This window comes from Solibacillus faecavium (assembly GCF_014836905.1).
Taxonomy (GTDB): Bacteria; Bacillota; Bacilli; order Bacillales_A; family Planococcaceae; genus Solibacillus; species Solibacillus faecavium.
Genome location: NZ_JACSPZ010000009.1, coordinates 115,343 through 159,255, shown reverse-complemented (window position 1 = coordinate 159,255; position 43,913 = coordinate 115,343). Strand labels below are relative to the sequence as shown.

General features: G+C 37.8%; 35 protein-coding genes, 2 tRNA genes and 2 riboswitches (1 of these 39 cut by a window edge). Of the genes, 27 read left to right on the top strand and 10 right to left on the bottom strand.

Annotated elements, in window-relative coordinates; translation table 11 throughout:
• The 3 genes from H9635_RS16110 (at position 1) to H9635_RS16100 (ending at position 1,525) form a co-directional block, all read left to right on the top strand.
• A tRNA-Asn gene (locus H9635_RS16110) sits at positions 1 to 76 on the top strand.
• A gap of 2 nt (positions 77 to 78) precedes the next feature.
• Positions 79 to 150: transfer RNA gene (locus H9635_RS16105), tRNA-Glu, on the top strand.
• 388 nt (positions 151 to 538) lie between these two features.
• On the top strand, positions 539 to 1,525 hold the full coding sequence (locus H9635_RS16100; protein ID WP_191701329.1) for an MBL fold metallo-hydrolase: 987 nt from the start codon (positions 539 to 541) through the stop codon (positions 1,523 to 1,525).
• 44 nt (positions 1,526 to 1,569) lie between these two features.
• Here H9635_RS16100 and H9635_RS16095 read toward each other — a convergent pair whose 3' ends face one another.
• Positions 1,570 to 2,637, bottom strand: a complete 1,068-nt coding sequence (locus H9635_RS16095; RefSeq protein ID WP_191701328.1) for an S-layer homology domain-containing protein — start codon at positions 2,635 to 2,637, stop codon at positions 1,570 to 1,572.
• Between the two features lie 242 nt (positions 2,638 to 2,879).
• On the opposite strand from H9635_RS16095, the gene H9635_RS19320 reads away from it, so the two are divergent.
• From H9635_RS19320 to H9635_RS16080, 3 genes are all read left to right on the top strand, one after another.
• Positions 2,880 to 7,724 (top strand): S-layer homology domain-containing protein, encoded by a 4,845-nt coding sequence (locus H9635_RS19320; protein ID WP_225231347.1) that lies wholly within the window; start codon positions 2,880 to 2,882, stop codon positions 7,722 to 7,724.
• Positions 7,725 to 7,858: 134 nt separating this feature from the next.
• Positions 7,859 to 8,788, top strand: coding sequence for an AEC family transporter (locus tag H9635_RS16085; RefSeq protein WP_191701327.1), 930 nt, complete (start codon positions 7,859 to 7,861; stop codon positions 8,786 to 8,788).
• 28 nt (positions 8,789 to 8,816) lie between these two features.
• Entirely contained in the window at positions 8,817 to 9,038 is a 222-nt protein-coding gene (locus H9635_RS16080; RefSeq protein ID WP_191701326.1) for a hypothetical protein, read from the top strand.
• Between the two features lie 80 nt (positions 9,039 to 9,118).
• On the opposite strand, the gene H9635_RS16075 is transcribed toward H9635_RS16080, so the two are convergent.
• Positions 9,119 to 10,606: a catalase gene (locus tag H9635_RS16075; RefSeq protein WP_191701325.1), complete on the bottom strand. Its 1,488-nt coding sequence runs from the start codon at positions 10,604 to 10,606 to the stop codon at positions 9,119 to 9,121.
• 332 nt (positions 10,607 to 10,938) lie between these two features.
• Here H9635_RS16075 and H9635_RS16070 point away from each other — a divergent pair, with 332 nt between their 5' ends.
• Positions 10,939 to 12,786 carry an SLC13 family permease gene (locus H9635_RS16070; RefSeq protein ID WP_191701335.1) on the top strand — a complete coding sequence of 616 codons (1,848 nt, stop codon included), beginning with the start codon at positions 10,939 to 10,941 and terminating at the stop codon, positions 12,784 to 12,786.
• A 267-nt stretch (positions 12,787 to 13,053) separates the two neighbouring features.
• Here the strand turns inward: H9635_RS16070 and H9635_RS16065 are convergent, their stop codons facing one another.
• A complete protein-coding gene (locus H9635_RS16065) occupies positions 13,054 to 14,529 on the bottom strand; it encodes a helix-turn-helix domain-containing protein (protein WP_191701324.1) in 1,476 nt (491 codons plus the stop codon).
• A gap of 157 nt (positions 14,530 to 14,686) precedes the next feature.
• On the opposite strand from H9635_RS16065, the gene H9635_RS16060 reads away from it, so the two are divergent.
• From H9635_RS16060 to H9635_RS16030, 7 genes are all read left to right on the top strand, one after another.
• Complete coding sequence (locus H9635_RS16060; RefSeq protein ID WP_191701323.1) at positions 14,687 to 16,021, top strand: YjiH family protein; 1,335 nt, start codon at positions 14,687 to 14,689, stop codon at positions 16,019 to 16,021.
• Between the two features lie 31 nt (positions 16,022 to 16,052).
• On the top strand, positions 16,053 to 17,714 hold the full coding sequence (hutU, locus tag H9635_RS16055; protein WP_191701322.1) for a urocanate hydratase: 1,662 nt from the start codon (positions 16,053 to 16,055) through the stop codon (positions 17,712 to 17,714).
• Between the two features lie 45 nt (positions 17,715 to 17,759).
• A complete protein-coding gene (hutI, locus tag H9635_RS16050) occupies positions 17,760 to 18,989 on the top strand; it encodes an imidazolonepropionase (RefSeq protein WP_225231355.1) in 1,230 nt (409 codons plus the stop codon).
• Positions 18,986 to 19,954 carry an agmatinase family protein gene (locus tag H9635_RS16045; protein WP_191701320.1) on the top strand — a complete coding sequence of 323 codons (969 nt, stop codon included), beginning with the start codon at positions 18,986 to 18,988 and terminating at the stop codon, positions 19,952 to 19,954. The genes hutI and H9635_RS16045 overlap by 4 nt, the downstream gene beginning before the upstream one ends.
• Before the next feature lie 297 nt (positions 19,955 to 20,251).
• A complete protein-coding gene (locus H9635_RS16040; RefSeq protein WP_191701319.1) occupies positions 20,252 to 20,515 on the top strand; it encodes a hypothetical protein in 264 nt (87 codons plus the stop codon).
• The gene (locus tag H9635_RS16035; protein ID WP_191701318.1) at positions 20,512 to 21,711 is read left to right on the top strand and encodes an RtcB family protein; all 1,200 of its coding nucleotides are present in this window, start codon (positions 20,512 to 20,514) and stop codon (positions 21,709 to 21,711) included. The genes H9635_RS16040 and H9635_RS16035 overlap by 4 nt, the downstream gene beginning before the upstream one ends.
• Before the next feature lie 157 nt (positions 21,712 to 21,868).
• Positions 21,869 to 22,924, top strand: coding sequence for a nitric oxide synthase oxygenase (locus H9635_RS16030; RefSeq protein ID WP_191701317.1), 1,056 nt, complete (start codon positions 21,869 to 21,871; stop codon positions 22,922 to 22,924).
• 61 nt (positions 22,925 to 22,985) lie between these two features.
• On the opposite strand, the gene H9635_RS16025 is transcribed toward H9635_RS16030, so the two are convergent.
• Both H9635_RS16025 and H9635_RS16020 read right to left on the bottom strand, forming a co-directional pair.
• A complete protein-coding gene (locus H9635_RS16025; protein WP_191701316.1) occupies positions 22,986 to 23,540 on the bottom strand; it encodes a restriction endonuclease in 555 nt (184 codons plus the stop codon).
• Positions 23,541 to 23,602: 62 nt separating this feature from the next.
• Positions 23,603 to 24,802: a CynX/NimT family MFS transporter gene (locus tag H9635_RS16020; protein ID WP_191701315.1), complete on the bottom strand. Its 1,200-nt coding sequence runs from the start codon at positions 24,800 to 24,802 to the stop codon at positions 23,603 to 23,605.
• Between the two features lie 147 nt (positions 24,803 to 24,949).
• A riboswitch (Lysine riboswitch) is annotated at positions 24,950 to 25,130 on the top strand.
• A 93-nt stretch (positions 25,131 to 25,223) separates the two neighbouring features.
• Here H9635_RS16020 and H9635_RS16015 point away from each other — a divergent pair.
• The 4 genes from H9635_RS16015 (at position 25,224) to H9635_RS16000 (ending at position 29,949) form a co-directional block, all read left to right on the top strand.
• Positions 25,224 to 26,681: an amino acid permease gene (locus H9635_RS16015; protein ID WP_191701314.1), complete on the top strand. Its 1,458-nt coding sequence runs from the start codon at positions 25,224 to 25,226 to the stop codon at positions 26,679 to 26,681.
• A 240-nt stretch (positions 26,682 to 26,921) separates the two neighbouring features.
• On the top strand, positions 26,922 to 27,653 hold the full coding sequence (locus tag H9635_RS16010) for an RNA 2'-phosphotransferase (protein WP_225231346.1): 732 nt from the start codon (positions 26,922 to 26,924) through the stop codon (positions 27,651 to 27,653).
• A 122-nt stretch (positions 27,654 to 27,775) separates the two neighbouring features.
• Positions 27,776 to 27,877: riboswitch (purine riboswitch) on the top strand.
• Between the two features lie 132 nt (positions 27,878 to 28,009).
• Positions 28,010 to 28,582, top strand: a complete 573-nt coding sequence (locus tag H9635_RS16005) for a xanthine phosphoribosyltransferase (RefSeq protein ID WP_191701313.1) — start codon at positions 28,010 to 28,012, stop codon at positions 28,580 to 28,582.
• A 74-nt stretch (positions 28,583 to 28,656) separates the two neighbouring features.
• A complete protein-coding gene (locus H9635_RS16000; RefSeq protein ID WP_191701312.1) occupies positions 28,657 to 29,949 on the top strand; it encodes a nucleobase:cation symporter-2 family protein in 1,293 nt (430 codons plus the stop codon).
• A gap of 153 nt (positions 29,950 to 30,102) precedes the next feature.
• Here the strand turns inward: H9635_RS16000 and H9635_RS15995 are convergent, their stop codons facing one another.
• Genes H9635_RS15995 through H9635_RS15985 form a run of 3 tightly spaced genes read right to left on the bottom strand, consistent with a single transcriptional unit; the run spans position 30,103 to position 32,878 of the window.
• Entirely contained in the window at positions 30,103 to 31,803 is a 1,701-nt protein-coding gene (locus H9635_RS15995; protein WP_191701311.1) for a hypothetical protein, read from the bottom strand.
• Positions 31,804 to 31,821: 18 nt separating this feature from the next.
• Positions 31,822 to 32,466: a type II secretion system protein gene (locus tag H9635_RS15990; RefSeq protein ID WP_191701310.1), complete on the bottom strand. Its 645-nt coding sequence runs from the start codon at positions 32,464 to 32,466 to the stop codon at positions 31,822 to 31,824.
• Complete coding sequence (locus tag H9635_RS15985; RefSeq protein ID WP_191701309.1) at positions 32,420 to 32,878, bottom strand: type IV pilus modification PilV family protein; 459 nt, start codon at positions 32,876 to 32,878, stop codon at positions 32,420 to 32,422. The genes H9635_RS15990 and H9635_RS15985 overlap by 47 nt, the downstream gene beginning before the upstream one ends.
• 405 nt (positions 32,879 to 33,283) lie before the next feature.
• Between H9635_RS15985 and H9635_RS15980 the strand changes: the two genes are divergently transcribed.
• The 9 genes from H9635_RS15980 to H9635_RS15940 all read left to right on the top strand — a co-directional run bounded on the left by H9635_RS15980 (position 33,284) and on the right by H9635_RS15940 (position 42,599).
• Positions 33,284 to 34,642 (top strand): VanW family protein, encoded by a 1,359-nt coding sequence (locus tag H9635_RS15980; protein ID WP_191701308.1) that lies wholly within the window; start codon positions 33,284 to 33,286, stop codon positions 34,640 to 34,642.
• Between the two features lie 17 nt (positions 34,643 to 34,659).
• On the top strand, positions 34,660 to 36,324 hold the full coding sequence (locus tag H9635_RS15975; RefSeq protein WP_191701307.1) for a GspE/PulE family protein: 1,665 nt from the start codon (positions 34,660 to 34,662) through the stop codon (positions 36,322 to 36,324).
• A 14-nt stretch (positions 36,325 to 36,338) separates the two neighbouring features.
• On the top strand, positions 36,339 to 37,382 hold the full coding sequence (locus tag H9635_RS15970; RefSeq protein WP_191701306.1) for a type IV pilus twitching motility protein PilT: 1,044 nt from the start codon (positions 36,339 to 36,341) through the stop codon (positions 37,380 to 37,382).
• On the top strand, positions 37,379 to 38,587 hold the full coding sequence (locus H9635_RS15965) for a type II secretion system F family protein (RefSeq protein WP_191701305.1): 1,209 nt from the start codon (positions 37,379 to 37,381) through the stop codon (positions 38,585 to 38,587). The genes H9635_RS15970 and H9635_RS15965 overlap by 4 nt, the downstream gene beginning before the upstream one ends.
• 100 nt (positions 38,588 to 38,687) lie before the next feature.
• Positions 38,688 to 39,149, top strand: coding sequence for a prepilin-type N-terminal cleavage/methylation domain-containing protein (locus tag H9635_RS19315; protein ID WP_225231345.1), 462 nt, complete (start codon positions 38,688 to 38,690; stop codon positions 39,147 to 39,149).
• Between the two features lie 147 nt (positions 39,150 to 39,296).
• Complete coding sequence (gene pilM / locus H9635_RS15955) at positions 39,297 to 40,265, top strand: type IV pilus biogenesis protein PilM (protein ID WP_225231344.1); 969 nt, start codon at positions 39,297 to 39,299, stop codon at positions 40,263 to 40,265.
• Complete coding sequence (locus tag H9635_RS15950) at positions 40,262 to 40,852, top strand: PilN domain-containing protein (protein WP_191701303.1); 591 nt, start codon at positions 40,262 to 40,264, stop codon at positions 40,850 to 40,852. The genes pilM and H9635_RS15950 overlap by 4 nt, the downstream gene beginning before the upstream one ends.
• Positions 40,852 to 41,592, top strand: a complete 741-nt coding sequence (locus tag H9635_RS15945; RefSeq protein WP_191701302.1) for a potassium transporter — start codon at positions 40,852 to 40,854, stop codon at positions 41,590 to 41,592. The genes H9635_RS15950 and H9635_RS15945 overlap by 1 nt, the downstream gene beginning before the upstream one ends.
• Before the next feature lie 251 nt (positions 41,593 to 41,843).
• Positions 41,844 to 42,599 (top strand): prepilin peptidase, encoded by a 756-nt coding sequence (locus tag H9635_RS15940; protein WP_191701301.1) that lies wholly within the window; start codon positions 41,844 to 41,846, stop codon positions 42,597 to 42,599.
• A 50-nt stretch (positions 42,600 to 42,649) separates the two neighbouring features.
• On the opposite strand, the gene H9635_RS15935 is transcribed toward H9635_RS15940, so the two are convergent.
• Together H9635_RS15935 and fumC are read right to left on the bottom strand one after the other, a co-directional pair.
• On the bottom strand, positions 42,650 to 42,874 hold the full coding sequence (locus H9635_RS15935) for a hypothetical protein (RefSeq protein WP_191701300.1): 225 nt from the start codon (positions 42,872 to 42,874) through the stop codon (positions 42,650 to 42,652).
• An 87-nt stretch (positions 42,875 to 42,961) separates the two neighbouring features.
• On the bottom strand, positions 42,962 to 43,913 hold the 3' portion of the coding sequence (gene fumC / locus H9635_RS15930; RefSeq protein WP_191701299.1) for a class II fumarate hydratase. The gene runs 440 nt beyond the window's last position; the window shows 952 of its 1,392 coding nt (coding positions 441–1,392); the start codon falls outside the window, past its right edge — the gene reads right to left on this strand; the stop codon is at positions 42,962 to 42,964.

The window sequence follows — 43,913 nt, the reverse complement described above, 5'->3', positions numbered from 1 at the left end:
TCCGAAGTAGCTCAGTTGGTAGAGCATCCGGCTGTTAACCGGCAGGTCGCAGGTTCGAGTCCTGCCTTCGGAGCCATAGGCCCGTTGGTCAAGTGGTTAAGACACCGCCCTTTCACGGCGGTAACACGGGTTCGAATCCCGTACGGGTCATATATGCACGATAAAAACACATTGCAATTTTGCAATGTGTTTTTTGCATTCATAAAAAGGATAGGTTTTCAAGTAGTGTAAAAATGCGTTTATACTATAGAATGGATTTATATTTTAAAAGAAATTTCATTATAAAAAGCACAAAATAGACGGGAAAATTGCGCTTAATCCAAATTGGACGTAAAAAACAGCCTAAATAAACGGAAGATTTCGGTTTACCCAAATAAAAAACCTTGTATAACAGCAAAAATCGCCTTTATTTCTTCCTCAAATGAGATCCATTCTAGAAATAACCGGAAATTTTTCTCTTATTTAGCTTTTAACAAACCTGATAGAAACAGCGGGCACTAATAAGTTACTAACACATTTAAGTAGGGAGAAGATACATATGGATGGAATTATAGAAGCTAGTGGAAAAACAGTATATCCCATTATATTTCCAGTGAATTATAGTAGTTTGGGTAGCATTAACTGTTATATATATCAGAATAGAAACGAATATACACTCATAGATGCAGGCATTAAAGGGGAAGAATTTGAACAGTTTTTTTACCAGAAATTAAGTGACTATAGGATTGAAATGAAACAAATTAAACGGATTATACTTACTCATTTTCATGAAGACCATACAGGACTGGTTAATAAGCTTACAAAGGAATACTCGATTCCTATATATGCCAGTCAAATTGCCATTACACGTTTAAAATGTGAAGGAGAATATTTACAGCAGAAGCTTACTTTTTACCAAGAATTATATAAACAGTATGGGGTAACGGATTTTGCAGTTGAACGGTTGACTAAAATGGAAAACACCCTTCGCAATAAAGAAAAAGTAATGTTGCAGTCAGCTATTCTTCAACTAGAAGAGGGACAGCAAATTGGAGGGCTGCACGTAATAGCTGTTCCAGGGCATTCACCTGATTCTATTGGGTTATTGGATAAAGAAAACGGTTGGCTATTTGCGGGGGATTTCTTATTGGCTTCCGGGATGACAAATGCGTTAATTGATCATGACGAAGCAGGAATTATAATAAATCCGTTAATGCAATATATTGAATCAATTGAAAAAGTAAGGCACTCTTCTATTCAGTATGTTTTTGCTGGGCACGAAGCCGTTTTTCAAAATTTAGATGATGTCATTGAGAAGAGTTTAAGTAAGACGGAATATAAACTGCAAAAGCTCGTAAAGAAAATAAGTGAAGGTCATCAAACGGCACAGGCTATTGGGGAAGCAATTTACGGTCCCCGTTTTGCAAAGCACTTTATCTTTATTATCTCTGAAGTAATAGGCTTAACATTGCTTGCACAGGAGCGTGGAATAATTGAACGTCATTGGCAAGAGGAGCAATGGATTTTTCAATTAAAGAATGATTGATACTAAATGGGAGCGCCAGAAAGGAATTTCAGGCTGCTCCCATTTTATTTTTCCATTGTAAGAGTGCCGTTATAATCTGTACCTCGTTCACGACCTGCTTCACAATAAAACTCTGTTGTTTTAATGGAGCCATTCAATCCGCGTTCAAATTCAATAACGCACCGTTCTCCCCCATCTGTTTTGGTCATTCTTGCTTTCGTTTCAGATGTGAGAGTTGCCGTACCTTCAATCGTTCCAGAGGACCAGCCATTAAATGTATAGTAGGTTACGTTAAAATTCTCCTTCGTACTATTTGAAATTGTAAGCACACGTCCTAGGGAATTTAAATCATCTTTTCCATACGTATAAAAGTACGTATATTCTCCATCCCACGTTTTCTTCGGTTTTTTATTTGTTACAGGAGACCAGTTTCGTCCACTTTGTAACGAACGGTCGAGCATGTCCCTTGCTTCATTAGCCATTTTATAGAGGGGAGTTGACCCTATATTAGCATAGCTCTCTTCTGTTACTTGTGAACGATAAAAAAAGTTTTTACTTTGCATTTTGTAGAATAGGGAAACGAGTTGAGCACGTGTTAAATTATTCGATGCTCCGAAAAAACGTTGCAAGTTGATTTGTTCATACTTGGGGTTTTGCCCATTCGAAATATCATGGTTGAGCAGAAATTGTATAGAATTATTTAATGTTGTTTGGCCATCTGCTACATAAGCAATTGCCTGTGCAACAGTTCCACGCTTTACTGCAGCACCTCGAATACTATTTTGGAAATAACCATTTAACGGTACCCCATAGGCAGCAAGTGTATTGTAATTTCCATCAGACGGAATTTCATTAGGCGTATATTTTTGAAGCTCATCTGACACGGGCTCTAAATCAAAATAACTGACTAAAATACTTGCAAACTGCTGCTCAGTGACAGGCTGATTTGGACGGAAGGTACCGTTTGCATAGCCGTTTACTATATTAAAGTCATACGCCCATTTAATTGCATCATACGCGTAATGGTCAGTTGGAACATCTTTAAACACTTGCTTTGCTTCAGTTTGTGATGGGAACGCAAAGCAAATAATAATCCCAGCCATCAAAATAAATGCATTTAAAAAAAGCTTCATAAAAGGTACCCTCCTTAGAAATTGGATTAATTTGACTGTAGCATGTCTCTTCAGTTCGTGCAAATTGATAAATTATAAAAAAGGTATGGCATGACTATTTATGGAATCTAGCTACACAATAGTAAATATCCTATATTTTATGATATGTTACCTATTTTTGTTCTAAAATATGGTATATGAACCGATATAAAAAGTAATAGATTTTTATACATAAATAGAGGCGAGAAGGAGAAGTGTCATATATGAAATCGAAAAAAATACTAGCAGCGTTGGTTGCCATTCCAGCGAGTGTTGTTGTGGCAGGGGAAGTACAGGCGGCTGAAGCGGCATTAGATATTACTATTAAGAATGATTTTCTAAATGCAGGGAGTACAAGTGAGCAAACTGTTGATGTAGATAATTTACATCCCGATTTAAGTAAAAAGATATTTATGCATCTGAAATCACTGAGCCCAAACCCATTACCAGTTGAATTAGATGTACCAAGCTTACCGAGCAATGTATCTAGTTTACAATATGCCAAAAATGAAGTAGAAAAGACTTTTAAATATTTAAAAACAAATATTAATGGGAAAACAACGATAGACGGAACCCCTGTTGACAATCAATTATTATACGGTTTATTTAGTCAGGTTAAAGTAAAGGGTACGGAGGCATCTCCGACAAAAGTTAGCCTGGAGCTATCATTTGAATTTTTGGCAGAGGCTACTTATGAAACAAGTTTAGTAACTCCAGCCTATAACAGTATTTTGTCTAATAATCCAAACATTACTTCTAGTTCCACTGTGATGAAAATAAAAGCAGTGAATGACTATATCGTTGAGAAGGTAGATAATTCAACAAAACACAATTTGAGCAGTTTGGAGTTAGGAACAGGTCTTTCTTCTCATGGTTATGCGATTTGGACATACCTATTATTAAAGAAATTTGGTATCGATGAAGTGAATTATGTTTATGGAATGTCTAAAGGAAAAGTGAGTTCTTGGAATGCCGTAAAGATAGAAGGTAACTGGTATCCCCTTGACGTATTTAATAATGATATCTCAAATGGAATTCACTATAAATACTTTTTAACAAACGATAAACAAACAGGACTAAGAGAGATTTATTACGGAGATCCTTCATTAGAATTTGATTCTTATGATGTGTTCGCAAATATTGTAAACCCTGTTTATACGTCAGATAAAAAGAAATTGTTTTATGTAGATGAAAAAAATGGAGGGAAAATATTTGTAATTGATAATTTCTCAGAAGTTTCGACTACTACTACAGCAAATCATATTGGCATTGGATACACCTCGCAACACGGAAAAGTTAAAGTTCCAGGATCCGCATTTATGTATTTCGTAAATACTAGCAATGGAAATTACCTATACCAATATAGAATTGATACTGGGGTAGTTGAATTAGTTATTCAGGAGAATATTGAAAGTTTTTCATTTAGCCTTCCTTCTATGACATATAAAGTGAAAAATGAAACAAGTACTAAAACAATTAATACTTCCAATGGTTTAAGTACAGGTTTCATTGAGTATGTGAGTAAGTTTATTACCGATATTGAATATAAAAATGGCGAACAAATCAATCTAGAATATAAAAATAAAGTAATAGAAGCTAGAAGATTATTTAATGTTTTAACAGCATCTCAACAAAGTGCGGTAGTCGCGAAAATTCAGGTACCCTTAGAAACTTCAAATGTTAACTGGTTATTGCATTTGGAAGAGAGTATTAAATCATCTAATAGTGCTGAAGTAAATAAGGTAATTGATTTAATTAAGGGTATTAGTATTAATAATAATAATTATTTTACTGCTGTTGAGGCAGCTAGAAATGCCTTTAACTTAATAGGAGAAGCATCTGAAAACGAGGTTTATAATTCCCATATTTTAACTGCTGCAGAGAATTTAATAGAAGGCATGAATATTTTAGAATCTAAAATTGTTGCCTTTGCTATTGCAAATGATGAATTGTCCAAGCGCAAACCCGATTTTTATTCTGAATTAACGAATTTAGTTACCCAATATGAAAGCTTACATCCAACATTAAGAAGAGCAGAATTTAATTCTAAATATCAAGTTCTAATCGGTTTAGGGAATAGTGCAAATTTCATAAAAGATGTAGATGCAGTGAGAGATACACTAAATATTCTAAATGAAGATGCCCTAAATTATTTAGAATTAGTTAAGAAATTAGAAGTTGATTTCACAAAATTATCTGCCGCTCAAAAAGGTGTGCTTACTCAAGATGAAATTAATAATATAGAAGGACATTTTACTAAAGCAGGTAAATTAAGCGCTGTTGTAAATGAAATTATAGGATACTTAGCTGAAATTAAAAGTATTAATACAGATCCAGTAGAGCCAGAAACATTAAATAGTGATTTTATCAATAAGATGAAGCGAGCTAAGGCCCTTTTAGATTCCAGTTTAAAGCCATCTCAATGGAAGGCTATAGAAGTAAAAAGTAAGGAAATAGATAATGATTTTAATAGAAACCAAATAATCGAAAAAGTTACAGGCTTTATAGCTCGGGTAATATTGGTTGAAGATGGTTTAATCTTAAAAATGGATGATGTAATAAATATCCTTAAAGCAATGGATACTGAAATAAAGACTAATTTAAGCAGCTATAAAATGGAAGACTATATAGATAAAGTTGTAGAAGCTGAAACAGAGTTGTTGAAGTTAGTGGATAATAAGCAATCTGACTTAAATGTTTTACTTTCTTTGCTATCGGCAAATAATAACGAGGAATATAATACTTGGCTTAATTATCAAACGATAAAAATGGATTTAGAATCTGATTCCACATCTAAAGTAGCTCTTTATACTACTGAAGTTAATAAATTTTTGCCGGACGAAACAACTAAGGAACTGCCAGCAATTGCTACAGAATCATCAGTAAATAAATTACTAGCAGAAATTGAGTCGTTACATGCGATTTATCAGCACTTCTTAAAAGCAAAAGTGGAAGAATTAAACACTGTAAAAGAGACTTTAGAAAATGATAAATATAGTAAACTAGCCGACACATTTATAATTGATATTTCACGCTTACAACTCAACAATTCGTTAAAATTGGAAGAAATTAAGCCGTTTTGGGATGAGTATAAAGTGAAATCGGAAGAATCCGTTATATTTAAAGATAGAGTAGAGCAACATCCTTCATTTATTAAATTGAAAACGCTATGGGATAAACTGGAGGGCGAACGTCTATCAGGCGAAGAATTAGCTAAAAAAATAGAAGACCTCATTAAAGAAATAAATGATTTAAGTAATACTTCGACTAAAGTAGAACTTGAAGCGATAAAAATAAAATATGATGCATTGTCTGAGGAAGATCAAAAAAAAATTACTAACTATAGCAAGCTTGAGAAACTAATAGTGGATATCATTGCAAAAGAAAAAGACGATGGGGATAAATCCGCCGCCGAAAAAGTAATTGAAATGATTCAGGTTCTAAATAATGAATCGACTTCTGCAGAGATTAAAGCTGCCCGGGCTGCTTACGAAGCGTTAACTGAAGAAGCTAAGAAGTTAGTAAATGAGCGTATTTTACAAAACTTAGTTTATTTCGAGTCCTTACTTGCAACCCAAACAGAACAGGCCGAAAAAGAAGCAAAAACTGTAATGGACCGCATCAACCGTATCGACAAATCAAAATATACAGAAGCACAAATTAAAAGTATTCGTATGGCGTACAATGCGCTAAGTGATCTTGCAAAGTCACTTGTCACAAACTTGCATATATTAATCGATGCAGAAAACTATGTAATTTATCAAAATACAGTTGTGAAGCAGGCTAAGCTGGATGCCAATGCGTTTGATTTACATATGGATACAGTTACTCGCAACTCGTCGACGGCGGAAATTGCAAAGGCGCGTTCGCTTTATAATAATTTATCTGCAGAGGCGAAAAGACATGTCACAACGCTAGAAAAACTTGTACGCCTTGAAACGATGTGGAATGACCCGCAATATATTGAACTTGTATACACATATTATCCAGATTATGTGAATGCAGTTAAGCCAGGTGCGATTGTGGTCGAAAAGCCAAAACATGACCCACTCTACATTCCGGATGATTCGACACAAATACCAAGTTCCGTTGCAACGTCGGTTCCAAAGACGGCGAGTTGGTCACAATATGAGACAATGACATATCAAAATGGGCGCTATACAACGCAAATTACATCAACACAAGTGAAAAATATAGCTGATCGCAATATGCGCTTAAAAGCTGGGGATGTTGATATCGTTATACCGACATCTGAAATTCAATCTGCTACTGCGGCAATGGGGGTAGCTTTAAATATTGTAAATAACCAATTAAACATTCAATTTACAGAAGGCAATAACGTAAAAAACTTCTCCAGCTATGTAGAAATTCATGTTCCGATGAGTACATTAAAGGGGAATACGTCTCAAATTATTGAGCGCGTTACAACAACTGGTTCATCTCCTGCATCATTTAAAGTGGATGGCTCAAACTTTATCATTCGTACAACGTCAGGCGGCACTTTTAAGGTGACTACAGGTGATATTCGTTACACAGATATTCAAAACAATACCCAAGGAAATGCAATTCGTGAATTGGCCAAGCGCGGAATTACATTCAATACGACAAACCGTCTTGTACAAAGCTACAAACAAGTAAACAAACTGGATGTTATGACAATGATTGCTTCAGCAATGGACTTATCGAGTAACTCAAAATCAAAATATATGGATTTAGAAAATGCACAGCACTTAAAACATGCACAAGGCTTATTAGAGGCAGGAATCATGAGCGGAGCAACCTCTTCACGCTTTAGCCCAACTGCGACGGTAACAAAGCAGGAAGCTGCAATAATCATCGCAAATATGTACCGCTATTTAAATCAAGATTTATCAAAGGTGTATAATGAACTAACATCAAACTATCGTGATATAGCAAACTTAACATTGGAAGCACGTCAAAGCATTGCTATTTTAGAGCTGTTCGGTGTAGTGGATGGAACGGGTGCATTCAATCCAACGCAAACACTTTCACGCGGTGAATTTGCCGAGCTATTTTATAAAGCATTAAGCGCGATTGATTACTTATAAAAAAGAAACGTCTCTAATTTATTCAGTTAAATTAGGGACGTTTTTTATAGGAGTTTAATTGCGTCTTGACCTATCTTCATAAAAATAAGCTATAATAAAATACTAAAGTAACTAGACGCAGAAGGAGTGCTCTCATGGTCTATTTATCAATGATTTTCTTCAAGATTGTGGCACCTATTTTAGTATTGCTCGTTATCGGCGCTATCTTACAGCGCAAATTTCAATTTAACTTAAAGGCATTATCGCACCTTATTACATATTGCTTCATGCCCGCAGCAGTTTTTATCAATATATATGAAACTTCTATTGAAATGAGTGTCCTCGGGCAAATTACGATTTTTATTATTTTATTTATAGGTTCACAAATGCTGCTTAGTCAGCTACTGGCAAAGCTATTAAAACTTGATAAAAAGGAGTCAGCTGTTTTCAAAAACAGTGTGGTTCTTATTAACTCAGGCAACTACGGTATTCCGGTTGCCCAGATGATTTTTGCGACACAGCCAATCGGTGTAGCAATACAAGTTATTCTTGTTATTTTTCAAAATATGACGACGTACACTTACGGACTGTATAATCTAATCTCTTCCACGAAGTCAGGCTTGGCAATTGTACGGGACTTTTTGAAAATGCCCATAGTACATGCACTTATACTAGGTGCTGCATTGAATTATTTTAGTGTACCAATCCCAGAGACGTTTAGCATCCCGCTCGAACATATTGCAGACGGCTTTGTAGCAGTGGCCCTCATCACACTAGGTGCACAGCTTTCGACGATTGAAATGCGTACAATGTTCAATAAAACAATTTTTGTCAGCTGCTTTACAAGGTTGGTCATCGGTCCAGCCGTAGCATTGCTCATTATTTTTACATTAGGCTTAGACGGTGTTGTTGCACAGTCACTCTTTATCGCCAGTGCATTTCCGACATCCCGAAACAGTTCCAGCTTAGCACTGGAGTATGATATTGAATCGGCAACAGCGGCGCAGACAGTTTTATTTTCAACCATTATTAGCTGTTTAACGGTAACCGTTGTTATTTATATATCAACAATTTTATTTGTATAACATTGTCCATGGAAAGAGATTTCTTTTCATGGATTTTTTTATGCGTTGTGCAAGGGATGGATGTTCTAAAATATGGCCTGAATGTTCTAATAAAATGAAAGAAGTGCTAATAAAATTGGAACTTTCTAATATATCATTCAAGTCTTCTAAAATGAATGCCTTAGGTGCTAATATCCCCGTCGGAAGTGCTAAAATCACCCTCAAAGCTTCTAATAAATCAAAAAAACTTCTAATAACTAAAGCAGTATAAAAAAAACCGCAAGTATCTGAGGGGATACTTGCGGCTGTAAGCGATTATAGTTTGGATATCAATAACGCTCTTGGAATAGCTTAAGAATTAACAGTCTGAACGTATGGGTTTGAAAGGTCCATACCGTCTAAAGAAAGACCCATTGCCTTCGCTACACCTTCACCGTAAGCTGGATCAGCTAAGTAGCAGTGTAAAATGTGACGACGTTTGATGAATTCTTCAACACCGTTCATTTCAGCAGCAGTTGTTTCGAATAGACGTTGTTGCTGTTCAGGTGTTTGAAGACGGAATAACTTACCTGGTTGCTCGAAGTAGTTGTTGTCATCTTCACGGAAGTCGTAGATGTCAGCTGGACCATCAAGAGCTAATGCAGGATCTTTGTATTGTGATTGACCTTGTAATGCACCATAGCTATTTGGATAGTAAGTAATAGCTGCACCACGGTTTCCATCAGCACGACCTACGCCATCGCGGTGGTAAACCATGAATGGACATTTTGGTGTGTTTACTGGAATTTGGTGATGGTTAACGCCTAAACGGTAACGAGTTGCATCTTGGTATGCGAATAAACGCGCTTGTAACATACGGTCTGGTGAGAATGAAATACCAGGTACTACGTTTGATGGAGCGAATGCTGCTTGCTCAACATCAGCGAAGTAGTTTTCAGGGTTACGGTTTAATTCGAATTCTCCAACTTCAATAAGTGGGTACTCAGATTTGTACCAAACTTTTGTTAAGTCGAAAGGGTTGTCCTTAGAGTTACGTGCTTGCTCTTCAGTCATCACTTGGATGTACATTTTCCATTTCGGGAAATCGCCTTTTTCGATTGACTCGAATAGATCACGTTGTGAAGATTCACGGTCTTTACCGATAATTTCAGCAGCTTCTGCACCTGTTAAGTTTTCGATACCTTGTTGAGAACGGAAGTGGAATTTCACGTATACGCGTTCACCAGCTTCGTTAATCATTGAGTAAGTATGAGAACCGAATCCGTGCATTTTGCGGTAACCGTTTGGAATACCACGGTCAGACATTACGATTGTTACTTGGTGTAATGCTTCTGGTAATGAAGTCCAGAAATCCCAGTTAGAGTTACCGTTGTGCATGTTTGTTTTTGGATCACGCTTAACAACGTGGTTTAAATCCGGGAAATGTAATGGATCACGGAAGAAGAATACAGGCGTGTTGTTACCAACCATATCCCAGTTACCTTCTTCAGTGTAGAATTTTAATGCAAAACCGCGAATATCACGTTCAGCATCAGCCGCACCACGCTCACCTGCTACAGTTGAGAAACGTGCGAACATTTCTGTTTTCTTACCAACTTCAGAGAAAATTTTTGCTTTTGTATATTTTGTGATGTCATGAGTTACAGTGAATGTACCGAATGCACCAGAACCTTTTGCGTGCATACGACGCTCAGGAATTACTTCACGGTTAAAGTTTGCTAATTTCTCAATTAGAAATACGTCTTGTAATAAAATTGGACCACGACGACCAGCTGTTTGTGAATCATCGTTAGATACTACTGGAGCACCAGTAATTGTTGTTAAACGTTCGTTTGTCATGTGTAGTTCCCCCTAAAATGAATTTGAAAACTGCTTCTTTTATAATATAACAAATGTAAATCATAATTTCTACTAGATTATAATAATTCTTTTTAAGGAATCTTTATATTAAAATATTAATTATCTATAAGAAGGTGCAGACCCACTTTATTTGAAAATTCACACTATAAATCTATACTTAAATTATAACGTACTTATAGAAAAAAATGACAAAAATTGCATCATAATTCTCGTCAATATTGGCGTGATTTCACTTTAATGACAAAATTGAGGGTGGTTGTTAGTTTTTTTCTTATATAATGGGTGATAGTACAATTGGAAAGGAAAAGGTCATGCAACTCACGTTAACATTTATTATTTTGGCAGTTACAATCCTTTTATTTACAACAAATAGAATTCGTGCGGATCTAGTAGCAATGATGGCGCTATTGTCATTTGTTATTTTAAATATTTTAACTCCGGCTGAAGCACTTGCAGGGTTTTCAAATTCTGTAGTAATTATGATTGCAGGACTATTTGTTGTAGGGGCAGGGATTTTAAGAACGGGTCTTGCAGGAATGGCGGGGAACCTTCTTTTGAAATGGTCCGGTGATAGTGAACTTCGTCTCTTTATATTGTTGCTTATCATTGTAGCAATTGTAGGAGCATTTATGAGTAATACAGGTACAGTGGCACTCATGCTACCAATTGTCGTATCGATTGCGATTAGCATCAAGGTGAGTCCATCGAAGTTTTTAATGCCGCTTTCCTATATAGCAAGTATGTCAGGGCTAATGACGCTCATTGCTTCGCCGACCAATTTAATAGCTTCCCAAACACTTGTGGACCACGGATTTGAAAAGCTAGGCTTCTTCACAATTACACCAATTGGCATTATCGCGACAATTACCGTTATTGTTTATTTAGTTCTCGTTCGCAATAGATTGCTGCCAAATGAAAATAACCGTTCGCAATCAAGTGCAGGGTATAAATTATCTCCACAGAAAATTGCTCATGAATATGATCTACATGATAAATTATTCCGGGTCGTAGTAAGCGAACAGTCGACAATTTTGGAACAAAAACTAATCGATTTAAAGCTCCCTGCAACGTACCATATTTACATTATGAAAATTAAGCGGGGTGCTGTACAAGAAGGCATTAATTTACGCCCGATGACTTATCAAGAGCTAGCGGGTCCGACAAGCGTAATACATGCTGGCGATGAGCTATATGTACAAGGTATGGCGGATGATGTTGGACGTTTTGCTCATGATTTTGCATTAACTATCCAGCCTATCGAAGACAATGCTGAAGATCTCGTTTCAAAAAAAATAGGAGTAGCCGAAGTTTTATTGACGCCGCAATCTCGTTTAATCGGGGAAACAGTAAGTAAAATCGGTTTCCGTGAAAAGTATAATTTAAATATTTTAGGTATTAATCGGAAGGGTGACTACTTACTTAACAATATGGCGGATCAAAAGCTGCGGTTCGGGGATGCGATTTTAGTGCAGGGGACTTGGGATGAAATTGAACTCCTATCCCGCGAAACGCATGATGTTGTTATAGTTGGGCAGCCACGTGAGCAGGCAGGAGCAATTGCCGCAAACGGAAAGGCACCGATTGCCGGTATCATCATGCTGCTGATGATCGGATTGATGGTGTTTGAAGTGTTTGACGCGGTAATTGCTGTATTAATCGGGGCCGTTCTTATGATTATTACAGGTTGTCTGCGTAATATGGATGATGCTTACAGTAAAATGAACTTCGAAAGTATTGTGCTCGTAGCGGCAATGCTTCCGATGGCGACAGCACTTGAGAAAACAGGCGGAATGACGATTCTTGCAGAAGGAATTATCAGTGTGCTAGGTGATTTCGGACCATATGGTGTATTGATGGGGATTTATTTACTGACAGTTGTTTTCGGACAATTTGTTAGTAATACAGCAACAGCGGTACTGTTTTCGCCGATTGCCATCACTGCAGCACTTGCTATGGATGCGAACCCGTATACATTTATGATTGGGGTAGCAACTGCTGCTAGTATGGCGTTTGCGACACCGATTGCATCTCCGACAAACTCGCTTGTATTAACAGCGGGTGGCTATAAATTCATGGATTTCGTCAAAATCGGTGTTCCGTTACAGGTCATCATGTTTATCATCATGATGATTGCGGTACCGTTGCTGTTTCCATTTTAGGAGGAAATCAGCCCGTATAACAACACATGGCACCCAATTGATGGCAACATAACAATTGGGTGCTTTTTAATTAATATAAGAAATTAATTTTAAAGGAAAGGAGAGCTGAATTTGAGCGAATTGCTTTTATCGAAAAAATTTCTTCCCGTTTATTTTCTGGTAGGGATATTAGCTGACTCGCTCTACAACATCCGTTTAAAATAGAGAAAAAAATACCTAGATCTCTTGAACCGAGGGCACAGGTATTTTTTTAACGTTTTAATAATTTCATATGTCGTGTTTTGACCCATCCGTTTTCCTCACCTGTACCCGATAGCGGTAGGGCGTTAATTGATAATATTCACGGAATACTTTTGTGAAGTAATTACTGTCCGTGAAGCCGACCATTTCTGCAACTGTCCCGATCTCCACGTTAGTCTCTATTAATAATTTTTCAGCCTGTTGGATTCGGTGCTGCTGCATAAACTTTCGAAACGGGATACCTCGCTTTTTTGAGAATATATTGCTTAAGTAGTTGGCACTTATATTTAACTCATTTGCAACAACTTGTAATGTGAGTTCAGGGTTTCTATAATCGCGTTCGATCATTTCAACGGCGATTTCCGTATAATCTGCAATCTGTTGCTGCTGCATATTTTTTCGTGCCTCGATTAATAGCTGCGTAAACAAAATAAATTCCTGCACAATTGCATATAAAATCGGGTGTTCTAAAATAAAATGGAACAATGCACGATATTGTTCTTCCAATTTTGCTTGCTGTTGAAGATGGTATTTCATCATAAATCGGCGAATTTGCGCTAAAATACTCGTTAAATGAATACGGACATCATCCTGGTGATAATAGGATGAAGGATGTGTGAGTTTATATAAAAAAGCTTTGATTGCTTTTAAATCCCCATTTTCAAGACTGGTAATCCACAGATGCTGCTCTTCTGGTGTCAGAAGCGGTTCAAGCCTTTTCACATAAAGCGTTTGCGTGCTTCTGAAAATATGGGAGTACCCTTTATAAAAACGCTGGGTTAATGTTTTTTTACATGCCTGGTACATTGTTAAAAGGGTTGTTTCGTCACCATCATAAACAGCAATATTCAGCGCATCTCCACTGAATTTCTCCCACTCCTGGCTCATAATTCTAAGTTGCTTCAATAGCATAGCAAAATCATCCGTTTCAGCAATGCAAATAACCCGCTTTTGTAAAGGAAGGGCAGTAAGATTCTGAAAAATAGGCAATTCAATCAGCCACTCATAAAGCATTAAATTGTGGTCATAGTCGGCACACTCGATTAAAAAGAACCCTCGCCCCTTTAACGGGAAAATATCCGGCTTATTTAAATATAAATCCGAATACAATGGTGTCTCGATTGGAAGGGGACTGTCCGTAACTGCCGTTTGCCTTGGTAAAGAAACTTGCAGAAGGGTAGACTTTAGCTGCTCCAATGGAATTGGCTTTACAAAGAGATCAAGGGCCTTTAAGCGGATGGCTTTCATTGCTTGCTGAAAAATAGGCTCAGCTGTGACACCGATAATAGGAATCGACTGTTTACGCAAAAACTGTTCGACAGAAAATGAAGCCAGCTCCATTTCGATTAAAAGTACATCTGGCTGGATTCGCTGAAAATCCGCCATTATTTTACTGCTATCCATCATTCGAATTATTTCAATATCACTCATAAAATAGTTTTTTAAATACCATTCAATTCCTTTAATTTCTTCCAAATCCCGTTCTACAATTAAAATTTTCACTGAAAAATCACCTCACTTAAATTCTATTTCTTATAAAAATTCTATTTTTAAATTAGATTAATTTTATTTTATTTAAATTTTACTATAATGTAGTTTTTTATTCTATTTATTCAGAATATAAAGAGATTTATAGTTTGTATAACAAAGGGGTGGTGAAATGACAAAGTATCAACAAGAGCAAGACATACCTAAAGCGAATCAATTCGAAATTGGCATTTTTGTGAAAATGATTATTTGCAGTTTAATCGGTATTTTTAGTTTCTTTGTGTCATTTGAATGGAATGGGAAATCATCGATATTGGTCGACCACGTAGTTAGCGCATTTATTGCATATGCTCCTGCACTGGTGAATGGATATGTATTGATTCTTTTAGTGCTCGGTGCGTTATATCCGTTTGTAACGAAAAAATGGAAAACATCAAAAGTGAATATGGTGTTATCAATTTTTAAAATAGGCGGGTTAGTTGCAGGTGTCATGCTTATTTTTGGGTTTGGTCCGGCATGGTTATTTAATCCGGATATCGGTCCATTTTTATTAGAAAAACTAATTAAGCCAGTTGGGTTAGTCATTCCGATTGGATCAATTTTTTTAGCATTACTCGTTTGCTATGGCTTGCTTGAATTTATAGGGGTGCTCATGCAACCAATCATGAAGCCCGTTTTTAAAACACCTGGTCGATCAGCGGTTGATGCGGTAGCTTCGTTTGTTGGTAGCTATTCAGTTGGCTTAATTTTGACGAACCGTGTTTATAAAGAAGGAAAGTATACAGCGAGGGAATCGGCTATTATTGCAACAGGGTTCTCAACGGTATCGGCTACATTTATGATCATAGTGGCAAAAACATTGGATTTAATGGAATACTGGAACTTATTTTTCTGGGTGACATTAGTCGTGACGTTCGTTGTAACAGCTATTACAGCGCGGATTTATCCACTAAATAAAATTAAAGATGAGTATTACGAGGGGTCTACACCTCAGCCTGAAAAAATCGTAAAGAAGGATCGTCTTCAAGTGGCGTGGACCGAAGCGGTTGAAGCAGCAAAGCAGAATCCATCTTTACTTAAAAACCTCTATCTCCATTTAAAAGAAGGTTTTATCATGGCAATGGGCGTCATACCTTCGATTTTATCAATCGGTTTATTAGGTATGGTACTGGCGATTTATACACCGTTATTTGACTGGCTGGCATACATCTTTGCACCATTTACGTATTTACTGCAAATTCCGGATCCGATGCTGACGGCTAAAGCACTGTCATTATCGATTGCTGAAATGTTTTTACCGGCAATGATCGTCACGGAAGCGGCTATGGTTACAAAATTTATCGTAGCAGTTGTATCGATTTCGGCCATTTTATTCTTCTCAGCAGTAATTCCAGTTATTTTATCAACAGACATTCCGCTAACAATTCGCCAAATGATCATTATTTGGTTTGAGCGAGTTGTATTAACACTAATTTTAGTAACACCAATAGCATTTTTCTTCTTCTAAATAATATTAAAAATAAAGGGAGCGATTTTTTATGGTATTCAAAACAAATATTCGCGCACCACGTGGCTCGGAACTTTCATGTAAAGGGTGGACACAAGAAGCGGCAATGCGCATGCTTATGAACAATTTAGATCCTGAAGTAGCAGAAAATCCGGATGAGCTTGTAGTATACGGAGGCATCGGAAAGGCTGCGCGTGATTGGGAAAGCTACGATAAACTAATTGCGACTTTAAAAGAACTGGAAAATGACGAGACGATGATTGTACAGTCAGGTAAACCGGTTGCCGTTTTCAAAACGTATGAAAATGCACCGCGCGTACTGATTGCGAACTCCAACTTAGTGCCTGGATGGGCAAATTGGGATCACTTCTATGAATTAGAAGAACGCAATTTAATGATGTATGGACAGATGACAGCAGGGTCTTGGATTTATATCGGGGCACAAGGAATTTTACAAGGGACGTACTTAAGTTTTGTTGAAGCGGGAAAAAAGAAGTTTGGAACAGCGGACCTTCGTGGTAAGTGGATATTAACTGGAGGTATGGGCGGCATGAGTGGTGCCCAGCCACTAGCAGGAAAAATGGCGGGTGCAGTCATTTTAGTTGTCGAAGTAGACCGCGCACGTATCGAACGCAAAATAAACGAAGGCTACTGTGATTACCTTGTCGAGTCAGTGGATGAGGCAATGGAGCTAGTAAACAAATTAACTGCTGCAAACGAGCCTGCATCAATCGGTTTAGTAGGAAACTGTGCGGACGTAAACCGTGAATTATTAAATCGTGGAATCATTCCGGATTTTGTGACAGATCAAACGTCTGCACATGACCCGGTGAATGGCTATGTTCCAAATGGGATGACTTTAGCTGAAGCACTTGATTTACGTAAAAGGGATGTCAAAACATATGAGCGCCGTGCTAAGGAAACGATGGCAGAGCATGTACGTACAATGCTTGAATTCCAGCAGGCAGGTGCAGAGACATTCGACTATGGCAATAATATCCGTGCCTATGCAAAAGAAATGGGCGTAGAAAATGCATTTGATTTCCCAGGATTTGTACCGGCATATATTCGCCCGCTGTTCTGTGAAGGAAAAGGACCATTCCGTTGGGCAGCACTTTCAGGTGACCCGGAGGATATTTATAAAACAGATGCATTGGCAAAGGAAATGTTCGCAGAAGATGCAGCATTAGTAAACTGGATTGATATGGCGCAAAAAATGGTGAAATGGCAAGGCTTACCGGCACGAATTTGCTGGTTAGGCTATGGAGACCGCCACCGCTTTGCATTACGTGTTAACGAAATGGTTGCCAATGGTGAATTAAAAGCACCAATCGTATTTGGCCGTGACCATTTAGATTCAGGCTCTGTCGCATCGCCAAACCGCGAAACAGAAGGAATGAAGGATGGATCTGATGCCGTATCAGACTGGCCACTGCTAAATGCATTAGTCAATACAGCAGGTGGCGCAAGCTGGGTAAGCTTACATCATGGCGGTGGTGTAGGGATGGGCTATTCACAGCATTCAGGGCAAGTATTAGTAGCAGACGGAACACAGCTTGCAGCAGATAAAATTAACCGCGTGCTTATTTCAGACCCGGGAATGGGTGTAGTACGCCATGCCGATGCAGGGTATGACATTGCAATTAACACAGCAAAAGAAAAAGGTATTAACATGCCGATGCTAAAAGGATGATGAACTTTGGCTATTTTAATTAACAATGCAAATGAAGTATTAACGATGGCGAGCGAAGTCAAGTTACCTCGCCGCCGTGAACAGATGAGCGAGCTAGGTTTGAAAAAAGAAGTGAGCATTCTAATTGAGGACGATCGTATTGTGATGATTGCCCCTCTTGAAGAAATTAAGAATGAGTTTCCGCATTTAGTGAATAATGCGGATGTCATTGATGCGCGCGGCAAAATTGTCATGCCCGGCTTTGTTGATTGCCACACGCATTTAGTGCATGGCGGAACAAGGGAACATGAACTCAATATGCGCCTTGCCGGAAAGTCCTATATGGACATTATGAATGCCGGGGGCGGTATTCATTACACAACAACAAAAACGCGGGAAGCGTCCTTTGATGAACTATATGATAAAACAAGTCAGCATTTAAATGATTTTTTACGTCATGGCATTACGACTGTGGAAGCAAAATCAGGCTACGGTCTAGACTTGGAAACGGAACTGAAGCAGCTGTATGTAGTAAAAAAATTACAGGAAGAGCATGAAGTAGATGTTATTTCAACATTTATGGGTGCACATGCCGTTCCGAAAGAATATAAGGGTAAAGAGGATGTATTTGTGAAAATTATTATTGAGCAAATGATTCCAAAAGTGGCGGAGCTTGGACTTGCTGAATTTAATGATGTATTTTGCGAAAAAGGCGTATTCACACCAGCGCAGTCTCGCCTGATTTTAGAGGCGGGTAAAGCATATGGACTGACACCAAAAATTCATGCAGATGAAATCGAACCATATGAAGGAGCAGAGCTTGCTGCGGAAGTAGGTGCCATTTCAGCGGAACATTTACTTGTTGCTTCTGATGAAGGGATTTCGGCGATGGCAAAAGCAGGAACAATCGCAGTACTATTGCCGGGCACAGCCTTTTTCTTACGTGCACCTTATGCAAGAGGGCGCCTAATGGTAGACAGCGGAGTCCCAGTAGCAATTTCCACAGACTTTAACCCGGGTTCATCTCCGACAATTAGCCTGCCATTTATTCAGAATCTGGCATGCATGAATATGGGGATGACGATGGAAGAAGTGCTCTGTGCGACGACAATTAATGCGGCTCATGCCATTAATCGAGCAGATAGTGTTGGAACACTTGAAAAAGGGAAGCAGGCGGATGTTCTTATTTTAGACGTACCGAACTATAAGCAGCTTCAATATTTCTATGGTATGAATCATACGGATACTGTTATTAAGGCAGGAAAAGTAGTGGTGAAAGGTGGCAGCTTGCTGTGAATTCGTTATTAGTAAGCCCGGCGACTACTTGGAACCGTATTGAGCATGAAGATATGAAGGTGAAGGACTGGATCGAACCAAGCTATGGGGTATGTTCAGATGACTTTGATGTCGTCATAACAGGCGTTCCGTTATCTCGTTCTTCGATTAGTGCATCTGCAGCTTCGGAGTATCCAGATTATTTCCGTAAAAGCTGGAATTACTTCACGACGTATTCTATTGATGAAAATGTTGATTTCCGAGCGCTCCGTGTTGCCGATTTAGGCGATGTGAAATTGCACGGGACAAATATTTTGCAGTGTCATGAAAATATTGAACAGGCAATGACAGATGTACTGAAAGGCTGTCCCAATAGCTTTTACGTACAAATCGGTGGCGACCACTCGATTACAGCACCGATTGTCCGAGCGTTTGCAAAGCATTCGGGGAAGCGTATTGGCATTGTACAATTTGATACACATCTTGACTTGCGTGCAACAGATTCGGATGGTCCGACAAATGGCACACCGATCCGCCAGCTGCTAGATGCGGGTGTTGTGCGTGGTGAGGATATTTACAATATTGGATTACACGGCTTTTACAATGCCCCAAGCCTCATCCGTGCTGCTGATCATTACGGTGTAAACAGAATTACATTGAAGGATTTCCGGCGTCAAGGCGCGGCTATGGTCATAAAGGATGTCATGCAGCAGCTTGCTGAAAAAGTAGATCTAGTTTACGTGACAGTCGATATGGACGTACTCGATATTGCGTATGCACCTGGAGTTCCTGCCTCAACACCTGGTGGAATGCGCACAGATGAGCTTTTTGATTTGCTGCACGAAGTAGGGAAATACGAGATCGTACGCGGTATGGACTTCGTTTGTTTAGATCCACATCGGGATACAAGCGAGTTACAGACAGTCAAAGCTGGAGCGTATGCGTTTTTAACGATGATGGTATCGAGGTTTGTGCATTTGAAATGAAAATTGACCGAGTTTCCTCTCATAGTTGAGCGGAAATTCGGTTTTTTTCTATAGTTTTAAACAGCTCGCCTCAAAGAAGAAGGCAGGAACTTTATTAGCCAGTCTCATGCAAAAGGTAGAAACCCCCAAGTTGAAAGTAGAAGCTTTCTTATGAAATGTAGAACCTTCCTCTCTAAAAGTAGAACAGTTCGCCTCCAAAGTAGAAAAATCTATGAACTGCGGTTAAAGTCAGTGAAACTTATTATCCACTAGGCACGTAAATACTACCAATTGTTTCATAAAAAGGGGGGTGAGGTCTTGAAACGTAAATTTATGTTCGCATCACTAGGTGCGCTTCTTCTATTTATTCTTTATACGCTAGCTCAACTGATTTTTGGTATCATTCAAACTTTTTTATACCGGCCTCAATTTGCGCCGGATGATTTCGTATTACAATCTGAAGTCGCATTCGGTTTCATTGTACAGAGGTCACCGCTCATGATAATCGGAATTTATATACTACTAACACTTCTATTATTTGCTCTACTGATGTTGAAAAAAGAAAGGCGTGAACAGAATTGATCGAAGTTACCGGGAAATTTACGAACGCAAAAATATATACAAATACACCGCAGGAAACAGCGATTGAGCAAATTAATGAGCTCGTCAATCAATCGTTTATGGAAGGAACGAAAGTACGCATTATGCCTGATTACCATGCAGGGAAAGGCTGTGTGATCGGTACAACGATACTGTTGAAGAAACATGTCGTTCCGAATTTGGTCGGGGTCGATGTTGGATGTGGTGTACTTGTTTCTGAAATTGGTTCAGGAGCAGTGGACTTTAACAAGCTCGATGCAACGATTAGACGTTTCGTTCCAAGTGGCAATGAAATTCATGATGATACGCCAGAAAGTCATGAGCTTTTTGCAAACGAAAACTTTATTGCACGCGGCTTACAAAATGACTATACGAACCGATCTCTTGGCACATTAGGCGGCGGCAATCACTTTATTGAGCTGGCAAAAGATGATGAGGGTATCTATTATTTACTAATTCACACAGGTTCTCGTTATGTCGGGGCAAAAGTAGCAAACTGGCATCAAAAGCGTGCATTTGAATCATTGCAGCGTGAAGATTTAACAGAAAAAATTAAAGCTTTAAAAGAAGCGGGTCAGGAAAAAGAAATCCAAAAAATGATCGAAGCGTATAAGAAGGAAAACCCCTTCGTCCCAAAAGATTTGGCTTATTTGATTGGGGATCAATTTGATGATTACATTGCCGACATGAAATTGGCACAGCGTTTTGCACACGAAAACCGTGTACAAATTGCAAAAACAATCGCTGAGCATATGAAGTGGGAGTTTGCAGAGCAGTTTGATTCTGTACACAATTATATAGATACCGATGCAATGATTTTACGTAAAGGGGCTGTGCGTGCTGCAAAAGATGAAAAGCTCGTCATCCCGATGAATATGCGAGATGGCTCGTTAATTTGTATTGGTAAAGGCAATGCGGATTGGAATGAATCCGCCCCACATGGAGCAGGACGTATTTATTCAAGAACAGCGGCGATGAAAAATTTATCAATGGATGATTTCAAGGAAACGATGAAAGGTATCTGGACAACCTCTGTCAGTGAGGAAACATTGGATGAAGCACCAATGGCATACAAGCCAATGCAGGAAATCGTGGAGCAAATCGGTGAAACCGTATCAATTCAAAAGCATGTGACCCCCGTTTATAATTTCAAGGCGAGCGACAAATGGAAGAAGTAAGAGAGAAGGTATGCATAAAAATGTGCATATCTTTTTATTTCCCCTGTTTATGAACACTTTTAGTCATGTATGAAAAATACATGTTTTAATCAACTGTTGTTTCGTTGAGTTTCCTTATTTTAAGCGCCAAAATAAAAGAATAGGGAGATGTGAAACGATGACAACGACAACGAAGGAATTACAAGAACGAATTGAATTTCTCACATTATATAAACAAGAAACGAAGCAATCGGATGACTGGCTAAAGTTACGTATAGAAGAAGCAAAGCATCCGGCGTTTATTTTAACTACCGAGGAACTTACTTATGGTGCGCGAGTTGCATGGCGCAACAGTAATAAATGTATCGGTCGGCTATTTTGGAATAGCTTAACCGTTTTTGATCAGCGTCAATTGCTAAATGAGGATGAAATATACGAAGCACTTGTGAACCATATTGAATTTGCCACAAACAACGGCAAAATTCGGCCAGCCATTACTTTATTTGACCCGAACCGTGTACGGATTTGGAATCATCAGCTCATTCGTTATGCAGGGTATGAAACAGAGGAAGGGATTATTGGGGATTCCACGTCTGTAGAATTCACGAAAATCTGCGAAGGTCTTGGGTGGCAAGGTGCACGGACAAATTATGATGTATTGCCGCTTGTCGTTCAAGTAGATAACCGTGAGCCGATTTACTATGATTTGCCTAAAGAGATCGTGCTTGAAGTGCCAATTACCCATCCCGACTATGATTTTTCAAAATTAAACATGCAGTGGTATGCAGTCCCAATCATTTCAAGCATGCGTTTTAACATTGCAGGAGAAGACTACCAAGCTGCACCGTTCAATGGCTGGTATATGGGGACAGAAATCGGTGCTCGCAATTTGGCCGATACGTACCGATATAATTTCCTGCCAAAAATTGCTGAGGCAATGGGGTTGGATACATCACTAAATGCTACTCTTTGGAAAGACCGTGCACTCGTGGAATTAAATGTCGCGGTACTTCATTCTTATAAAAATGCCGGAGTGAGTATAGTTGATCACCATACAGCAGCACAGCAGTTTCAACTTTTCAGCCAGCAAGAAAAAACAAACGGCCGTGATGTAACAGGAAACTGGGTATGGCTTATCCCACCATTATCACCGGCAACAATTGACATTTATCATGAGCCGATTGCTAATACAATCAAAAAGCCAAATTACTTTTATCAATTGCAACCATATTAACGGGAAGGCACTACAAAAAAGGGTTATGTTCAAAATCAAATTAACTCTGAACACAACCCTTTTATCTTTTATTTAAGATGATTTGAATTAATTCATCACGATCGATTAAATAAACATCATTAATATCTGCAAGTTTTTCGGCCTGCCGGGTAAAATGGCTATTCGTTACAACCCATGCTTCTGTTGCCTCATACATTTTCACCGCACCGATAATCTCCTGAACAGCCTTTACGCCGACCGTACTGGAATAGCGTTTTGCCTGCACAGCAATGATGTCTTTCCCATCCTTCAAAATGAGATCCGCCCCGTAATCACCACTCGTTGCGGTATAGCGCACTTTAAAGCCGCGGCGTTTAAATAGTTCACCTAAAAACTTTTCAAAATCTTCACCGCTCATTTGGTCGACTTCCCGAATACCGGACTTCCGTAACTTTCTTATTTTTCGTGTTTTCAGCCAAATTATAAAACCAATATAGAGTACAAAATAAGTGATAATTCCTATACCCATACCTTCTAAAGTTTTCGTTACATTAAAACCAACTGCAGCAGCTAATACAATGAAAAATAACGGTATAATCGGCAACCGTTTTTTATTTCGTTTTCGTTTTTTACGCAATAGTTCAGTACTCCTTTTATTTACTCACTTTTATTATAGCATAAAAGGGTACGTATGTTTGGTTAGACTGTTTGATTCTTTGCGCTTATAAATGAAGCAAAAAATAGCAAAACTGAAATTAAAATAAATAACAGAAGCGGCATGGACCAACTATTCGTCAAATCATGTACATAACCGAATAGAACAGGTCCGACTGCTGCAACTAAATAGCCGATTGATTGCGCAAATCCGGAGAGCTCCGCTGCATCGTATGCAGTTTCTGTACGCAGTGAAAACAGCATTAATACTAAACCGAATGAAGCGCCGCCTGCAAAACCTAAAAAGATCATCCATAAAATCGCGAGGCTTGTCCATTCCATCCACACTCCCGTAAAGCCAATTAAATAGCAAATCGTAAAGAAAATGACGATCGGACGCTGTGAAATGAGCTTTCCTGCAATAATTGGAATAACAAACGTCATCGGAATTTGCGCAAATTGCATAACAGACACCATCCAACCAGCCGTGGTAGCATCCAAACCTTGGCTTATAAAAATTTCTGGCAGCCATGCAGAGGAGCAGTAGAATAAAAACGATTGGAAGCCCATTGCGCCTGCAACAGCCCAGGCGAGCGGTGATTTCCACATTTGGGTTTTCATTTTCTGTGATGCCGACATATGCAAGTCCACTTTAGGTGTTCGCAAAATCGGTATCCATATAACTAATGTCAGAACACCCAAAACAATCGAAAAGCCCAATGCTATTTGCCAGCCTGCATTTGTTGCGATCGGAAAACTAAAACCAGCAGCAAGTCCGGAAGAAATATTCATCGATACGGAATACACCCCTGTTAACAAGCCGATATGCAGCGGGAATTTCCATTTAAAATAACTCGGAATAAGAACATTTCCAAAAGCGATCGCAATCCCTATAAGAATTGTTCCTCCAATCAGAAGTGCTGTTTCACCTACTGAACGTAGTAATACTCCAGTACAAAGTAAAATAACTGAATAAAATAAAGTCCATTCCATTCCCCATTTACGTGCAATGCGCGGTGCAAATGGTGAAACAATAGCAAATGCGACTAATGGAATAGTTGTTAAAAATCCTGCAAGTACGTTTGAAATGCCGAGGCCATCCCGGATAAAGGAAATAATAGGACCTACTACAGTAATCGGTGTACGTAAGGTAGTAGCGAATAGGAAAACAGCAACCATAAAAAAGAGAAGTTGTTTATTCGATAGTATTTTTTTGCTATTTTGGTTTATTTTTTGTTCATTCATCATTGAGGCTCCTTTTCCTGCAATAACGCCAATTAAATAGTAAGAATAATCTTAAAAAACAGAAAAATAGTAACGCATTGCTATCAAAAAAATATTATGTTAGACTAATAATCATTATTTCAATTAAATATATTACCTCATGTAAATGTATGGGGTAGAGGTCGCAATCATTATGATTAGTATAGCGGAGATTGAGAAGAATCTGTGAAGCTTTATGAAAGGAATGATTGCCGAAGTGTTATTTTTCTTCTTAAATATAACGCTGGGGCTGTCTCCGATAAGGAACAGAACTGTCACATGTGTAAGCATGTGTTGAGCTATCTTTCAAGTTTGATGAGGTGTAATTATAACCATCACAAAAACTTGTGGTGGTTTTATTTTTACACTTCGCCATACAAAACAAAAAGGGAGTTTTATAATCGTGAGTGAAATTAAAATAGATCAGCTCGGTAATAAAAACGAGTTAAAAAGAGGATTAAAAAGCCGCCATGTTACGATGATCTCGTTAGGCGGAACGATTGGTACAGGACTATTTTTAGCATCAGGTGGCGCCATTGCACAGGCAGGTCCTGGTGGGGCATTGCTCGCATATGCATTAATCGGGGTTATGGTGTATTTCCTAATGACGTCATTAGGGGAAATGGCTGCCTATATGCCGACATCGGGTTCGTTTAGTACGTATGCAACGAAATTTGTAGACCCGGCATTAGGATTTGCACTTGGTTGGAACTATTGGTACAACTGGGCAATTACGATTGCAGCGGAAATTGCTGCTGTGTCATTAATTATGAAATACTGGTTCCCGGACAGTTCATCGATTGTATGGACAATTTTATTTATCGTAGTCGTATTATCATTTAACTTAGCATCTGTAAAAGCTTTTGGTGAAGCAGAATACTGGTTTGCGATGATCAAAGTCGCAACAGTAATTGTATTTATTATTGTCAGCTTTTTAATGATTTTCGGTATTTTAGGCGGGAACGACCCGGTCGGCTTCACGAATTTCTTTGCAGGAGATGCACCGTTTAATGGCGGTTTCCTAGCTCTATTCGGTATTTTCCTTGCAGCGGGATTCTCATTCCAAGGTACGGAAATGCTAGGGGTAACGGCAGGGGAAACAGATGATCCAGCCAAAAACATACCAAAAGCTGTACGTTCAGTATTCTGGCGTATTTTACTGTTTTACATTTTCGCAATTGGCGCAATTGGATTACTTATTCCGTATACAGATTCACGCCTTTTATCAGAAGATATTGCGACAAGTCCATTTACATTAGTATTTGAAAACTTAGGTGTCGCATTTGCAGCATCAGTTATGAATGCAATTATTTTAACAGCCATGCTTTCTGCAGGGAACTCAGGGTTATATGCAGCCAGCCGTATGCTTTATCAATTAGCAGTAGACGGAAAAGCACCGAAACTGTTCATGAAAGTAACGACGCGCGGTATTCCGATGTATGCACTTTTAGCTACATTAGCAGTAGGTTCATTAGCATTTTTAGCTTCTTTCTTTGGCGATGGTGTCGTATATATTTGGTTACTAAACGCTTCAGGTATGTCCGGCTTTATTGCATGGCTCGGTATTGCAATCAGTCATTACCGCTTCCGTCGCGCATATGTCGCACAAGGAAAATCATTGAGTGATTTACCGTATGTATCGAAATTCTTCCCATTCGGTCCGTTATTTGCGTTTGCCCTCTGTATGATTGTCGTACTTGGTCAAAACTATATGGCCTTTATGGGCGGGACAATTGACTGGTACGGAGTAGTCGTTTCATATATCGGTTTACCGTTATTTGCTTCATTATGGATGTTCTATAAAGTAAAACATAAAACAAAAATCGTTCCTTTAATGGACTGCGATCTATCAAATAAATAATAATTAAAACGTAATGTGAGCATCAGCTTTCATTGCGTTTTTTTGTGGAGTGAAACTGAAGTGGATATTAAGTCATGCAAAGTGGCTAATATCTAAAGCCAAGTGTCTAAAATGTCATTAGGGTGGCGAATATATGTATTTAAATCGTAAATGAAGTGGCGAAAAAAATGCTCTCGATTATAAAATGCCCTTTAGCCTTCCTTTTATACTTTAAAAGGAAGGAATGGTATTATAGAAGAAATGAAGAATCTCTATACTTATAAGGAAGTGTTAGGAATGCCTATCTCAACAGGTTTATATAAGAAAATGCATCAATGGTTAATGGGCGAAGATGGAAAAACTGTAGCATTTCGTCCGTTTTTAACAAATGGAAATCCCTACAAATCACGAATTTTCCTAGTCAGCACAAATGCCGTACCCTTTTTTAAAGTAGAAGATAGAAGTGAGCAGACTTTTGCAGAGTCATTATTAAATAGAGAGCTGTTAAAAGATCTTTATTTGAGTGAAATAAAGGGAGCCCCTCGTGAATTTAAAGGTTCTTTACAATTTGAGGCATGGCTAAAAAAGCAATATAACGAATCGCTTATTTATACTTCTTTAAATACGTATCAAATAGAATCGATGGATCATGCAAAAAGCGCGAAAAAAGAAGATGCTGCTAATTTTGAACGCGGGCAAACAATTTTCAAAGAAGTAATGGAAGAGTTTCAGCCGGAAATCATTATTTTGCAAGGGTCAGCTACGTTCAATCAATTCAAAACGCTATTTGCAGAGGATATTGTTATTTTCAATGAAGGTGAGATGAAAGTGCAAGTTATGGAGGAAATGGGTGCAATTGCTGAAGTGACTTATGGGAATGGAAAGAAGGCCCTCGTTTTTGTCACTCGTAGTATGAGCTATTTTGGGTCTGAGGGGAAAAATTTCGAACAATTCAAAGAAAATTTAGCTGAGAATTTATTGGTAAAAGTCTAAACCCGAACATTCGCTTCGTTATTATCACTTTTTTGTTCAAATTTCCGAAAAATAAGAATAGTTTTACTTTTATGAGATTATTGCAATATAAGATTTACATGATTATAATTGGGACATTCAATATTAAACTTAATAACTTTACTCATATAATCGCAAGGATAAGGCTTGCAAGTTTCTACCGATTTACCGTAAATGAATCGACTATGAGTGAAGCATGTTAACGAATGACCCGTCCAATTTTATTTGTGCACCTCATTTGTTATTACTTTTGAACTGTATTCGGAAGTCTTGCTCCACTCATTGTAGGGAGCAGGTCTGCCGATTTTTTTTATCCAAAAATAGAGGGGGAATTGTATATGAAACTTTTAAAAGAAAAAATTGAAAAAGAAGGCGAAGTTCTTTCAGACGTAGTACTTAAAGTAGATTCATTTCTAAACCACCAAATCGACCCGTTTTTAATGAAGGAAATTGGAGATGAATTTGCCAAACGTTATTCTGATCAAATCATCACGAAAGTACTAACAATTGAATCATCAGGAATTGCTCCAGCGACATTTTTAGGTTTAACGCTTGGTGCACCGGTTGTATTTGCTCGTAAACGCAAATCTCTTACGTTAACGGATAATTTGTACACATCAAAAGTACATTCTTTTACAAAAAACGAGACAAACGAAATCTCGGTATCACAGAAGTTCATAACAGCTGATGACAATGTCGTTATTATTGACGATTTTTTAGCAAATGGCGAAGCGCTAAAAGGCTTAATTGATATTGTAAATCAAGCAGGAGCTACAATTATTGGTGCGGGCATTGTAATCGAAAAAGGCTTCCAACAGGGTGGCAAGGCATTACGTGAACAAGGATTACGCATTGAATCTTTAGCAAATATTAAGTCGCTGGCAAATGGCAAAGTAGAATTCTACGATTAAGCATTAAAACACTACAGTTCAAATCATGTAAATAACATATTAAGAGTGCATCTATAATTGGAGGAAAACTTTTTATGAATAACACAAAAGCAACGATGCTTGGTATTCAGCATCTGCTGGCAATGTATGCAGGAGCGATTTTAGTACCGTTAATTATCGGTGGGGCATTAGGTTTCAGTCCGGCACAAATGACATATTTAGTAGCAATCGATATTTTCATGTGCGGCGTGGCAACACTTCTGCAAGTTTGGAAAGGGAAGGTTATCGGAATTGGATTACCGGTTGTACTCGGATGTACATTTACAGCAGTAAGTCCAATTATTGCAATTGGTTCTGGTGGTGGATTAGGGGATGTATACGGAGCGATTATCGCCTCAGGTATTATCATCGTATTAATCGGTGGTCTTTTCGGTAAATTAATTCCGTTTTTCCCGCCTGTTGTAACAGGTTCGGTTGTAACGATTATCGGAATCAGCTTAATCCCGGTAGCGATTAATAATATGGGTGGCGGACAAGGGGCAGCTGACTTTGCATCAGGTTCAAACGTAGCCTTAGCATTTATTACGTTACTGATTATTTTAGTGATTTATAGATTCACAGTTGGTTTCGTTCGTGCCATTGCGATTTTACTGGGGATGGTGACAGGAACAATTATCGGTATTTTCTTGGGTAAAGTTGATTTCGCACCAGTAGCAGATGCTTCATGGTTACACATTATGCAGCCATTTTACTTAGCAACACCGACATTCAATGCTTCTGCTATTTTAACAATGACATTAGTAGCAATGGTGTCATTAGTAGAATCAACAGGTGTGTACTATGCTTTAAGTGATATTACAAAAAAAGATTTAACTTCAAAAGATTTATCAAAAGGGTACCGTGCAGAAGGACTAGCATCAATTATCGGTGGTATTTTCAACGCCTTCCCTTACACAACATTCTCACAAAACGTAGGACTAATTCAAATGTCAGGCGTACGCGACCGCAAAGTCATTTACATTACAGGCGGTATGCTTGTAGCACTTGGATTCCTGCCAAAGCTTGCAGCATTAACTACGATCATCCCAACACCAGTACTTGGTGCAGCGATGCTTGCAATGTTCGGTATGGTAATTACACAAGGTGTGAAAATGCTTGCACCGGAAATTCAAAAATCCATGGAAAACGCAATGGTCGCAGCACTTGGAGTTGGTTTAGGGATCGGTGTTGCTACAGTACCGGGTATCTTCGAAAACTTACCTTCTTGGATGTCGATTTTAACGTCGAATGGGATTGTTGCGGGGTCGGTTACGGCGATCTTCTTGAATGTGTTGTTTAATATGATTGGGCCGAAGCGTCGGGATCCGATGCATGTGGTGGAAAATTAAATATAATTTATCTTAAAAGCACCTAACAAATTTTAAATTTGATAGATGCTTTGTGACAAAAAGTGTATCCCACAGAAAAGTTTACTTGTAGACTTTTCTATGGGATTTTTTCAATCCTTATAAAGTTAATTGGATTACGAATATATAACGACATTAATTTCTATTAATGATTTCTGGAAGGTTGATTTCTGTGATGAATTCCTCCTCTTCATCTCGTTTGAATGAAGTGTAAGCTTCAATTAAGTCTTGGTCATAAATAATTGTAAATCTTGAATTTTTTCTTGGTACCTCGGGGGTTGAAGGATTATTATCATGATCATAAAGTTCGGATTGAGCGCTTACTGTATCAATTAGATTACCTCTTGTATATTTCCCTCTTAATGCCGATAATACAATGTTATTCCCAGAAATACCTCCAATAATTTCAATATTCGAAATAGCACCAAATATATTCACTGTACTATGTGAATAGAAAAAGGCTTTAATTTTACTAGGGGTATCTGAATATGGAGAGGTGTTAATAATTCTAATTCTTCCTGTAGCAAAAATAATTAACGTTCCATTTGATTCATATCCACTTAATACACTATTATTTATAGCAACATCTCCATCGACATATATAATTGCATCGCTATTTAACGAGGAATTATCTATTGATAGGTTGCCATTAATATGATATTGACCAACCAAATTTAAATTAGACATTCCATCTATAGTTAGAGAGCCGCTCTCTAATACTGTATAATATCTGTATTCCCTACAAACTAACAAACCTGGTCTAATACATTCTCGTTGTTGCTTAGTAGCACTTACTAAAATAACATCATCTTTAGAGTTAAAGACACGATTTCTATGAGAGTTCGAGGAAACGTTTATAGAGCTAATAGTACTATTTTTATGGCTTTTTGAAGAATAGGTGTTCTCGATTTTTTCTTTGATTTTTAACTCATCAGAAACTAAAGATTTTTTTACGATATTAACATTTTTCGTGTCAAATAATATTGTTCTAAGTCTATTATTCGTTAAAAGTTCGTCAACTGAATAACTATCGTATCTAGATAAATTATTATAGACATTCAAGTTTAATACTGAACTTTCACTTGCTAGATGACTTGTATTTTTGTTAACAAAAATATTACCGCTTTCAGGAAGTATTATTTTAGGAGTAAAGCTTTTGCTGTCTGCTTTCATTCTAGGATAAACGCTAGAATGCCAATTTGTATAATTTCCAGATAATGTATAACCTTGGTTGTGGATAATCAAGTCTTTAGAGGTTTTTATGTCCCCTTTAACATCTACCCCACCATATAAATAAATACTACCCCCTTTATTACTTGAAAGTGTATATCGCAACTGGTCTGGAATGGCGTCAGTTCCTAATATAACTTCAGAGCGAGTAACCTGTTCTTTACCGTTTACAATTCCGGTACTTCTAAAACTAACAACTCGTTTATAAAGATCTTTTTCTGCTGTTGATTGGGTTATTACATTTTCTATACAAACTTTTGTTTTGTTATTATTATCTGTTGGGATAAGAAAACCCGTATTTTCTGAAAGGGAACATGCAAGTTGAGGGTTTTTTAAGGTGTTATCTAAAAAAATAGCAAACTCACTTTTACCAACTTGGTTATTGTTTATAAAGTCTTCAAGTGTTTTTTGTAGATTACTAACAGCAAACTCAATCCCTTTATCGGCTAAATCGGTAGCTTGTACTATGTTTTCACGATTTTTATTTTTTGTAATACCGTTAGCAGATAGTGTCATTAAACTCAACCCTAATATAGAAAAAATCATCACGATCGCAACTGCAATAAGTAGTACGGAACCGTTGCTGTTTTTAAGTAACTGTTTCATAATGACAACTCCTTTCCTTTATTTCGAATTTACTATTGGTTGGATTTCATTCTTAAAGGACATAATTCTTTCTGTTTCCTTATTTCCCCGGACATGTGTAAATTTTAATTTTAGTACTATTTCGTAAACGGAAGTTTCATTAGGGGTGCCGTTTATCTTGGATTCAGCTAGTACTTTAATACTGCTATTTGAAACAGTGTATTGTTCATTGAAAATCTGGATTTTTGTTACACCATTCACTGTTTTAAATCCGATATCTTTTAATTTACATTCACCCTCTATTTTATAGTCCCCGTTCTCATCTCTTTGGCATTTAGATTCATTTTCTATTACTTCAAGATAACTATATTTATAACTTTTTTTATTAGATATAGGATCTATTATTACTTCCTCTTTATATCTAATAATATGCTCCTGCTTTGTGGAGTACATTTCTTTAATGAATTTACTTACAATAATGTCTGCTTCATCTCGTAACATCGTTTCTTGACTAATTATACGAGTGTTTTCCAAAGCCTTAGTTGTAATAGAAAATACCAAAATTGAAACTATTCCTGTTAAGATAACTACTGCCAAAAGCTCTACTAAAGTAAGCCCTTTTTCATCAAGTTTTGTTTTATTCAAGTGCAACATATCCTTCCGAAGATCCTTTTGTTTTTCCATCCGGGGCTGTTACGGTGACTACGACTTTTACCAGCTTTAAATCCTTTTCTGAATAAGTAGCATTATTAACTAGGCTATTACTTTGAGAAGCAACATAAGAAACTTTATATTCTTTGTCATTCATTTTAATAAGTGTAGGTGGTTTTTTCTTTGTAGGGTCAGATTCAGTCATATCTTTAAAATAGTTATTTACATCAGTTATTGTTTGATTGTGAATAAATGATTCAGCTTTTAATCTCACGAGCATTGCATCGGCCAAGTTAATAGTTGTTAGTTTTTCGTTATTTTTATGTGCTGTTTTACTTGTTTGAATAAAGATTTGAGAGAAGCTAAGTAATACAATACCAATAATAACTATCGCTGCAACAACCTCTATTAAAGAAAAGCCATTTTCTTTTTGTAGGACCTTCAAATTTTCCCCTCCTTATAAAATTTCCCATTATATTACCTTGAAAAAAAGAATGTGTTCCATAAAAAATGTAGAAATATAGCGAAATGCCCCTGATTTTATCGAATGTTGTTGGGTAATATAGATTAAAAATAAAAAAAAATTTGTGAGATTATAAAATATATAGTCAAAAAGTAATCTATTGTGTATTATGATAGATAATAACATAAAGTTTAATTATGGTAAAACTTAAATATTTTTTGAATTATTTAAGTAGACTTACATAATAAAAGTAATAATAGATAGGTAAATAGTACCTAATGAATGATATGGATAAAAAAATTTATGATAAAAAATAGGTTAATTGGTAGTTTGCGAAAGAAGTAAATTAGTAGAATGTATTTATAATGAATTTGGTGAGGTGTATATATGAAAAAAGTTTTAAGGTCAATGGTACTTCTTATGTTAATGGTAACAGTGCTAGCTTTTGGTGTTCCACATTTTATAGCAAGTTCTAATACACCTACTACTGATAATTCTCAAGGTTCTACAATTGGCGGAATGAATGTGGGTGGTTTAAAGGGTGAGGAATTAAAAGCTGCATTAAAGATTGCGGTAAATGATTGGTATACCCAAAATTTAATTGTTTCAGATGGAGGGACTTCCATTGAAGTTAGCTCTTCCACTTTCCAATTTGATATTGAAAGTACAGTTAATAGCTTTGAAGATAATTACCGCAAACCATGGTATGCAATTTGGGAAGATGAGACTGCTGTTCACCTACCATTAAGCATCCTTCCAAGTGAAATTGTTAAAAATGAAATTAGCAATATATCGACATGGGATACAGATTCCACTTATGAAAGAGTAGAATTGAATGCTTCTTATTTAAAAACAGACGAAGTTGAAGCTGTTGTAAATGATTTATCAATACTTGAAACAGATAGGATATCGCTTTCAGTCGAAACTATACCAGAATCTGCAATGGGTATAAATGAACTTGTTGATGCATTGAACGACACGGTAATTGATCCGCAAATACAATTTTCAATGCTAGAAAAGGTAGGGGAAACAATTAATTTAGCAAACCGAGAGGCAATTAATTTTATCGCATCAACTATTTATAACGCAGCACTCAATATTAATGGAGAAATCCTGGAACGTCATTCACAAAATGAAATTCCTATATATTTAAAACCTGGTTTAGAAGCTAAAGTGGATGCTTTTGCTAATGAGGATTTAAAATTTATTAATACATCAACCAAACCAGTTGTATTAAAGCTTTCCATAGATGAAGGGAAGCTGCAGACAGAAATATATACACCTGCTAAAGAAACTGAGGTTTCTGTATCCGTGTCGAATGATGAGGAAATTCAACCACGTACAATTACGCGCTACTCGGAGGAATTGGCAATTGGACAAACAGAGCAATTGCAAGAAGGTGTAGGGGGATTACGTGTTTCAATTTATCGAACAGTATTCGGGGAGCAACAGCTTGTAAGCCGTGATTATTATCCACCGGTAAACCGTGTCATTGTTAAATCGTCTCAGCAACCAGAAATACAAGGTTCAGCGGTTGATATGAATAATGAACCAAATGATTCAATCGATTTAGATGGTGACGGCTTCCCGGATGAAGTTGGTAATGGAGGGAATCCACCAATTAGTAATCCACAAAACACAAATTCCAATGAATCAAGTAGTGAATCACAAAATCAAGATGAGTCAGAAGATAATCTACCACCAGGCAGCTATTACGATAAAGGTGGAAATTTAATAACTCCGTAGAACAGGAGGAAATCAGCATGAAGGCAAATGCGAGAAAACGTTTAGGGGACTTATTAGTAGAAGCTGGGGTGATTAATGAACATCAGCTGAATTACGCGTTACAAAATAAAAGCCGTGATGAAAAGCTAGGAGACTTTCTGATTAAGGAAAATGTTCTTACCGAACAACAGTTAATTGAGGTACTAGAGTTCCAGTTAGGAATTCCTCATATTACATTGAATAAGTATGCGATAGATCCAGAACTATTACAGCTTGTACCGAGAGAGCTAGCAAAACGTGCCAATATTATGCCAGTACGTCGCGATAGAAATAAACTATTAATAGCGATGTCTGATCCAATGGATTATTTTGCGATTGAAGAAGTCCGGATGGCGACAGGCTGTCAAATCGAAACGAGTATTGCTGCAAAAGATGATTTATACCGAACAATTACAAAGTACTATGATTTGCAGGCTTCAATGGATGCAGCATTGTCCGAAATGGCAGCAAATACAACTGAGGTCCAACAGGAGATTACTGATGAAGATTCGCCGATTGTTCGTTTAGTCAATCAGATTATTGCCAATGGAGTAGCTCAACGTGCATCGGATATTCACTTTGATCCACAGGAAACGGAATTTAAAGTACGCTACCGTGTCGATGGTGTGTTAAGGACGGAGCGATCACTGCCAAAACATATGCAAAATATGATGACGGCTCGTGTAAAAATTATAGGTGGATTGAATATTACGGAAAACCGTATTCCACAAGATGGCCGTATTAAAGTTAATATTGAGTTTAAAAGCATTGATATTCGACTTTCTACATTGCCGACTGTCTACGGTGAAAAAATCGTTATGCGTATTTTGGATGTAAGCAATGCTGCAACAGATATTGCACACTTAGGTTTTACTGAAAAAAATGAGGCATTGTTTAAAAAGATGATTGAACAACCAAATGGAATTGTACTAATAACAGGTCCAACCGGTTCGGGTAAATCATCTACATTATATGCAGCACTTTCGAATCTAAATGATGAGGAAGTTAATATCATTACAGTTGAAGATCCGGTAGAGTATCAGCTAAACGGTGTAAATCAAATTCAGGTGAAGGAAGAAGTCGGGTTAACATTTGCAGCTGGTTTACGTTCGATTCTACGTCAAGACCCGGACATCATTATGATTGGGGAAATTCGAGACTTAGAAACAGCACAGATTTCGATTCGTGCCTCACTGACAGGTCACCTTGTATTAAGCACATTGCATACAAATAGTGCAATCGAATCGGTTTCCCGATTGCAGGATATGGGCATAGAGCCATTCTTGATTTCATCTTCTCTTGTGGGAATTTTAGCGCAGCGACTTGTACGTCAAATTTGTCGAGATTGTAGTACCGAAGTTGATCCTACAAGCAGGGAAAAAGAAATCTTTGCAAATAATGGATTCAGCATTGAAAAGGTGAGAAAAGGTCGCGGCTGTTCAGCTTGTGGAAATACCGGTTACCGTGGACGACTTGCCATTCATGAGTTATTACCAATTGATCGGGAGCTAAAGGATTTAATTCTGAATCGCGCAAGTGGATATGAAATAGGGGATTATATGAAAACAGCAGGCTACTATACATTATTGCAAGATGGTCTACTAAAAGTTATAAACGGTGTCACGACGACTGAGGAAGTACTGCGTGTTGCAACGATTGACTAGGGAGGGGATGCAAGATGGCACTGAAAATTCAAGACTTACTGCATCATGCATATGACGAAAAAGCGTCTGACTTACATGTAACAATAGGTATCCCTCCCGTATACCGGATAAATGGTCAATTGAAGCAATATGGCGATATAAATGTTACTGAAGAAATGGTTAAAGAAATGGTACAAGATATTCTACCTGATTATAAAGTGGCTGAATTTGAGGAGAAGGGTGAAACAGATTTTAATTATTCATTAAAAGACCTATGCCGATTCCGTGTAAATACGTATCACCAGCGAAATGCAGGGGCTATCGCTGCCCGTTTAATTTCGAGTAAGATACCGACTATTGAATCATTAAATATGCCAAAAGTATTGTATGACTTAGCGGAAAAACCCCAAGGACTTATTTTAGTTACAGGTCCAACAGGTTCGGGGAAGTCTACTACATTAGCAGCAATGATTGATTATATTAATGAAACAAAATCGAAGCACATTATTACTCTTGAAGATCCGATTGAATATTTGCACTCTCATAAAAAATCAGTCGTGAATCAACGGGAAATCGGTGTCGATACAGGCTCGTTTGCAAACGGATTGCGTGCATCACTTCGCCAAGATCCTGATATTATTCTTGTCGGTGAGATGCGAGATTTAGAGACAATTTCTACAGCAATTACTGCAGCGGAAACAGGGCATTTAGTATTCGGCACGCTCCATACATCAAGTGCACCGACGACAATTGACCGAATTATCGATGTATTTCCACCACATCAGCAAGGACAAATACGTATCCAATTAGCGAATGTATTACAGGGGATTATTTCTCAGCGATTGTTCATTCGTAAAGATAAAGAAGGACGTGTTGCAGCAACCGAAATTTTAGTAAGTGTTCCGGCTGTAACGAACTTAATCCGAAATGAAAAAATTCATCAAATACCAAGTGTCATGCAAACAAGCCGTGCGCTAGGAATGCATACATTGGAAACATCAATACAGGCACTCGTTTCTTCCGGTAAAGTTTCGTTGGAGGAAGTCCGTCCTTACTTGAATGTAGGTGATTACAGTTGACTGTATTTAAATATGTAGGGCGAACAAAGATGGGAGTCACACAAAAAGGGACAATTGACGCGGCAAATAAGGCAACAGCAATTACGAAGCTTCGAGAAAAGGGGATTAATCCTCGTGAAATAGAAGAGTCGAAAAGTATATTGCACATGGATATTAACCTTGGAAGCGGAAAAATTAAAACGCAGGATTTTGTAATTTACTGCCGTCAGTTTGCGACATTAATTCGTGCGGGTGTTTCAATTGTTGAGGCTACGAACATTTTGGCAAAGCAAGCAACAAGTAAGCCTTTGAAAAAAGCTTTGGAGAAGGTCGAAGAAGATGTACGTGCAGGTATCCCTTTCTCGGATGCAGTTCAAAAGCATCCGAAAGTATTCCCTGAGTTGTTCGTCAATATGATGAAATCAGGTGAAGCAACGGGGAATATTGATGACACATTAGATCGATTGGCCAATTCGTACGAGAAATCATTCCGGTTAATTAAAAAGGTACAGTCGACATTAACATATCCTGTGATGTTATTGATTTTAATTCTAGTAGTCGTATTTTTCATGCTGATATTTATTGTTCCGACATTTGTAGAATCATTTGAGTCGATGAATGCGGAACTTCCTATCCTTACAGTCTGGACTGTAGCGTTAGGAGAATGGTTAAGACAATTTTGGTGGTTACCAATTGGCGCTGTGGTCATAGGTGTGGTTGTATTCCAACACCTATACAGGAACAATGAGCAATTTCATTACACGGTACATTATATGCTACTAAAAATGCCAATTTTCGGACCGCTCTTACAAAAAACAGCCATTGCTAGATTAACACGAAATCTATCTTCATTATTTAGCAGTGCAGTACCGATTTTGCAGGCATTGACGATTTCCCAAAAGGTCTCTGGAAATCCGGTTGTGGCAAAAGTGGTACTAGATGCACGAGCAAGTCTGGAAAAAGGAAGTACATTAACAGAGCCATTTGAAAAAAGCTGGATATTCCCACCCATGGTGACGAGTATGACCAAAATCGGGGAATCTACAGGTTCTCTCGATTATATGCTTGAGAAAATTGCTGACTTTTATGAAGAAGAAGTTGACCGTAATGTTGATACATTAAAATCTTTGATTGAACCGTTAATGATTGTGTTATTGGCGGGTGCGGTTGGAATTATAGTAGCCGCAATTTTCCTGCCAATGTTCAGTTTATACGAACAAATGTAAAAAATAGAATGGGCGTTTTGCAAGGAGGCATTAAAGCAAACAAAGCGTCAGTGCAAAAAATAAAATAGTAAATAATTTAGAATTTAAAGGAGGAATTAATATGTTTAAGACATTAAAGAAGCGTATTAAAAATGAAAAGGGGTTATCTTTAGTTGAGCTTTTAGCAGTAATTGTTATCTTAGCGATTGTAGCGGCAATTGCTATTCCTGCAATTGGAAATATTATTGATAACAGTCGTATAAAAGCAGCAAAAGCAGATGTAGCAAATGTATTAAGTGGAGCAAATATTTATTTTACTGATGAGACATCAGCAGGAGTGTCTGCAGATAAGACTAAGTTAGCACCTTATGTAGACTCTTGGGGAGTGTTGAGTCAAACAACAGTTACAGGAATTACAGTAACAAAAGGAACTACAACTACTAGTGGAACAACTCCAACAACCTTAACAGTTACTGGTACTGTTAAAGTTGGTAACAAAACCGTAACAATTAAAGATGCAACTATTGATAATTTAAAAGTTGATTCAAAAGAGAAAACAACATCTTTCACATGGTCTGACTAATCATTTAATCAACCCCCAAAGAACACCCAACCCAACAGCGTTTGGGTGTTCCATTGGGTGATGATTTCGCTAGTATAATAGCTTTGAAGTTGAGCTTGCCCTGCAATAGAGGCAAAGTATAAAGGGGAGGGTCCCTATATGTTCAAAATGAAAAGAAAATCGCATGCATCGATTATCGTAAATGACTACGTGATCCGAGCGCTTGTCTCCAAAGGGCAATTACTTGATCAACCCGTTATTTATGAAACGCCTTTACCGAGAAATGCCGTACAAGAAGGCTCGATTATGGACGAGATGGCGATATATGATTTGATAAAAGAAAATGTCTCGAACTGGGGTGGTAAGAAGCAAAATGTCCGTTTCCTCGTACCGGATACGTCTGTATTATTAAAAACTTTTGAGCATCCTGCAGATGTAAGTGGGAAAAAGCTAAAGGAATTTGTGCAGATGGAGCTTGGGAATTCTATTCATTTACCGTTCCAGGAACCACTTATTGACGTTCACGATTCAGTGGAAGGCGATGGGAAAGCGGTATTGTTTGCTGCGCCTCCTGATGAAGTTGGAAAGATGGTTGGTCTTTTATTAGACAATCATTTAAATCCTCAAGTAGCCGATATTCGGGCTTTATGTAATTTACGCTTGCTCGAGGAAATTGAATTTATTGAAACGAATCGTACATACTTAGTGACGGATTGGTCGATTAACGAGCTGTCGATTTGCATTTATTCAAATGGAGAAGTAGAGTTTTTACGCTTCCAAACAATTGATACTGATTGGGATAAATGGCAGCACGAAGCTTTTGATGCAGGAGAGGTTGAGTTTCGTTATACAGGAGACTTGGATGATTTCCGTAGAGCAACAACAGACCAAGTAATGGAAATCGATCGCATGATGAACTTCTTTAAATTCTCGCTCCACAAAGGGGAAAAAGTTGTCGATGAAATTATTGTGATGGGAGATCACCCATTACTACATCTTATCGAAGCACTCTTACGCGACAATTTACCGACACCGATAAGCATTGTAGATGATGCTGTTATTGAAGCTCAATTTCCCAACTGCAAAGCAAAGCATGCGACATTGTTGGGCCTTGCTCTAAAGGAGGTTAACGAATGATTCCAGATATTAACCTCATGCCCAAAATAGAAAAGGGCGAGGCTAGTTTAAATTTTGCATTCTATTTAGTCGGAATTTTATCATTGGTAACGCTTGGACTTATGGCTTGGACATTTTTCAGTGCGAAAGGTGAAATTGCCAGCGCCATACCAGAGCGGGATTCATTAATTTTAACGCGCGATCAATTGAATGCTGAAGTTGCCTCATTTGAAACGATGAATCAGGGCTCATTAGAAGAATCTGTCGCTTTTGTGGAAAGAGTATCATTTCCAGTATCTCCGGTTATTACAGAAACACGAAATTTATTACCTTTAAATACATATTTGCGTGCTTATGTATTTTCTGAAACAGGGGTACAAGTTACGGTAGATTTTGAAACATTAAATGCAATATCAACATATGTGAGTAATCTTGAAAAAAGCCCTTATTTCAATGATGTTCAACTAGGCACAATTCAAAATTTTGATGTTAATCCTGTTGGAGAAGAATTAAGTGCAGAGCAACAATTTAGTGAAGTACCACGGTATAGCGTAGAGATTATGTTATTAATCGATCAATTATATGTAGCTGCAGGAGGTGACGAGTAGTGAATTCCTTCTCAAGTAGTAAAAATGGGACGCTTTTATTAGTGATTGCTTTAGCGATGGCACTGTTATTTGCCGTTTACTACTATGTCGTTAAGCCAAAGCAGGATGAAGAACAGGCGATCCAAAATGAAATGACGAATATAAAAACGGAAATTTCTACATTAGAACAAACGATTGCAACTCACCATTCACAGCTAGCTCAAACTAGTACAAATGAATTTGTATTACGAAAAAAAGTGCCGGCTAACCGAGAAATCGATGCGTTGATTCTTTCAATTGAGGAAATTGAATACTTAACAGGCTCACGTATTCAAAGTATCGACTTTAACAACTATGATGCTCTCGTATCTAGCTCAGGCTTACAGGATCCAATGGCTTCTGAGACAGAAGAAGGGCAAGCAACAGACGATGGATCGGAACCAGTGGAACAAACAGAGTCTACTGAAACGGAAGCTAATGATTCAACGGAAGAAACAGATGTACCAGAGGAATTACCGGTTTCAACAATAGCTGTAGAATCATTACCACCTTCATTAAAGTTAGTTACATTTAATATTAATGTGTCGTCACCAAATGATGTAAGCTTGCTACAGTTTATAAAAGAAATAGAAATGAAAGACCGTGTGATGCGAATTGATATTGTTGACTTTGCCCTCCCAGGTGAAGAAGATCAATTTACAGAAGAGGCATCAGAAATCGTAACAGCCAATATTCAAATCACAACATTCTACTATGAGTAAGGTGTTTAATACAATAATCGGTATGAAAAAACAATTACCAAAGTAGTTGATTGGAATGGGGGGAGGCGAGTGTTATTCCCTATATATTCTATATCGGTGCTTCTGCGGTGGTCGCAATAAATTGCAACCATCCTCGGCGCAAAGAATCAGAGACAAAAATTTGACTCTGATTCTTGCCCGCGGAAAGCGTCCGACCCGGAATGGAAATCAACCATTTAATATATAGCAAGGACTAGTAAGGAGCGTTGAACATGGAAATAATGTATACAATTTTCGCAGGAATATTCGGGCTAGTGTTTGGTTCTTTTTACAACGTAGTCGGTTTACGTGTACCGAAAAAGGAATCGATTGTGACCCCGCCATCCCATTGTGTGAATTGTAATCGCCGTTTACGCGCTTTTGAGCTCATACCTGTTCTTTCCTGGGTGTTTCTACGAGGGAAATGTCGGACTTGCGGTGTAAAAGTATCACCAATTTACGCATTTACGGAGCTGATAACAGGTCTTTTATTCGCATTTGCTACATGGCAGCTTGGTATTACATGGGAACTCGCAGTAGCGCTCCTTTTTATTTCGCTATTGGTTATTATTAATGTTTCGGATATTGCGTACATGCTCATTCCGGATAAAATTTTACTGTTTTTCTTGCCGCTCTTAATTGTAGGGAGAATTCTTTCCCCGCTGGATCCTTGGTGGGATAGTATTGTTGGGGCAGTGCTTGGTTTTTCGCTCTTATTATTAATTGCCATTATTTCAAAAGGCGGTATGGGTGGCGGAGATATTAAGCTATTTTTATTAATCGGTCTTGTGCTGGGGACTTATAATACGCTATTAACATTATTTTTAGCGTCCATTATTGGAACAATTGTAGGAATTATTATTTTAAAAGTGCAGGGTAAAGGGCGTAAAACTCCGGTTCCATTTGGACCATCTATTGCACTTGCCGCTATTATTGTGTATTTTTACGGAGAGCAAATTATTGATATGTATTTAAATTTACTACTATAAACAAAAAGGGGTGCTCTGATACGATTTCGGAGCATCCCTTTAATTATGACTTAATAATCTATAATAACTTTCTCGAATGGGTGATTCGTCAGTAGTTCATATGTTGCCACTTCTACCGCTTTTTCCACGGAGTCTGCTAAAACTAATATGCGGTATTTGCCGAAGTCTTTATAATAGGCATCGGCTTCAACGTATTTAGTGTTTTCGTTCTGTATATTCACGAGAATATTGATGACTATTTCATAACCATCCTTTATAAACTCGAATTTTTTCAATAAAAATCAACCTCCTCAACATTAGTTTATTACCTGTAAAGAGTAATTGACTAGACATGTTGGAAGGTTGTGTTGGATATTTAAAAATTATTCAGCATTTGGGTAAATCATCGTTTTTGGATCGACATAACGGTCAAATTCTTCCTCAGTTAAAAGACCCGTCGCAATCGCGGCTTCCTTCAACGTTGTACCTTCTTTATGAGCCGTTTTGGCAATTTTGGCCGCATTTTCATAGCCGATATATGGATTAAGTGCTGTGACAAGCATTAACGAATTTTTCAAGTTCGCATCCAATACTTCCATGTTCGGTTCGATGCCAATTGCACAGTTATCGTTAAATGATTTCATTGAATCTGCCAATAAGCGTGCTGACTGCAGGAAGTTATAAATGATAACTGGTTTAAATACATTCAGCTCAAAATTACCTTGTGATGCAGCAAATGCAATTGTTGCATCGTTGCCGACAACTTGCGTCACAACCATTGTCATCGCTTCACTTTGTGTCGGATTTACTTTACCTGGCATGATCGATGAGCCTGGTTCGTTTTCTGGAATGGTAATTTCACCGATACCAGAGCGAGGGCCACTTGCCAACCAGCGTACATCATTGGCGATTTTCATTAAATCCGCAGCCAATGCTTTTAGCGCACCGTGAGCTGTAACGATTTCATCATGGCTTGTCAGTGCATGGAATTTATTTTCAGCGGATGTAAAATGAATACCTGTTAATTTGCTGATTTCAGCTGCAGCATGTGCCCCAAATTCCGGGTGGGCGTTTATACCCGTTCCTACCGCTGTGCCTCCAATTGCCAACTCTTTCATAAATTGAGTATTAACCATAATCATTTTTTCGCATTTTATCAGCATATGGTGCCAGCCGCCGATTTCCTGCCCAAGTGTTAATGGTGTTGCATCCTGTAAATGGGTACGGCCAATTTTAATAATATCGTTGAATGCAATTGCTTTTTCTTTTAAAGTTGCCTGAAGGAGTTTAAGTCTCGGCATTAAATAGCTTTCAACTATTTCAACTGCTGCAATA

What these genes read in the sequence shown, in the direction of transcription:
- H9635_RS16100 (WP_191701329.1), top strand. Translation starts at nt 539, where the DNA reads ATGGATGGAATTATAGAAGCTAGTGGAAAAACAGTATATCCCATTATA.
- H9635_RS16095 (WP_191701328.1), bottom strand. Translation starts at nt 2,637, where the DNA reads ATGAAGCTTTTTTTAAATGCATTTATTTTGATGGCTGGGATTATTATT.
- H9635_RS19320 (WP_225231347.1), top strand. Translation starts at nt 2,880, where the DNA reads ATGAAATCGAAAAAAATACTAGCAGCGTTGGTTGCCATTCCAGCGAGT.
- H9635_RS16085 (WP_191701327.1), top strand. Translation starts at nt 7,859, where the DNA reads ATGGTCTATTTATCAATGATTTTCTTCAAGATTGTGGCACCTATTTTA.
- H9635_RS16080 (WP_191701326.1), top strand. Translation starts at nt 8,817, where the DNA reads ATGGATTTTTTTATGCGTTGTGCAAGGGATGGATGTTCTAAAATATGG.
- H9635_RS16075 (WP_191701325.1), bottom strand. Translation starts at nt 10,606, where the DNA reads ATGACAAACGAACGTTTAACAACAATTACTGGTGCTCCAGTAGTATCT.
- H9635_RS16070 (WP_191701335.1), top strand. Translation starts at nt 10,939, where the DNA reads ATGCAACTCACGTTAACATTTATTATTTTGGCAGTTACAATCCTTTTA.
- H9635_RS16060 (WP_191701323.1), top strand. Translation starts at nt 14,687, where the DNA reads ATGACAAAGTATCAACAAGAGCAAGACATACCTAAAGCGAATCAATTC.
- hutU (WP_191701322.1), top strand. Translation starts at nt 16,053, where the DNA reads ATGGTATTCAAAACAAATATTCGCGCACCACGTGGCTCGGAACTTTCA.
- hutI (WP_225231355.1), top strand. Translation starts at nt 17,760, where the DNA reads ATGGCGAGCGAAGTCAAGTTACCTCGCCGCCGTGAACAGATGAGCGAG.
- H9635_RS16030 (WP_191701317.1), top strand. Translation starts at nt 21,869, where the DNA reads ATGACAACGACAACGAAGGAATTACAAGAACGAATTGAATTTCTCACA.
- H9635_RS16020 (WP_191701315.1), bottom strand. Translation starts at nt 24,802, where the DNA reads ATGAATGAACAAAAAATAAACCAAAATAGCAAAAAAATACTATCGAAT.
- H9635_RS16010 (WP_225231346.1), top strand. Translation starts at nt 26,922, where the DNA reads ATGAAGAATCTCTATACTTATAAGGAAGTGTTAGGAATGCCTATCTCA.
- H9635_RS16005 (WP_191701313.1), top strand. Translation starts at nt 28,010, where the DNA reads ATGAAACTTTTAAAAGAAAAAATTGAAAAAGAAGGCGAAGTTCTTTCA.
- H9635_RS16000 (WP_191701312.1), top strand. Translation starts at nt 28,657, where the DNA reads ATGAATAACACAAAAGCAACGATGCTTGGTATTCAGCATCTGCTGGCA.
- H9635_RS15995 (WP_191701311.1), bottom strand. Translation starts at nt 31,803, where the DNA reads ATGAAACAGTTACTTAAAAACAGCAACGGTTCCGTACTACTTATTGCA.
- H9635_RS15990 (WP_191701310.1), bottom strand. Translation starts at nt 32,466, where the DNA reads ATGGAAAAACAAAAGGATCTTCGGAAGGATATGTTGCACTTGAATAAA.
- H9635_RS15980 (WP_191701308.1), top strand. Translation starts at nt 33,284, where the DNA reads ATGAAAAAAGTTTTAAGGTCAATGGTACTTCTTATGTTAATGGTAACA.
- H9635_RS15975 (WP_191701307.1), top strand. Translation starts at nt 34,660, where the DNA reads ATGAAGGCAAATGCGAGAAAACGTTTAGGGGACTTATTAGTAGAAGCT.
- H9635_RS15970 (WP_191701306.1), top strand. Translation starts at nt 36,339, where the DNA reads ATGGCACTGAAAATTCAAGACTTACTGCATCATGCATATGACGAAAAA.
- H9635_RS19315 (WP_225231345.1), top strand. Translation starts at nt 38,688, where the DNA reads ATGTTTAAGACATTAAAGAAGCGTATTAAAAATGAAAAGGGGTTATCT.
- pilM (WP_225231344.1), top strand. Translation starts at nt 39,297, where the DNA reads ATGAAAAGAAAATCGCATGCATCGATTATCGTAAATGACTACGTGATC.
- H9635_RS15950 (WP_191701303.1), top strand. Translation starts at nt 40,262, where the DNA reads ATGATTCCAGATATTAACCTCATGCCCAAAATAGAAAAGGGCGAGGCT.
- H9635_RS15940 (WP_191701301.1), top strand. Translation starts at nt 41,844, where the DNA reads ATGGAAATAATGTATACAATTTTCGCAGGAATATTCGGGCTAGTGTTT.